The organism is Sporosarcina obsidiansis (genome assembly GCF_009651005.1).
GTDB classification, from domain to species: Bacteria; Bacillota; Bacilli; order Bacillales_A; family Planococcaceae; genus Sporosarcina; species Sporosarcina obsidiansis.
In genome coordinates this window covers 1-48053 of sequence record NZ_WHVW01000025.1, presented here as the reverse complement: position 1 = coordinate 48053, position 48053 = coordinate 1, and the positions used below count along the sequence as shown (strand labels likewise).

44 protein-coding genes, 1 rRNA gene and 5 pseudogenes are annotated in these 48053 nt (G+C 37.7%); 24 read left to right on the top strand and 26 right to left on the bottom strand.

The window, feature by feature from the left end; genetic code table 11:
* The 5 genes from rrf to GD002_RS15710 form a co-directional block, all read left to right on the top strand.
* Positions 1-77 (top strand): 5S ribosomal RNA (gene rrf / locus GD002_RS18280); the annotation flags it as partial.
* A 527-nt stretch (positions 78-604) separates the two neighbouring features.
* On the top strand, positions 605-1411 hold the full coding sequence (locus tag GD002_RS15725) for a YihY/virulence factor BrkB family protein (protein ID WP_153733314.1): 807 nt from the start codon (positions 605-607) through the stop codon (positions 1409-1411).
* Positions 1408-2079 carry a response regulator transcription factor gene (locus tag GD002_RS15720; RefSeq protein WP_153733313.1) on the top strand — a complete coding sequence of 224 codons (672 nt, stop codon included), beginning with the start codon at positions 1408-1410 and terminating at the stop codon, positions 2077-2079. Before GD002_RS15725 ends, GD002_RS15720 begins: the two co-directional genes overlap by 4 nt.
* Entirely contained in the window at positions 2076-3455 is a 1380-nt protein-coding gene (locus GD002_RS15715; RefSeq protein WP_153733312.1) for a sensor histidine kinase, read from the top strand. Before GD002_RS15720 ends, GD002_RS15715 begins: the two co-directional genes overlap by 4 nt.
* Before the next feature lie 74 nt (positions 3456-3529).
* Positions 3530-3928, top strand: coding sequence for a hypothetical protein (locus GD002_RS15710; protein ID WP_153733311.1), 399 nt, complete (start codon positions 3530-3532; stop codon positions 3926-3928).
* Positions 3929-4036: 108 nt separating this feature from the next.
* On the opposite strand, the gene GD002_RS15705 is transcribed toward GD002_RS15710, so the two are convergent.
* From GD002_RS15705 to GD002_RS15695, 3 genes are read right to left on the bottom strand one after another with little or no spacing between them, the layout of a single operon-like run.
* Positions 4037-5320, bottom strand: coding sequence for a sensor histidine kinase (locus GD002_RS15705; protein WP_153733310.1), 1284 nt, complete (start codon positions 5318-5320; stop codon positions 4037-4039).
* A gap of 14 nt (positions 5321-5334) precedes the next feature.
* On the bottom strand, positions 5335-5505 hold the full coding sequence (locus GD002_RS15700; RefSeq protein ID WP_153733309.1) for a cyclic lactone autoinducer peptide: 171 nt from the start codon (positions 5503-5505) through the stop codon (positions 5335-5337).
* Positions 5502-6059 (bottom strand): accessory gene regulator ArgB-like protein, encoded by a 558-nt coding sequence (locus tag GD002_RS15695; protein WP_153733308.1) that lies wholly within the window; start codon positions 6057-6059, stop codon positions 5502-5504. The genes GD002_RS15700 and GD002_RS15695 overlap by 4 nt, the downstream gene beginning before the upstream one ends.
* A gap of 313 nt (positions 6060-6372) precedes the next feature.
* On the opposite strand from GD002_RS15695, the gene GD002_RS15690 reads away from it, so the two are divergent.
* Positions 6373-7041, top strand: a complete 669-nt coding sequence (locus GD002_RS15690) for a hypothetical protein (protein WP_153733307.1) — start codon at positions 6373-6375, stop codon at positions 7039-7041.
* An 88-nt stretch (positions 7042-7129) separates the two neighbouring features.
* Here GD002_RS15690 and GD002_RS15685 read toward each other — a convergent pair whose 3' ends face one another.
* Together GD002_RS15685 and GD002_RS15680 are read right to left on the bottom strand one after the other, a co-directional pair.
* Complete coding sequence (locus GD002_RS15685) at positions 7130-8824, bottom strand: methyl-accepting chemotaxis protein (RefSeq protein ID WP_153733306.1); 1695 nt, start codon at positions 8822-8824, stop codon at positions 7130-7132.
* A 515-nt stretch (positions 8825-9339) separates the two neighbouring features.
* The gene (locus tag GD002_RS15680) at positions 9340-11478 is read right to left on the bottom strand and encodes a type IA DNA topoisomerase (protein ID WP_153733305.1); all 2139 of its coding nucleotides are present in this window, start codon (positions 11476-11478) and stop codon (positions 9340-9342) included.
* Positions 11479-11617: 139 nt separating this feature from the next.
* Here GD002_RS15680 and GD002_RS15675 point away from each other — a divergent pair, with 139 nt between their 5' ends.
* Positions 11618-11818, top strand: a complete 201-nt coding sequence (locus GD002_RS15675; protein WP_153733304.1) for a helix-turn-helix domain-containing protein — start codon at positions 11618-11620, stop codon at positions 11816-11818.
* A 290-nt stretch (positions 11819-12108) separates the two neighbouring features.
* Here GD002_RS15675 and GD002_RS18240 read toward each other — a convergent pair.
* Positions 12109-12258 (bottom strand): annotated as a pseudogene (locus tag GD002_RS18240) (NAD(P)/FAD-dependent oxidoreductase); the annotation flags it as partial.
* Between the two features lie 357 nt (positions 12259-12615).
* Between GD002_RS18240 and GD002_RS15670 the strand changes: the two are divergent.
* Together GD002_RS15670 and GD002_RS15665 are read left to right on the top strand one after the other, a co-directional pair.
* Positions 12616-13296, top strand: a complete 681-nt coding sequence (locus GD002_RS15670; protein ID WP_153733318.1) for a response regulator transcription factor — start codon at positions 12616-12618, stop codon at positions 13294-13296.
* Entirely contained in the window at positions 13280-14689 is a 1410-nt protein-coding gene (locus GD002_RS15665; RefSeq protein WP_153733303.1) for a HAMP domain-containing sensor histidine kinase, read from the top strand. The genes GD002_RS15670 and GD002_RS15665 overlap by 17 nt, the downstream gene beginning before the upstream one ends.
* Positions 14690-14827: 138 nt before the next feature.
* On the opposite strand, the gene GD002_RS15660 is transcribed toward GD002_RS15665, so the two are convergent.
* On the bottom strand, positions 14828-15400 hold the full coding sequence (locus tag GD002_RS15660) for a phospholipase D-like domain-containing protein (protein ID WP_194841644.1): 573 nt from the start codon (positions 15398-15400) through the stop codon (positions 14828-14830).
* 214 nt (positions 15401-15614) lie between these two features.
* Between GD002_RS15660 and GD002_RS15655 the strand changes: the two genes are divergently transcribed.
* The 3 genes from GD002_RS15655 to GD002_RS15645 all read left to right on the top strand — a co-directional run bounded on the left by GD002_RS15655 (position 15615) and on the right by GD002_RS15645 (position 18684).
* Positions 15615-16328, top strand: a complete 714-nt coding sequence (locus tag GD002_RS15655) for a polyphosphate polymerase domain-containing protein (protein ID WP_153733301.1) — start codon at positions 15615-15617, stop codon at positions 16326-16328.
* Between the two features lies 1 nt (position 16329).
* On the top strand, positions 16330-17028 hold the full coding sequence (locus GD002_RS15650) for a DUF4956 domain-containing protein (RefSeq protein WP_153733300.1): 699 nt from the start codon (positions 16330-16332) through the stop codon (positions 17026-17028).
* Between the two features lie 81 nt (positions 17029-17109).
* Positions 17110-18684 (top strand): CotH kinase family protein, encoded by a 1575-nt coding sequence (locus tag GD002_RS15645; RefSeq protein WP_153733299.1) that lies wholly within the window; start codon positions 17110-17112, stop codon positions 18682-18684.
* A 449-nt stretch (positions 18685-19133) separates the two neighbouring features.
* On the opposite strand, the pseudogene GD002_RS15640 reads toward GD002_RS15645, so the two are convergent.
* Positions 19134-19736: pseudogene (locus GD002_RS15640) on the bottom strand (toprim domain-containing protein); the annotation flags it as partial.
* Between the two features lie 484 nt (positions 19737-20220).
* Between GD002_RS15640 and GD002_RS15635 the strand changes: the two are divergent.
* The gene (locus GD002_RS15635; RefSeq protein WP_153733297.1) at positions 20221-21768 is read left to right on the top strand and encodes a sensor domain-containing diguanylate cyclase; all 1548 of its coding nucleotides are present in this window, start codon (positions 20221-20223) and stop codon (positions 21766-21768) included.
* 196 nt (positions 21769-21964) lie between these two features.
* Here the strand turns inward: GD002_RS15635 and GD002_RS15630 are convergent, their stop codons facing one another.
* The 11 genes and pseudogenes from GD002_RS15630 to GD002_RS15585 all read right to left on the bottom strand — a co-directional run bounded on the left by GD002_RS15630 (position 21965) and on the right by GD002_RS15585 (position 29138).
* A complete protein-coding gene (locus GD002_RS15630; protein WP_153733296.1) occupies positions 21965-22306 on the bottom strand; it encodes a toprim domain-containing protein in 342 nt (113 codons plus the stop codon).
* A gap of 294 nt (positions 22307-22600) precedes the next feature.
* Positions 22601-23032, bottom strand: coding sequence for a hypothetical protein (locus GD002_RS15625; protein ID WP_153733295.1), 432 nt, complete (start codon positions 23030-23032; stop codon positions 22601-22603).
* A gap of 56 nt (positions 23033-23088) precedes the next feature.
* Positions 23089-23712 (bottom strand): alpha/beta hydrolase, encoded by a 624-nt coding sequence (locus GD002_RS15620; protein ID WP_153733294.1) that lies wholly within the window; start codon positions 23710-23712, stop codon positions 23089-23091.
* Between the two features lie 30 nt (positions 23713-23742).
* Entirely contained in the window at positions 23743-23877 is a 135-nt protein-coding gene (locus GD002_RS17825; protein ID WP_194841643.1) for a lipoprotein, read from the bottom strand.
* Between the two features lie 85 nt (positions 23878-23962).
* The gene (locus tag GD002_RS15615) at positions 23963-24241 is read right to left on the bottom strand and encodes a DUF3784 domain-containing protein (RefSeq protein WP_153733293.1); all 279 of its coding nucleotides are present in this window, start codon (positions 24239-24241) and stop codon (positions 23963-23965) included.
* Between the two features lie 13 nt (positions 24242-24254).
* Complete coding sequence (locus tag GD002_RS15610; RefSeq protein WP_153733292.1) at positions 24255-24617, bottom strand: hypothetical protein; 363 nt, start codon at positions 24615-24617, stop codon at positions 24255-24257.
* Entirely contained in the window at positions 24614-24832 is a 219-nt protein-coding gene (locus GD002_RS15605) for a helix-turn-helix transcriptional regulator (RefSeq protein WP_194841642.1), read from the bottom strand. Before GD002_RS15605 ends, GD002_RS15610 begins: the two co-directional genes overlap by 4 nt.
* A gap of 458 nt (positions 24833-25290) precedes the next feature.
* Positions 25291-25905, bottom strand: a pseudogene (locus tag GD002_RS15600) (toprim domain-containing protein); the annotation flags it as partial.
* A gap of 25 nt (positions 25906-25930) precedes the next feature.
* Positions 25931-27124 carry a protein kinase domain-containing protein gene (locus GD002_RS15595; RefSeq protein ID WP_194841641.1) on the bottom strand — a complete coding sequence of 398 codons (1194 nt, stop codon included), beginning with the start codon at positions 27122-27124 and terminating at the stop codon, positions 25931-25933.
* 120 nt (positions 27125-27244) lie between these two features.
* Positions 27245-28591, bottom strand: a complete 1347-nt coding sequence (locus GD002_RS15590) for a hypothetical protein (protein ID WP_153733290.1) — start codon at positions 28589-28591, stop codon at positions 27245-27247.
* Positions 28592-28901: 310 nt separating this feature from the next.
* Positions 28902-29138 (bottom strand): hypothetical protein, encoded by a 237-nt coding sequence (locus GD002_RS15585; protein WP_153733289.1) that lies wholly within the window; start codon positions 29136-29138, stop codon positions 28902-28904.
* Positions 29139-29472: 334 nt separating this feature from the next.
* On the opposite strand from GD002_RS15585, the gene GD002_RS15580 reads away from it, so the two are divergent.
* Positions 29473-30573, top strand: coding sequence for a DUF4145 domain-containing protein (locus GD002_RS15580; protein WP_153733288.1), 1101 nt, complete (start codon positions 29473-29475; stop codon positions 30571-30573).
* Between the two features lie 353 nt (positions 30574-30926).
* Here the strand turns inward: GD002_RS15580 and GD002_RS15575 are convergent, their stop codons facing one another.
* Together GD002_RS15575 and istB are read right to left on the bottom strand one after the other, a co-directional pair.
* Positions 30927-31358 carry an N-acetyltransferase gene (locus tag GD002_RS15575; protein ID WP_153733287.1) on the bottom strand — a complete coding sequence of 144 codons (432 nt, stop codon included), beginning with the start codon at positions 31356-31358 and terminating at the stop codon, positions 30927-30929.
* A gap of 194 nt (positions 31359-31552) precedes the next feature.
* A pseudogene (gene istB, locus GD002_RS15570) lies at positions 31553-32230 on the bottom strand (IS21-like element helper ATPase IstB).
* 713 nt (positions 32231-32943) lie between these two features.
* On the opposite strand from istB, the gene GD002_RS15565 reads away from it, so the two are divergent.
* The 7 genes from GD002_RS15565 (at position 32944) to GD002_RS15540 (ending at position 39080) form a co-directional block, all read left to right on the top strand.
* Entirely contained in the window at positions 32944-33285 is a 342-nt protein-coding gene (locus tag GD002_RS15565) for a hypothetical protein (protein ID WP_194841640.1), read from the top strand.
* On the top strand, positions 33282-33827 hold the full coding sequence (locus tag GD002_RS17820) for a hypothetical protein (protein WP_194841639.1): 546 nt from the start codon (positions 33282-33284) through the stop codon (positions 33825-33827). The genes GD002_RS15565 and GD002_RS17820 overlap by 4 nt, the downstream gene beginning before the upstream one ends.
* Positions 33828-34038: 211 nt before the next feature.
* Positions 34039-34848: an NUDIX domain-containing protein gene (locus GD002_RS15560; RefSeq protein WP_153733286.1), complete on the top strand. Its 810-nt coding sequence runs from the start codon at positions 34039-34041 to the stop codon at positions 34846-34848.
* 187 nt (positions 34849-35035) lie between these two features.
* The gene (locus GD002_RS15555; protein ID WP_153733285.1) at positions 35036-35944 is read left to right on the top strand and encodes a cysteine hydrolase family protein; all 909 of its coding nucleotides are present in this window, start codon (positions 35036-35038) and stop codon (positions 35942-35944) included.
* Between the two features lie 65 nt (positions 35945-36009).
* The gene (locus GD002_RS15550; protein WP_153733284.1) at positions 36010-37476 is read left to right on the top strand and encodes a nicotinate phosphoribosyltransferase; all 1467 of its coding nucleotides are present in this window, start codon (positions 36010-36012) and stop codon (positions 37474-37476) included.
* A gap of 180 nt (positions 37477-37656) precedes the next feature.
* Positions 37657-38292, top strand: coding sequence for a nicotinate (nicotinamide) nucleotide adenylyltransferase (gene nadD / locus GD002_RS15545; RefSeq protein ID WP_228548401.1), 636 nt, complete (start codon positions 37657-37659; stop codon positions 38290-38292).
* A gap of 527 nt (positions 38293-38819) precedes the next feature.
* Entirely contained in the window at positions 38820-39080 is a 261-nt protein-coding gene (locus tag GD002_RS15540; RefSeq protein WP_153733283.1) for a transposase, read from the top strand.
* A gap of 276 nt (positions 39081-39356) precedes the next feature.
* On the opposite strand, the gene GD002_RS15535 is transcribed toward GD002_RS15540, so the two are convergent.
* From GD002_RS15535 to GD002_RS15520, 4 genes are all read right to left on the bottom strand, one after another.
* Positions 39357-40418, bottom strand: a complete 1062-nt coding sequence (locus GD002_RS15535) for a tartrate dehydrogenase (protein ID WP_153733282.1) — start codon at positions 40416-40418, stop codon at positions 39357-39359.
* 56 nt (positions 40419-40474) lie between these two features.
* Positions 40475-41449: an asparaginase gene (locus GD002_RS15530; protein ID WP_153733281.1), complete on the bottom strand. Its 975-nt coding sequence runs from the start codon at positions 41447-41449 to the stop codon at positions 40475-40477.
* 135 nt (positions 41450-41584) lie between these two features.
* Positions 41585-42904 (bottom strand): MFS transporter, encoded by a 1320-nt coding sequence (locus GD002_RS15525; protein ID WP_153733280.1) that lies wholly within the window; start codon positions 42902-42904, stop codon positions 41585-41587.
* 621 nt (positions 42905-43525) lie between these two features.
* The gene (locus GD002_RS15520; protein WP_228548400.1) at positions 43526-45553 is read right to left on the bottom strand and encodes a sigma 54-interacting transcriptional regulator; all 2028 of its coding nucleotides are present in this window, start codon (positions 45551-45553) and stop codon (positions 43526-43528) included.
* Between the two features lie 226 nt (positions 45554-45779).
* Between GD002_RS15520 and GD002_RS15515 the strand changes: the two genes are divergently transcribed.
* Positions 45780-45947 (top strand): helix-turn-helix domain-containing protein, encoded by a 168-nt coding sequence (locus tag GD002_RS15515; RefSeq protein ID WP_194841638.1) that lies wholly within the window; start codon positions 45780-45782, stop codon positions 45945-45947.
* 52 nt (positions 45948-45999) lie between these two features.
* Here GD002_RS15515 and GD002_RS18235 read toward each other — a convergent pair.
* Positions 46000-46216, bottom strand: a pseudogene (locus GD002_RS18235) (nitrite reductase); the annotation flags it as partial.
* A 279-nt stretch (positions 46217-46495) separates the two neighbouring features.
* On the opposite strand from GD002_RS18235, the gene GD002_RS15510 reads away from it, so the two are divergent.
* Both GD002_RS15510 and GD002_RS15505 read left to right on the top strand, forming a co-directional pair.
* Positions 46496-46831: an ArsR/SmtB family transcription factor gene (locus GD002_RS15510; protein WP_153733278.1), complete on the top strand. Its 336-nt coding sequence runs from the start codon at positions 46496-46498 to the stop codon at positions 46829-46831.
* Positions 46832-46851: 20 nt separating this feature from the next.
* Positions 46852-47799 (top strand): cation diffusion facilitator family transporter, encoded by a 948-nt coding sequence (locus GD002_RS15505; RefSeq protein WP_153733277.1) that lies wholly within the window; start codon positions 46852-46854, stop codon positions 47797-47799.
* Positions 47800-48053 lie beyond the last annotated feature (254 nt).

Below are 48053 nucleotides of genomic sequence, written 5' to 3'. Positions count from 1 at the left end.
CCGAACACGGAAGTTAAGCTCTTCAGCGCTGATGGTAGTAGGGGGCTTCCCCCTGTGAGAGTAAGACGTTGCCAGGCACAAAGCCATTCCCTATGGGGAGTGGCTTTTTTGTGCGTTTAGAAAAAGTAATCCCAGCTGAGCTAATGACTGATTCGAGAAGCGGTGAAGCTGACGCGGCAATCTGCTACTTTTCACGATCACGATTCAGAGCCCGGACGCGTAAGTTAAGTTCGTGTACTGATGGTAGTTGAGGGGCTTCCCCCTGTGAGAGTGAGACGTTATCAGGTATGCATCGCCATTCCCTGAGGGGGCGTGGCTTTTTTGCATTCACAGGAAGAATAGCGCTACATTAATACTAAAATGATTCTGATTGATCAAGGTTTGGTAAGGATATTTTGCAATCAGAAAACATAATAGAAGTATAATGATTTCCTACTTTCACAATCATTCTAAACCTAATTTGCAAAATGAATAATCAAATGACTGACTCATAAGATAAGCCATAGAGTAGATGAATGTAACTATATTTAATTTGAGATAATTGAAATGCCTTTATTAGGGTATATTGGTAGTAAGACGTAGTCGATAGCTGAGGGGGAGTGTTGTGTTCATTACTATAATTCAGCGGTTTTTAAAGGAGCGCTTTTTTGATCAAGCTGCACAGAATGCGTACTATTTACTGTTATCGGTGTTGCCTTTTTTACTTGTAGTGTTATCACTTGTTCAATTTCTACCTGTTCAAGAAGCAAGTATTTTGGCGTTATTACGGCCTTTTGTACCCGAAGAGTCTTTTCAGTTGATTGAGCAAAGTGTTCAGTCCATGATTTATAAAAGTCATGGTAAACTACTTCTGTTCAGTATATTGGCTGCGCTATGGACCTCCTCCATTGCGGTACAGTCTTTTGCACGGTCATTAGATTTAGCGAACGAGAAGAGACAGCAACAACCTCTCTGGATCAGTTTAATTCGCAATATGGGTGTGACGATCTTGTTTATGTTAGTCGTGCCGATGTCTCTATTCTTACCATTACTGGAGAAGCTGTTGCATACGGTGATTGCGTATTATGATGTGTTGGAAGATTGGCAAGGCTGGCTATATATTTGGCCAAATATTAAGTGGGGGCTAGGAACATTCTTTTTACTGCTATTTTTCTTATTGTTTTATCAACTCGTGCCGACGGGTAAAATGAAGTGGAAAGAAGTACTGCCAGGCGCTCTGTTTTCCGCGTTTGGGTGGCAGTTAGTTTCTTTATCATTTGGGGATTATGTAGCAAGAGTCGATTACTCCAGATTATATGGTCAATTGGCAGGAATCATTATGCTTGTGTTATGGTTTTATTTGACGGCAGTAATTATATTGCTGTCAGGATTGTTGAATGCTGAATGGAGAAGGAAGGTGCGGTTCAAATGAAGATTTTAGTAGTAGATGATGATATACATATAGTAGAGTTGGTGAGTATTCATTTGCGGCAGGCCGGATATACCGTTGTGGAGGCGATGAATGGGCAACAAGCGCTGGACTTGGCGGAGCGGGAATGGCCGGACTTGGCGGTTGTGGACGTCATGATGCCTGGAATGGATGGCTATACGTTGACGAAGAAGTTGCGCGAGGATACGGAGATTCCAGTATTGCTACTGACAGCGAAAGGAGAAATGGAGGATAAGGAGCGAGGGTTTTTGGCAGGATCAGATGATTATCTTGTAAAGCCGTTCGAACCGAAAGAATTATTGTTTCGGATTCATGCAATTTTGCGGCGCTATGATAAAGCGGTTGATCGGATGATTCAAGTCGGTCCTTTGCTGATTAATCGTCAAAGCTATGAGGTAGTGCTTGGTAAAAAGTCCTTACTACTGCCGTTAAAGGAATTTGAGTTACTATCCGTACTGGCATCCAGGCATAATCAAGTGTTCACGCGAGAGGTTTTAGTTGAGCGTGTATGGGGATTTGATTATGAAGGGGATGAGCAGACGCTGAGCGTTCATATTAAGCGTCTGCGAGACAAGCTGGAAAAGCTTTCGGATCGAGTGAAGATCGTGACGGTACGCGGTGTAGGTTATAAGCTAGAGGTAGCTGGATGAAGTCGCTTTATGGAAAGTTTCTTGTTTTGACACTTGTCATCATGTTAACGAGTGCGCTGATTGCATTTTTGACAGTTAATACATATTACCATCGCTATTTGAAAGAACAAAACGATACGAAAAATGTGAATGTAGTGAAGGAGATTGCATCGTTCCTTGAGGCAAAAGAGGGATTCGATTTGACGTCCTATTTTGACATGTTGGCTAGTACTGGTTATAAACTATTGGTGATTGGACCAGATGGAAGTTCTACTGTGTATGGTGAAGCATTTCGATTGAACAATCTTGAAACAGAAGCAATTGGGTTGGTGCGAGATGGACAAGTGTATCATGGTATGCGCGATTTGAAGGCAGAGACCTTTTTGACAGGGTATTTTTCCAATGAATCTGCTAATACAGTTGGTGTATCCTTCACCTATGAAGGCAATATCTATGCGCTGTTTTTGCGTCCTGATATCAAAATGCTATTTAGCGAAATCCATTACTTGCTGGGCGGTATGGTGATCGTGATGGCGATTATCAGTTTATTAGCGATGCTGGTAGTGGCGCGGAAGTTAATTGAACCCATCGTGGTGCTGACGAGGGCGACGAAGAAAGTGGGGGAGGAGCGGTTCAATGGTGAATTGTCGATTGATAGGCGAGATGAGATCGGTCAATTGGCGAAAAGTTTTCAGCAGATGATCAATCGCTTGAGTGAGAATGATCAAATTCGGAAGACGTTTATTAGCGATGTGTCGCATGATTTTCAATCTCCTTTATTGAATATTAAAGGATATGCGAACTTGTTGTCGAATGAAGACTTGCCTGCAAATGAAAGAAAACACTACGCAGGAATTATCCAATCTGAAACGGAGCGATTGTCGACGTTGACAAAGCAGTTGCTCTTGTTGACCTCACTAGATCAACTCGTTTCGCCTTTGCAGAAAAAGGTGTTTCGTATGGATCAGCAAGTGAAAGAGACGGTACGCAAATCTCAATGGCTACTGCAGGAAAAAGAGATGTCGCTTTTGCTAGAGATCGATGAGATACTGTATGAAGGCGATCCCGCTTTCCTGGAGAAAGTGTGGGAGAATTTATTGTCGAATGCATTGAAGTACACTCCAGACGGTGGAACGATTGATATTCGATTGACGGAACAGGAAGATGAAATATGTTTTTTTATTCAAGATACAGGTATTGGTATGTCGGATGAAACGTCGCTACGGGTTTTTGATCGTTTTTATCGGGCTGATCATTCACGTACGCGCGAAGTCGAGGGGACGGGGTTAGGTTTATCGATCGTCGAACAAGTAGTCAGGCTCCATGAGGGTACGGTAGAAGTCATCAGTGAACTAGATAGTGGAACGACTTTTATTGTACATTTGCCGAAATTGTAATCCGTAGTTCATCTTCTGTTCATCTTGGATGAGTATTATAAAGATAGTAGAAAGATGACGGGAGGAAGAAATTGATGCAAGATCAATGGAGTTTACGATTAATTCGTGTAGCTGCAATATTTGGTTTGATTGGAACGGTGCTAGGTTCTCATATGGCGGGTGCAGGATCATATGCGTTTCGTCCGATTCATGCTCATATTTTGTTAGTGGGCTGGTTATCGATGTTTTCATGGGGAGTTTTTTATAAAATTTACCGTGTACGAGCAAAGAAGTTGTTGGCGCTCCAAGGTTGGACAGGTATTGTGGGAGCGATCGGATTGACTGCAGGCATGTGGTTACAATTTATGCAGCCGTTTAATATAAATGAGACGTTTGCGCTGATTTTCTATATTGTCGGAGGAACCGTTTTGCTAATTAGCTTTGCGCTATTTGTTATTGTGACGATGATGGTGGAAAAGGCCTCTGCCCGCTAATGAGTATAGAGAAACCCCCATGAATACGGTACATACCGTGTTCATGGGGGTTTCTACTTTTTAATGATGACACGAGCTAAGTGTCCAGGCATTTATGTTCAGTACATCTCAATTTTCAAAAACTTCAATTTCCTGAGTAAACCAATCGTCCTGAATCTCTGTTTTCATCAATGCATTATCATATTGATGCATGATTTTCCGTACATTTGCTAGACCAATGCCTCGATGTGTACCTTTTGTCGAGAAGGTTTCCTTTCTTAGATCTTCAAGCTGAACCGTACCATCTTGGAAGGTGTTTTTAATTTGTATAACCACTGAATCATCCTGTTTATAGCAGGAAATAAAAATTTTACCGAGTTCCACTGATTGATTAGCTTCAATTGCATTATCTAGTAGAATCCCGATTACTCGTGTCAAATCAATAATATCCATCTGTATCTTATCAATCACTTTAGGAATATCGATCGTTACATGAATTCCTAATTCATCAGCTTGTAGCGATTTCGTTGCCAATAAGCCCTTAATACCAACAAGCTGTAAGTTATTCAATCTGCTCAGCACCCGATGTCTGAATAAAGTATGTTCTCCGCTAGTTGAAATGTGCTGTCGGAAGTAGTCTTTCAAGTCCTGCACATTGTTGGTATCCAAATAGCCTTGAATCGTCTGTAAAATATTCGCGTAATCATGGCGAAAGTTCTGCATGTCCCGATTCACCTGTTCAAGTGCTTCTGTGTATGTAATAAACTGTTCCAGCTCAATTTCGCGCCGTTTATTCTCATCTTGCCGTTTCAATCGATAAAAAATTAATATGAATAATACTGAAATTAATAGAAAATAGCCTAATTGAATAGCTAAGTTTACTCGTACGAGAGACATCGCATTCAGATTTGATATCGTGAAAATATTTAAGTAAAAGACAACAACCGTCGAGGAGACAATAATAAAAAATAAGAATACGATATAAGCAGATAGTTTTACATTTTTCCATTGTTTAAATACAAATTTCTTATAAAAGTAGATGTACGTAAAGAAAAACAGTAAGAAAAATCCGGCACCAATTATCATATGTATTCCATAACCTGTGTATACATAACTTCGAATCAATTGTGCGAGATGATCTGCAATAATACCGCCAATAAAGATTACACATAAATCTAAGATGACACGTATACTTTTAGAAAAAATATAGAATACGATAGTTGTTGAAATGAAAAGCGTGAGAATACCTACCCAATTTGTTAAGCCAAAAAAGGCAACAAGTGTTGGTAATACTACACCAAGTACTAAGTAAAAAATCTTTCGCATACTCAATCGGATATTTAATGTATAGAAGAGAGCAGAGAAAATAGCTAGAAATTCAATCAATGCATAAAATAAATCGGAGGGGTTCATGTTATCAGCCTTCTTTAGTAATTGTCATTTTTTAAAAATGGATGATGCTCTTGTAATTCTTTTGGCATTTCTTCTTCGTGGAAGAACAGTGTACAAGTATTCAATACAGAAAACCCACCAACAGCTAATGCCACTGCTGCAAATCTAGAAATTATAAAGTTTGTTGTCTTGCGAAACGTATTCATCGAACATCTCTCCTCATCAATTTTTGAACCAGAACAGTCGTTGATTGAATGAATAGACCTAGGATGATAAATGACTGGATAGGTTCTGATACTACACAGAACACGAACAGTACAGCCAATAAACGGATTCGCAAATGCCTTCTCAAATAAAGATAGTGTTTTTTATTCACAATCTGATGTTTTTCTGTATCGACTGGGGCGAAAAGAAAAATCACCATAACTGATAGTGTACCTATAATCCCAACCAACCATAGAGGTTGCGGAAAGGCCACTAAAAGACCAGACAACACAGGAAAGGCAACTATGCTCCAAAAAATACAGCTCCTAGCACTTGCAAAATGATATCCAAATGCTTTTTGCCTTAACACATAAAACGTCATATGTGTCACGAACGTTGGCAAGACACTGCCAAGTAACAATGCAATTCCATAAATCAAAACAAACTTGTAAAGCTCTGATACAATAATTCGAACCCCATATCGAATTTTCGCCTGATCTAGCTCCGTGTACTTCTGCTGATTAATCAGCAAGTTTACGATAGCAGTTTCTAGCATTACAACCTCCCCCTCTCTCCTATAACATATTATACCATCTTATGTGGAAAATTGAGTATATAGTTTGAAGGAATTGTAATTTAATACGATATATAGGCTCATTATTGATCAATGGAGTCTTCAATTGCTAGAGGGAATAAGCAGTCCTTCTATCATGCTAGCATATTTTCACTATATCGAATACAGTAGATTGAAAGAGTATTATGTCGAAAAATACAGAAAATAAATTTAGTTATGTTTTCTGTTTCCACAAAATAATTAAAAACTCTATGTCATACTGATTCTATATATACTTAATGAAGGAGTTAATTCGATGAATACTCATAATCGCTTTACTCTCACGATGATTTGTTTTGGACTATTGGTTGCTGGTGGTGTGTTGATTAAACAAACAGCGACGTCAAAAGAGATTACACAGCTACCAGTTGAAAGAGATTATGCACAGTTGAACATTGCTGTAAAGCAAGTACTAGAGAAAATGCCTTCGATTTCTGAAGAACTCCAGTCCATCCGTTCAGATGGAAAACAATCTGAAGCCGAGCGACAATTGGACAAGTTGTTCTCCGTGAAAAAGACAGAGTTCCGCATGAGGGTAGAAAATAATCTAACCAAAAAAGAGCACTCGCCTGAATTCTTAAAGGCTATGACAGAAAAAGAGACGAACCGTTATATAAACGCGCTTCGCATGGCAAAAGATGTCTACGGTATTAGCGTCTCACAAGAAGAGGTGACGTCGTATATCGATCAGAACGTGTCCACTGTACGGAATGAAGAAAAAAGGAAGTATGCGGAAGCGCTCGGTTTAACATTGAAAGAACTGGACTATGAATTTGATCGAGATTTTTATGTGATGGCTGTGCTGTGGGAAAAACTAATACCTCGAATAGCAGAAGACTATCCCAAGCTAGAGGGCGAAGGTGAACAAGCCTATTGGAACCGTGTAAAAGAAGAGTTTTTTAGTCTAACAGAGGTCGAAAAGTAAAATGAAATGGGGGGATAAGGAGAGTACTAGTTGTAGCTGCATTCCTCTCCTTACATGGTCTAGACTCTTTTACCGTGAATAGTACCAATCAGTCTTGTATTATAAATCGCCCCATATCCCGCTGTAATTGTTCGGAAAGTTCCATCAGATCTTGTGCACTTTTCGTAATGTGCTCATTTGTTCCAAGTTGTTCTTCTGTGGCGGCGCTAATGCCTTGAGCTTTAGTAGAAGTTTGTATGGCCAGCTCCTGAACGCTAGTAATTCCTTTGGATACTTCTGTTGTACTCAATTGGATCTCATGGATTGATTGAGAAACGGTATTGAACTTGTGATTCATCTCTAGGGTAGCTTGCTCAATCTGCTCAAATACATGATCTGTTTGTTGGGTAATGACAAGTCCTTCATGAACTAATAAAGTACCTTGTTTCGTGCTAGAAACAGTTTTGTCGATTTGCTCAATCATAAAGTCAATCATCATGCCGATTTCATTGGCGGATTGCTTGGATTGTTCAGCAAGGTTTCGAACTTCTTCCGCAACTACCGCAAACCCACTCCCATGTTTACCGGCACGTGCCGCTTCAATTGCTGCATTTAGCGCTAATAAATTGGTCTGTTCTGCAATAGATGTAATCAATGCGGAGACATTTCCAATTTTCTTCGAATCCTTTGCTAACTGGTGAATGACCATTGACGAATGTTCAATGGCTTCATCAATTTGCCCCATATGGCGAGTAAATGAATTCATGAGAGCACCACCTTCTGCAACCATTCCAGAAACAGCACGAGAGGAGGTGAGCATCTCGTCATGATCCTTCAAAATTCGCTCGATATGAGCTATCATTTGATGCATCGCTAGAGTAGATTGTTCTACTGTTGCCAGTTGCAGTTCACTGTCCAACCGATTTTGTTCAGTCGTTTTGCTAACGGTGTGAGCCGTAACCAAACTTTCCCCCGAATGAACAGCCAATTCCTCTGCATGAAGAGCGACTTCAGCAGCTGATTTGCGAACAATCGAAATGGTTTGGCGAAGATCTTGCGTCATGTCGTTGAGGGCATGAGCCATTTCGCCAATTTCATCTCGGTTTCGAATAAGAACTGGGGAAATATCAAGGTGCCCCGTAGCCAGTTGTTTAATGGCAGCTGTCATCATAGAGACGGGCTTGGCAATACGCTGGGTAAGAGTACGGGCAATAATCATACTAACCAAAAAGGCTGTGCCAATCATAATAGTGATAATCGTACGAATCCATCCAAGGACTTGTTGTAATTCATTTTCTGTTTGAACTCGTTCATCTTTCTGTTTTTTCGTTAAGTCAGCAATATGAGTAGAAACCGCATGTTGGTATCCCTCTCCCTCGGTAGCAATCTTCATAGCGCCCTCTAATTTCCCTTCTTGAACATCCCGTATAACAATTTCGCTAATCTGGTCATAGCTCATAGAAGTTTCCTTCACTTGCTGTAACAACTTTTGGGTGTCAGGTGTTTGGACTAGTTTATGTAACTCTTTCATTTTTTCTTGAAAGGAAGCTTGCAAATCTGTGCGATGTGCTAAATACTGATCATCTTGATATAAAATAAACCCATTCATATTCTTTGCTTGCTCATGTTGATTGGAAAGTAGCTGTTCATATAGTTCCACTTTCCTTACTTGATTGTCTATCAGAAAGCGATATTCCTCATTTACCTTCGAAAGTGCCCATAGGCCTGCCACACCTACACCAACTAAAATTACTAAAATGGATAGTAAACCCAGCCATAGCTTCCTACCAACTGATAGCCTCATATGTATATTGTCCCCCTATACGTAATAGATCTCTTTAATTATAGAGGTAGGAAATTAGTAGTGTAATGCGGTTTGTGTAAAGATTCTGTTAAATGAATGTAAATGTGTGCGTATAGCCTAAGTGAAAAACCTTCTCTTCAGCTAATGGATATTTGAAGAGAAGGAGAAAAAGAGGATAGGGGACAAGTGGTAATGTATCAGTGAAAAACAGTTCATCTAGTAGTGCAGTCATATCTTCACGCAAGTAATGAACATTGTGTGCACGATTTTCTAGTTTCGTATCAGTTTCATCTTGACGATCTCGAATTATTTTACAATCTATGAATTTTTATCGAGCTGTGACTTCATGATGGACATATCAGATCTTATGTCGGTTAGTACAAATAAGAGTTGCTGAAGAATTTTTTCGCTTATGGCTGTTCTTCTTGTCTTTTAAAGTTTTGAAAATATGAGGTACACGATTTTATGAAATAGTAAAGTTAGATGTAAATGATTCTCGAATAGCTCCTTTTGAATTAAACGAACACTAAATTTAATTTTCCTTCTTTCAGTTCCAATGAAGCATCGAACTTCTTACCATCAGCTGAAGTAAAGCCTTTGATAACATTGGTTTTTCCTGTCGTACACAGAAGTTTAACTTGTGCTGAAGTAATTTTCTTTTTCAAGAAAAGGCCTGGGAAAGTCTGTTTACAACCATTTTTGTAGTTGCTACAGCCATAAAATGACTTCCTAGCCACTATGGTACCCTTCCCGCATTTAGGACAAGGAGCCACTTCAGTCGGCGTATAGGCACTTCTGCGGGAAGACTGTGAAGGTGGTAGTACAATGTCGATTGTTTGCTGTTCGAGTTGTAACGGTACATCTTCAAGCAGTTTTTGAATGAATTTCGATACGTTGCCTAAAAAATGTTGGCCAGTTCCTTCCCCATTTCCAATTTTCTTTAAATAGGTTTCCCATTTCGCTGTCATAGAAGGACTGGCGAGTAGGCTGCCTTCAATCGCCTGACACAACACACGTCCTTTGTCAGTAATGGAAACAATATTTTTCGTCACGGAAATATAGCCATGCTTTTTAATAGTTTCAATGATCCCACTTCGTGTCGCTTCCGTTCCAAGACCTTCAATTTCCTTCAGAATATCCGTTTCGCTTTGATCTTCCACAAGCTTTCCACATGTTTTCATCATCGCGATCAGCTGACCTTCTGTGTAGGGTTTTGGTGGCTGAGTTGCACCTTCTTTAATGGCGATTTCACTTTGTACAGTTTCATCTCGTTCGAGTGGCGGCAAGGCAGGGTCTTCTGTGTCTTTTTTCTTTGACGTGGAAAAGAGTTCCTTCCATCCTTTATCGCGCTCTGTTTTTCCGGTTGTAAAGAATGGCAGTCCATTTACGTCTGTTGTCACTTTCGTTTCGGTATATAAATAGTCACGGTGGAACATAGCAAGTGCTGTGCGTACGACTTCTTCATATAAATTACGTTCAAGCGGTGCCAGTTTTGCTAAGGTAGTCGCGGTCGGAATTTTCTTTGTTGGAATGATTGCATAGTGTTCTTGTACCTTTGAACTGTCCACATAGCGCTTCTTCGGTGTGCGTGAAGCAGCTTCAAAAGGGTGTTCAATCAGTTTTTGATAGTCTTCAATATTGGCCACTAAGTAGTTGAACTCGCTCGGTGTAATATGCCGCGTGTCAGTCCGTGGATAGGATACTAATTTCTTCTCATAGAGTGTCTGCAACGTCTTTAGAACGGTGGCGGGACTTGCTTTCCACCTACGGTTAGCAATTGCCTGCAATGTCGAAAGGGAGTGCAACTGTGGAGGTGGCATGCGTTTGTCGGTATGCGTGATCTCCGTGATGGTACCGGGCGTGCGCTTAGTGATATTGCGACTGTTCAATGCTTCAGCTATCAATCCCCGCTTCGGCTCTTTCAACTTTGCTTTCCCTTTATATGTTCCGTTTGTTGCAGTGAATAAGGCTTCCACTTCAAAAAACGGTTCAGAAACAAATGTCTCAATTTCACGTTGCCGCTGATAAATCAAGTACACAGTCGGTGATTGAACACGGCCAATCGAAAAAACATCTTTGACGCCGCGTTCTTTTAGCAGTAGAGAATACAGTCGCGAGCCGTTCATCCCAACAATCCAATCGCTAATCTGGCGGGCTTTGGCTTCTTCGTACATGAGTAAATCTTTGCGATTATCATGCAGATTCGCAAAGCCTTTGCGCACTTCATCGACTTCAAGCGAGCTGATCCACAGACGTTTAATCGTTTTTCCTCTTGCACCTGTTTGATTGTAAATACTATAGAAGATATTCGAACCTTCGCGGTCAATATCACAAGCGTTAATAACCGTATCCGCCGCCAGTATAAATTTCTTCACAGCCTGAAATTGGGCATACTTTCCCTTGGCAACTTGAAATTCATAGCGTTCTGGTAAAATCGGTAAACTGTTAAGCGTCCAGCGCGTCCACTTTTTGTCATACGCTTTCGGTTCTTTTAACTCCACAAGATGACCGATGCCCCAGGTGATGATTGCGCCTTGTGGAAACAGTTTACTTTGCGCTAACTCAATATGTGTTTTTTGACGGCTTTTGACGGTAAATGCTTCGGCGTAGGCTTTTGCTTGTGATGGTTTTTCGGCAAGGATGACAGTTTTCATAACAACACCTCTTTGGTTTCGATGGTAGAAACTCTTGTTCTGTTATTATCGCATAAATGGAGGAGGTTTACGAATTCATCGTAGACCAAACAACACATTTCTTTGAGTATTTAAGAAAAAGAGTGTGGTGTAGATTTGGATGGAGATTGAACAAGCCTTTGGAAATGTACTAAGAAAAGTGAGGTTAGAGAAATCATTATCGCAAGAGGAGTTAGCGCACCTTTGTGAATTAGATCGAACCTATATCAGCCTTTTGGAAAGAGGAAAAAGAAAGCCAACTATCAATACTATTTTTGCATTGGCAACGGGCTTAAATGTCTTGCCAAGTAACCTTGTATAGTCTACTGAAAATTTATTTGAGTTAGAGGATTTATTATTAATCAAAAATGGTTGTTATACTTTACTTTTGTTTATGCTTAGATTACTTCCTATGTAAATGAGAGATGTGAGTAAAACACATATAACTGAGGGAATTATACTGTTGCCGTAAGTTTGGAATGGGGATAACTGTAAGAGATAATTGATTCGTTTTGATATTTTAAAGCTGGGCCTTTCTACATTTGATTGTATAAAGGCTCATTAATATTGTTTCACGCAAGAAGGAAACCTTTAAAAATTACTTCCTCTCGTCTAAATTTCCCCTTTACATAGCTGTGTTTTCATATCTTCAATTATATATTTGGCATCATAACCTACTCCTTGAAGAAGAGACGCTCCTCTATGTGGTTGCCGCAGTAAACCTAAAAAGTAAAGCCCTTTAATTGGGCTTATCCCTCTGTTGGTATTTGTATCTTCAAATGTAACACGATTGTTCCGGTTACACTTCACTCAATCAAACCAAATTCACTCACCATTTGTAATTTGATATGGAGAGTGTTTATGATGGATGTAATAATTGAACGTTGCGTGGAGTCGGATATATATTCGGAAAAGATCGGGTTTGTGTATTAACAGAAACCTATACAGAGAAATTACATTAGAAATTCGAGTTGTCTAAGACGTTGACAATAGATCTGTTTCGCTTATTGAATTGGTTCAAAGAAAGCACGGATACGCATATTGCCATGGATGATACAGGTGTCTATTCAAAACTTTATCGAAAGGAACTCTAACTACTAATATAGAGGGATGATTATGATGAAAAAAATTTTAATTATAGAAGACGAATTTGCAATAAGCGAGGTGTTAAGAGTCTATTTACAAAAAGCTGGATTTCATATTGAACAGGTATTTAATGGTATGGAAGCGATGGAGACATTTTATTCGAGCCAGCCGGATCTTGTACTATTAGATGTAATGCTTCCCGGGAAAGATGGATGGAAATTGCTGAAAGAGATACGCCAAATGAATACGTGTGCTGTTATTATGCTTACGGCTTTAGGGGATGTTAATTATCGATTAAATGGATTGAATGAAGGAGCAGATGATTATATAGCGAAACCGTTTAATGCGGAAGAAGTGGTCGCTCGTGTAAAAGCAGTGATGCGTCGTTCCAAAGCCGAGAATTCTCAGGTTAAACGATTCGGTCAACTTGAGATTGATTTGAAATCACATCATGTTAATCTTTTAGGAAAGACAATTCGTTTAACACCGCGTGATTTAACCGTCCTTTTATTTTTGGCTGACCATCCTAACCAAACGTTTACAAGGGATCAATTGATTGAAGAAGTTTGGGGGTGGGATTATGAGGGAAGTGATCGGGCGGTTGATCTTGCCATAAAGCGATTAAGAAACGCACTACAGGATTGGTCGAAAGAAGAAGGTGAAATTAAAACATTTCGTGGAATGGGGTATCAGTTGAGTGTTTATAAAAAATAAAAAGAGAATTCCCCTAAGTCGTTATTGGACAAGTCGTTATTTATTGACACTATGTATTGGATTAATTGCAATTGCATTTTTCTCTGCGTTATGGATCCGCAATACTACTCTAGAAAATCGCATCAATATTATGAAGTTGCTTACAGAGGATATGGCAAATAGAATCGTAAGTACTGGTGAATTAAGACCACTTCTTGGTAGGGGGGTTCCTGGAGGATTTCCAGATCGCCGTTGGATGGACTTAGAAGGTGAACCATTTATATATATTGCAAACTCGGAGGGACAAGTTGTTTCCAGTAATCGTCCGATGGGACCTTTAGGCAAACAAGTAAATGAAAATATTATAGAATCTATAGAAACAGTGCAAAAATTGCACTTGAGTAATGATTCAATTAATTATTATCTAGTTAAAGCACCTATATCAGTGAATGAGAATATAATTGGTTGGGTTGTTATGATTGAGTCCGAAATAGAATTAGCAAAAGTAAACCAGGAATATACGTTGCTGACCATCATGATTATCAGTCTTGCATTGCTTGGATGGGGAGCTATCTACTTTTTAACTAAGCGGTTATCAAGGCCGATTAAAGAAGTAGCACAAGCAGCAAAACAAGTTCAAGAAGGTGATTATCATATTCATCTTCCACTAAACAGTAAGGAAGAAGAGGTGTATGAACTTGTGACATCTTTTAAGGAAATGGCGAATCGATTAGAACGGCTTGAATCCTTACGTACAGAATTGCTAGCTGGTGTAACGCATGAACTAAGAACCCCGGTTACGTCTATAAGTGGCTTGCTTCAAGCGGTAAATGACAGCGTTGTTTCCGGAGAAGAAGCAAAAGAGTTTTTAAATATTTCCTTTAGAGAAACAACAAAAATGAAAACAATGGTTGAGGATTTACTTGCTTTTAATTCTTTTGCTGCTAATGCTGTCCCCTTAACTATGATAAAGGCGAATATTAATGATTTGGTAGAAAACGTCGTATATCAATGGAATGTTTCCCAAGAAGAAGGAATCAACGCAACTATCACGCTCTTAAAAACTGATTTACAAATAGAAGTAGATACAATTAGATTAGAACAAATCATAATCAATCTGCTTAATAATGCCAAGCAGGCCATTCAAGAAGGAGAAATACAAGTAAACGTAAGTCTTGATAAGTATGATGTGTATATTGATATTGCCGATAATGGTCCAGGAATCCCAATTGAAGAACAAGCTTTTATCTTTGAACGCTTTTATCGCGGAGAAGGAAAGAAATATAAACATAGAGGGTTAGGTCTTGGATTATCTTTAAGTAAAATGATTGCTCAAGCGATGAAAGGGGATCTGTATTTGAGGCAAAGTAGCACAATGGGAACCATTTTTCGTATTAGTTTACCGAGAGGATAGGTAATATCTCTTTGAACACAGCTTCGAAGAGCTTCTTAGCTGTGTTTAGTGTACTAGCATACATTAGATTAAGTAGTTGATTATAAACAAACCGCCTTTTCTTCGTTAATAGAAAAGGCGGTTTGTTTATTTACCTAGTTATTCCCACTTTTTAAATTCATTTCGGTTCCATAAGTCTGCAAATATACCCGTCCATTCTTGTGCAAGTTCTTCATTAGAGAGTGTCATGAGTTGTTCTAAATTTTCATCGGCAGATGCTTCCGTGAAATTATAAGAACCCGTTACAATTAGGCGTTCATCGATGATCGCCATTTTTAAGTGCATTTTTCGGGACGTGTTTATTTTAACGACAATATTATTTCGCGTAAATTCGTCCAGTATTACGGTTTGGTCATTTTTTTTCGCTTTACTAGCATCGGTCATAATCCTAACACTGACTCCGCGAATACGGGCATTAAGTACGGCTTGGGCAATTTCTCTGTCTTCAAAATTATAGATTGCAATGTCCAAAGTATTATTTGCTTCATTTATTGCTTGAAGTAGAACTGTTTTTGGATCATTTACAACATCACTAAAAGCAAAACTAATTTCGTCGCTATCAAAAGAAAGCGACGATGCATCTTCTTTCGTTACTAATTTGTTAAGAAGAATAATATTGACAAGCAGTGAAGCAATAAATCCTAAAAGCATTAATGTTTTGATATTCGGCAATGCCATCCCTCCATACATCGTGTCAATGAAATGATAACTGTCCAATAAGTCAGGAAGATGTCTATTTAGCTTAGAGCATGAAAAAATAAAGCAATGTTCCTTTGTAAAGTATTCTTGGATGGAAGGTGAAGATTTTGTAAATGAATTTTCATTTTGACATCTGCTTGACACAATGAGGGAGTAAATTAAGGGTTGTAAGAAAGGAGGAGCTTGTTTGCAAAAAAAGTTAAAATTTCGTCATGAACTAAAATATTATGTCAATTACCATCAGTACTACCTAATTCGTCAGCGATTAAGAATCTTGATGAAACAAGATCAGAATGCCAATGACAGCGGTGAATACCATATACGTAGCGTTTATTTTGATGACATTGAGAATAAAGCATTACAGGAAAAACAAGGCGGGGTTGAAAATCGACATAAATATAGAATACGTTTGTATAACAAAAGTGACACGATTATTCATCTTGAAAAGAAAATTAAACGCAATACAATGATTGCAAAAGAAAAGGTCGCTATTTCAAGGGAGGTAATGGACAGGTTATTAGTCAATGACTATTCAGTGCTAGCAAATGAGGAATCCCCCCTTTTGCAGGAAGTCTATTATGAAATGAAAAATAGACTGCTAAGACCGAAAGTGATTGTGGATTATATAAGGGAAGCTTATGTGGCTAAAACGGGAAATGTTCGAATAACATTTGACAAAGACCTGCGAACAGGCCTAAACAAGATTGATCCCTTTGATTCAGATTTATTTCCTGTTAAAGCGCTAGACGAACCGGTTTACATCCTAGAGGTAAAGTACGATGAGTATATCCCGAACTATATTCGGGATGGTTTACAGCTAAATGGTTTACAGCGACAAGCAGCTTCAAAGTATACCATTTGCAGAAAATTTACTAAAGCAAATTCTTGGGAGGATCAATAAAATGCAGCAGAACAACAATGATTCCGTCAACTTTATGGATATTCTTAATAAAGATGTCCTTTCAAACTTGAATACAGATATTTCCCTCATTCAAATGGGGATTACGATGGCGATTTCTTTCTTATTAGGGCTTTTCATTTATACGCTTTATAAGCGTGTCTTTAGCGGAGTTCTCTATTCAAAGAACTTTAATATCACGCTCGTTGCCTTATCCATGATAACATCTCTTATCATTATGGCAATTGGATCAAACTTAATTTTATCGCTAGGTATGGTTGGGGCGCTGTCAATCGTTCGTTTTAGAACGCCGATTAAGGATCCAGTAGATTTGATCTTTTTATTCTGGGCGCTTGCTACAGGGATTATTACAGGAGCTGGTTTCTACTCACTCGCAATCCTAGGTTCTATTGTGATTGGGATTGTGTTATTCATATTTATGAAAAAGTCAAGCTTCGAAACGCCTTATTTATTTGTAGTCAGTTTTAAAGGTTACGAAACAGAAGAAGTGATCTATCAAAAATTAAAATCAGAAGTGAATCGTTTTGATGTAAAACAAAAATCCGTCACTGCTGAACAAACAGAAGTTACATTTGAAGTACGTTTAAAAGGAAATGAGCCAATTTTCGTCAATAGCATTTCCAACATTAACGGCGTTGAGCATGCAGTACTAATTAGTTATAACGGTGATTACGTTCAATAATAAATTTGAGTGCGCTTATCTTATAAAAATAAGATTTATTTTATTAGGAGTTAGTGCACTCTTTAAAAAGAAGGTGATTGTATGGCGATATCAAAAGAAAGAAAACGGGGTATCTTTACAAGTTTAGTAATCGTGTCTATGTTAGTTTTCTTAGGAACTAACCGTACGTTTGCGGAAGAAACACAAACAGAAGATCCTATTTTTAAAAAAGGTGAAATTAACACCATAAACATTGAAATCGATGAAGCAGACTTTCAAAATATGTTGAATAATCCAATGGATGAAGAATATAAAGAAGGAACGGTCACTTATAACGGCATAACAATTGGTTATACCGGTGTACGTGTTAAAGGCAATTCATCATTAATGACTGTAGCTGGGTCTGATTCGGATCGCTATAGTTTCAAATTGGAGTTTAACAAATTTATCGAACAGAACTTAGCGGGCTATACAAAAATCAATCTCAACAATAATTTTGCAGATCCTTCGTATATGCGAGAATATCTGACTTATGATGTGTTGGAAGAGATGGGTCTTGAAGCGCCTAATTATAGCTATGTAAATGTCTCGATTAATGGAGAACATTATGGACTTTATCTAGCTGTAGAAAATCTTGAAGAACCTTATCTCGAAAGAAACTTTGGAAATTCAACAGGAAATTTGTATAAGGCGGATACAGGGGCCTCGTTAACCTGGAAAGATGGAATGAGTATTGATGAGACAGGATTAATAATGAAGTCAGGGAGTAAAAACAATACAAAACTACTGGAGTTTATCGAGGCTCTAAGTGATGGAAAAGACGTTGAATCCTATTTTGATGTAGATAAATATTTACGTTATTTAGCGGTTGGTACCGTGATGGTTGATATGGATAGCTATCAGGGGATGATGAGCCATAACTATTATTTATATGAACAAAATGGGAAATTCACGTTTCTTGCATGGGATCATAATATGTCCATTGGTGGCATGATGGGGAAAGACATAGATACACAAAAAGAAATGCTCATCGATGAGCCTACTATTGGCGCGGTGAAGGATCATCCTCTCGTTAATTATGTACTATCCGATAGCGAATATAGAGAACAATACCATCGCTATGTTCAACAAACCGTCGATCTGCTTGTAGATATAGAGTCCCGAGTGGATGAATTGAAGTCACTTATAGGAGATGATGTGAAAAAAGATCCGACAGCCTTTTATTCATACGATGAATTTTTGGCGAATACCGGAGATGAGTCTGTAGAAGGATATCCTGGGATTGTTGGATTTATGAAAGACCGTCTTGAACATGTTCAAAAACAATTAGATGGTGAAATCCCAAGCTATGTAAATGGTGAAGGGATAAGCGGTGGGAGTATCCCAGTAAATATGGCAGGTATGGGTAATGGAGATATGCCAGAAGGAATGCCGGCCATTGGTAATGGAGAGATGCCGGAAGGAATGCCAGCCATGGGAAGAGGCGGTATGCCAGAAGGGATGCAAGGTATGGGAAGAGGTGGAATGCCTTGGGGAGGAGGAAACCAAGGTGCAAACCAGCAAGATCAACTGAAGGAATTAATTACGATTGCCGTCCTACTTGTTTTGCTAGTTGGTTCTTTATTATTTGTTAATTGTTTTAAGAGGTATCGGGGGTATAAAAGAGTAAGAAAGTAGTTAGAAGAGGTCTAAGGAGGAATTAATATTCGAAATTACAAGGGACAGTCGTCACTTAAAACCAAAATTTATTTTTAACCTTATATCGCCTACTTCATATAAGACTTTATCTATGTATGATAGTAAATTTGCCGATGATTTTAAAAATGAGATTTTACTAAGGGGGAAATTCGACATATCTAAGCGGTGGACTCCTTTAAGAGCATATTAATAAAAATAGTCCGATTGTTGAGTAGTATGACCAGTGGTTTTAAACAACTTTATTGTTACTTGACGCAAAATTAATTTAGTTTGAAAGAACAAATCGCGTTATTTTAGTTAAATATTTGGTGGAAATACGACTTTTTCACGATTCAATGTAATTCCACCCGAAAAGATTTGGGTGGAATTTGTAAAACCCATGTATATCATCATATTTATAATTAATCCCAGAAAAGTACGGGATACAATTCAACGCGTCCGATGGGAAACACTTCCTGAACGCCTTTAGCTTTTAATAGTAGTGTATACAGTCGGGAACCGTTCATTCCTACGAGCCAGTCACTGATCTGGCGAGCTTTCGCTTCCTCATATAGTAACAAGTCTTGGCGATTGTCTCGCAAATTCGCAAACCCTTTGCGGACTTCCTCCACTTCCAATGAGTTGATCCAAAGCCGCTTGATCGTCTGGTTGCGTGCGCCGGTCACGTAGTAGATGGAATAGAAGATGTTGGATCCTTCGCGGTCCACGTCGCACGCATTAATAACAGTATCCGTCCCCTTAATAAGCTTCTTCACAACCTGAAACTGCTTAAACTTTCCCTTTGCCACCTGAAACTCATAACGTTCCGGTAGAATTGGTAAACTTCCGAGTGACCATCTTTTCCAAGCGGGATTGTAAGCGTGGGGTTCTTTTAGTTCAACAAGATGACCAATACCCCATGTGATATAAGCTCCATTCGGGAAAATGGGGCATGGATTGATTTCCAAATAACCTTCGTGGCGGCGCACGGAAAAAGCGTCTGCATATGCTTTGGCTTGGGATGGCTTTTCAGCGAGAATTACGGGTTTCATGGGAGCACCTCTTTCGTTCGTGGAAAAACAGATGTTCTTATTACGTTAGTGTAACAGATATATAGAAGACAGTGAAATATAGTATAAAATTACTTCGGAAGAGAGGGAGGGTATGTTCGCCTCTTCTAGGCTCGATAATCTTATAGAAAGTGAGTATCTCTAGAAAAATTAGCATAAAATAAATATATAGTAGAGAAGACTGAACGTGTCAACATCCAGTCAATGAGGTTAACATACCGTATGAAGAAGGGTTGACCGGCTGTAAACTTAAAAGGATTTATGAAAAAAATAACTACCCTGCTTTCTTGCCCGATAGTGGAGAGGATACTATTTAAGGTAACCCCTTATTCAAATACAACCATTTCCTGGACATTTATAAATCCAAAACGTGCTGATTCGATGAAATTTTTAAAATTATAGTATAAATTACAGAGATAGGTTACTATGGAAGTGTATTCTCTTGTGAAAGGGGGATGATAGATGCATGGAATTGAACGAGGCACTACTACTTCTGATGACCCATGGACTACCGATTTTGTTTTTGACATTTATGGCAACGGATATTCTTCTTCGCAATAAAAGAAAAACGGAACACATATTAATAAGCCTTATTGCCATTTGCTTCTTATTGTTATTCGTGGAAGAATTTTTGAGAAATCAAGTCCCGATAGAATATAGTCCCATTCTTTCTTCTATTTGGCTAAGTAGTGTAGGTTTTATTATCCCTGGATTATGCTTTCACTTTCTTATAAAGTTTACAGGTATTTATACCAATTGGCCTCGTTTTCTGTATCCATATATCTTTTATGTACCACTGCTTTTTGTTATCTTAAATATTCTAACTGGTGCTAAATTGATTTACACACAAGACTTTTTTGAAGTGGGGATGTGGAAATATCCAATCTATAATAAGAACTATTACATAGCCATGACCGTTAGTACGATCATAGATTTTCTTTACTTAATCCCTTTATTGATTGCCAAATATAGGACGAAACTTGAAGAACAACGGGCAATCTACCACCAACTGATCGTTGGGGTTTGTGTAGCTATTATTTTAAATATTGTATTGGGCTATTTTAATTACGAAAACACGCTGCCGCCCTATTCTTTTATATATGCCGGAATTGTTTGGTGTTATTTCCTACGCCGGATAATGAAACAACATGATTTTCTTAATTTGTACGATAAACGTTATGAAAAATTATTTCGTTTAAATCCAAACGCTATTTTGCTTCTAGACTTTAAAGGAATTATTCATGATGCAAATCCAGCAGCAACAAAATTGCTTGATAACTTGAATCTTCGACAAGAACAATTTTTTACTTTACTAGACGATATGTTAAAGGAACAGCTTTTAAGTGAAAAAGAAATTAAAGATTATGCGCTGAGTATTTCAAATAATGATGTCCAACGTTTATTGCTCGTCAATGCAGATTATATATTAATGGATAATCAGATGCATATTCTTTTAATTCTCCAGGACGTGACGTTACAAAAACAATATCAAAGGGAGATCGAATTTCTCGCTTACCATGATGCCTTAACACGCTTACCAAATCGACGTTCGTTTACTATCCAACTAGAAGCAGTGATGGAAACATGTCGAAAAGAACAACAAACGCTTACATTACTTTTAATAGATATTGATAATTTTAAATGTTTAAATGATACTTATGGTCACCAGGCAGGGGATGAATTGCTTCAAGTTACTGCACAAATATTGCAAGATGCGGTGAAGGATACGGGAGATCTTGCACGATTAGGCGGGGATGAATTTGTCCTTTTCCTACGAGATGTACATTCCAAACAGCTAACGAAACAGTTTATAGAACAATTACAATCAACCTTTTCACAACATATTACAACAACCCATCCTGATTTACCTATCTCGCTTAGCATTGGTATCAGTCAATTTCCTGAAGATGGAAGGGATGTACAAACACTTATGCATCATGCTGACCAAGCCATGTATGTTGCAAAGCGAAGTAGTAAATTAGAGATTGCTAGCAAAAGGGGAATACACGAATAGCTTACTGAATGGTAAACACATTCAGTAGGCTATTTTTGTGCGAGTGCCTGGCACCTAAACATTACAAATTGCACATAAACACAGTTTTTCTATCTGTTTATGTGCATCTTTATATGTAAGTGCAACCTACATTAACATCGGATAACCTTGAAAAATATGAATAAGGATAAGTATTTCTAGTTATGTACATATAAGTTTATGGAGATATGTCCACATCACAACCATTAATAACAGTATCCGTTCCTTTAATGAGTTTTTTCACAATCGTGAACTGCTTGTATTTCCCCTTCGCCACCTGAAACTCATAGCGCTCTGGCAAAATCAGCAAGCTGCCCAGTGACCATTTCGTCCATTTGGGTTCGTATGCTTTTGGCTCCTTCAACTCGACAAGGTGGCCGATTCCCCATGTAATATAGGCACCCTCTGTAAAAATAGGAGAAGGGAGGATTTCTAAATAACCTTCATGTCGTTTAACAGAAAAAGCATCCGCATAAGCCTTCGCTTGGGATGGTTTTTCAGCCAAAATGACCGGTTTCATGACCACACCTCTTTTCTTTCTTGCGATGAAACAGTAGTTCTCATAATCGAATTATCGCATATACGGAGGTGGTTTCCAAATTCGTGATTAAGACTATGTATATTGATATAAAATGATCCGGTTGATTTTGTCGATATCATTCAATGTTCTTGTTCAAGTAAACTACTGCTTTAGTTCAATTAAGAAAAAAGAGTTGCGTACGCAACCCAATAATCCCTGACCTTCTTCAATTACGAAAGAAACGATTGCTTTTTCAAACAATTGCAGTACATCTATTTAACTTATAATTTAGCTTTAATTACTTATAATCCGGTCAATTGTAGGTGCAATATCTTTATGAAGTGATAAATTAGGTTCATTATATGTAGCAATATTAGTTGCTCGTTCAGCTGGTGATTCTTTTAAAATATGATTCATACCCTCAATCATGACGGCTTCTGTGGCTACTTTGCTTAGTTTAGCCCAATCTGTTTCTACCACTTGAATATCTGTATTTCCTTGTACAACATACTTTTTTGTATTTACTTTTTCTAATTCATCAACAGGATTATATTTAATCCACGATATTAAATAGGGTTGGTTTGGAATAGAGAAGAAGGGCTGTAGCTCCTTACTCATGGATTCTACAATTTTACCTGCTTTTAGTGAAGTTAAAATATTTTTACTTTCTTCTAATAGATTAGCTGGCAGTTGTGCACTGAGTTGCTCTATTAATACCTCATCCATTGAACGCCCTACACCTGCTAGCAAGATAATAGAATCAACCTTTTGCTTTTGCGCTGCTAATGTGGCAAGAAGAGCACCTTCACTATGACCGATAATATGAACATCTGAGATCGTTTATCTTGTAATGCGTATTTCACGATATTTTCCAAGTCATTGGCGAATAAATCAATTGTAATTTTATTTAGGTCTTTAACTAAATCTTGGTCTTCCCCAATACCTCGTTTGTCATATCGTATTGTAGCAATTCCTTCAGCGGCTAAACTCTCTGCAAGCATTTTATAACTATTGCTTTCCATATCGAGGCTATTGCCATTTTTATCTGTACCTCCAGATCCTGCTACGATGATTGCAACTGCAGAAGGTGTTTTTGGGGGCAATTCAAGGGCAGCAATTAAAGCTCCTCCTTCAACATCAATGTTAATTCTTTCATAAGTCTCATTTTCAACAAAATCTTCTTTGCGAGGTGCAAATGTAATCGGAGCTTCGACGCCATTTTTAGAAAATAAACCTTCAATTACACCGTCTTTTAGTGCCCCTGAAATTTCAATGTTTTGCCCCTCAAAGTTAATATTTATTGTAAATGAATCGTTATTATAAGAAATAGACTCAGCTTTTAAATTTGTAATGTTCTGAGCAGGTACCGACAATGCTCCTGACTTTTCACTGAGTGTAATAATCATTTCTAGTAGGCTACCAGAAGTCTTTCCAGACTACACCCCTTTTAACTCGGAGTTTTCGGAAACATGACTTTCGATTGTGTTATTTTCACTTAAAGACTTAGGTTCTTCATTATTGCATGCTGCTAAGCCTAGCACTAAAATACTGGCAAAGATGATCTTTTTCATACAATGTCCTCCTTCGACTAAATAAATGGTTTTTCTTACTTTCGAAAAATGAAAACTCGTAAATCTAACTAATAAAAATTATTTTTTACTCGACCATTTTTGCATTTACATAAACAACTTCTATTAATAAAATAGCTACCACGGACATCATAATATATTCAGCTTCTTTTACGCGGGCAATCCCACTAATGAGCAATACAACGCCGAGAAGTGCCAATGTAATACCGACTAATCGTGCCAGTTTGTTTTTATCTTTTACTTTTTTTTCGTTATAACCTGCTAATAGCCAAGTTAGCTTTTTAACACCTACTAAATAGCTGAAAATTAAAAAGACTGCGCCTATTATTACTAAATTTATTTCCATTTCGATTAACCTCCTAATAGTGTTTGATAATAGCCGGTACAATATAGAAAGGAATAAAGAGTGTTAACAGCAGATATAATAAAATCATTTCCATATTGAATTCCAACTTTAAAATTCCTTGGTTATCAATAAATAAAATCAAAATTAGTAGTGTATTTAACAAAAACATACTGCGCAATGACCACTTTGAAATGTTAGCATTCACTCTATCATCGAATTCAATATCTTCTTGTTGTATTTTACTTCGTTGATGTTTAGCAAATATTATTAAACAGACAATCCCTGCTAGGAGTAGCAACTTCATTAACGAAGTATCAAGAAATGACAGCACGAAAATAAAGCAAAGAATGGGTACGTAAGTGAATAACTTAATCATACTTTTTCCTCCATCCAAAATAATTTTTCAATTGATGTCTCCAATGCAGCAGCAATTAATAAACATACCTTAATCGTTGGGTTATACTTTTGTGCTTCGATTAAGTTCATTGTTTGTCTTGTGACACCAACAAGTTTTGCCAAATCTCCTTGCGTTAAATTTCCGTATTCAACTCTTCGAACTTTAACATTGTTCTTAATCTGAACCTCTTTCAATCAAGACCCTCCTTCCAAGATTAAATATTGACGTCACTTTGCTGATACTTTGCAATGAGATTATTGTAAGGTGAATAGCTCCTTACAATAGGATTGTAACATATAAATTACTTTTGTCATATATATATGACAAAATGAGATGAAAAATTTATTTTTGAAAATTGCGAGCTACTTTCTTCTTGGATTTATTATGGCGACAGCGCATCCTTTTCTTCCGCTAGCCTACTACTTGAATAGAATAAAAAAGAATCGTCCTAAGCAATACACTAACCTAAAGAAATAGGACAATATAAAACACCTTCAAATTAGAGCATTTTATAAATGTCCCAATTTGAAGGTGTTTTTGTAATTATGTAAGTGACTGTCATTAAATATCACCGGAAATATTCGGATAATATTTGTACAACCTATGTATACCAACGTATTTATAATTACGCCCAGAAAAGTAAAGGATACAACTGCACTCGTCCAATCGAAAGACTTTCACTGAACCCTTTTTTCTGTAATTGAAGGGTATAGAGTCGACTTCCGTTCATACCGAAGAGCCAGTCGCTAATTTGTCGTGTTTTTGCTTCATAATAGAGCAACAGGTCTTTTTTATTGTCCTGTAGGTTATTGAATCCTTTACGCACCTCATCAACTTCCAAGGAGTTGATCCACAGTCGCTTAATCGTTTTATTTCTCATACCTGTCATATAGTAGATAGAATAGAGAATATTGGATCATTCACGATCGCAATCGCAGCAGTTCAAAATCGTTGAAACGGCAGGATTATTGAACAATTGCTTAATAAAATTGAACTGAACCCTTTTATCGAAGGAAACCTTGTATTCGTACTTACTTGGCAGGGTTGGCAAAGACGCTAGGTTCCAAGAAGCCCATTCTTTTCGATATTCTTTTGGCTCTTTCAACTCAACTAAATGTCCAATACCCCAAGTAATAATCGCGCCATTAGGAAAGGTGCTACATGGATTTAGTTCGATATGCTTTTTATGACAGGCTTTTACTGAAAAAGCGTCTGCATACGCTTTTGCTTGTGATGGTTTTTCGGCTAGGGTTGCTACATTATTTATTTGAATCACTTCCTTGCAAGAGTGGTTATTCGTAATGTTTTAGCTGATTAAAGTGTTTTTGTATCTCGTCAACACTTCGATAGCGCTCATAAATATTAGAAGAAATTCCTCGTTTAATAAAAATCTCAAAATCCTTATTTTTAACAGATTGGATATTTTTTCGACCAGTCAGTACAAAGTAAATAATTCTTGTGAGGGCAAATGTTTCATGGTGTATTTTGTAATTTTTGAAACCTATAATACTTAAATCATGGTGATCATTAAAGTGACCTTTTAATTCAGTATTTATCCTTGTGAGATTGCTATCTTCATACTTAACTAAACCAAAGTCAGAAATCTTAATAATGTTTAGCCCGTCAAATTTCTGAATCAAAATATTGGTTGGACTAATATCTCTGTGAAGCAGCCCCTTACTATGGATATACTCAAACGCTCTAAGTGTTTGTCGAATAAGATTTATTCTCGTAGTAATGGATAAATTTGAATTGTTTTTTTCTATAAAAGTAAATAGTGTTTCATTTGCGTATTCCATTGTGTATTGTTTTTCCTTTTGATCAAATCTATAGACCTTAAGAATATAAGGGGAATTAAGGTTCTTCATAGTTTGATACTCTAACTCAAATCTTTCATATTCTTGAGCGGTAAGATTAGATAATGCGCGTTTTATGGCAAACTGTTCGTTATAATATGGATCTTTGTATTTAAAAACTTTTGCATACGATCCTTCTCCTATTAATTTTAATTTAGCTTTCAAAGTTTGTATGCTGTTATCAATGGTAATTGAATTGTCGCTACTTAGGTTGAAAATAGGTCTGTTTTCGATAATATTTATCCTAGAGAAATTATTTGGGATCTCACTTCCTCCACTACTAGACAAGAAACTTTCACACTCATTTAAAGTATCTTTATACTTATTGTCTATATCAAAAGCCAAATCAGTATTTTTAAGGTTTGCTTGTATAGTTTTTAATTGATCAATTAAGAAAATTAATTCCCGGCTCTCATGAGCGGTATAGCGCCCATTGGAGATTCTTTGGTTCATATACTTTAGCAAATCATTTAAATGATAATGAAAAAGGGAGAATAGTTGTTGGAGTTCAGTTGGAAAGTTGTTGTAAAAGTCGATGTTTAGAGCAATTTTTTCACGCCCAAATTTATTGGTTAATTCCGTCAATTTATTCTTCAAGTAAACTTCATTATTTGAGATTGTCAAAGCCATATTAATTCCTCCTGTTGGATCCTTTTTGCGCATAGTCAATCACCTTGATATTCAAAAATTCTCCTAATTCCCCTGTTTTTATTTCGACCATAGAAGGGGGGAGATAAGGTTCTTCACGATCTACTCAAGGGAAATATTAACTTTAAACAGATTTTTAATTGCCTTTTGAATATTTATTGTAGGGAGATCTAATGATTTCAGAATCATAGCGTAATACAAAAACTGGAGTATTTGATAATCTAACACAGCATTTTCATGTATATTCTTACTCAAATTTCCATGAGCGACTATGTTACGGGTACTGGCTATTCGCTCTGAAACTTCATGTATCTTCGGATAATCTAAGTGATTTAACTTGTATAAGTGAAATATAAATGGTTTAAGAATTTCTTCATGATTTTTAAGAGCGTACCTAATCTTTTTAGAAAGGGTTAAAGATTCAAGGTCTCTATTAATTAATTTTTTTATGTTTTTATAATACTTTTTTTCATTACCTTGCGTTACATTAATTTTGCTGTCTAAGTAACTTTCTATGGTTTTCTTATACTCAATTTTTTTTTGAATATCCTGGTCTACTGGGTAATTTAGATAATTGAATTGCCATTCGAATCCAGCAGCTAACATAATAATTCGTGAATAAGTTAAATTGCCACTATTAAGCTCAAATTCTTTAATGTGGTTAGTGTAGACTTTTGTATTTGCAATATTATTAAATAACGAACCTAATGAATTCTTTATTAATCCAAATGGAATTATATTGGTGTTCATTTCTTCGAAAGTGCTATGATTATGCACTTCATTAATAATATAAACACCTATTTTTTTATTGTTATCATAAAGATTTGCTTTTAATATCTTTTGACGATTTGTATTTGTAATAAAGTGCATAAACTCATTTAGATTATAAAGTAAATTGTCTATTAACTGAATGTCATTAGTAGCGGAAAACTTGAAAGCTAAAGAAGTTTTAATTTGATACGGCTGTAGTTTTTTTGAAGACCAGTAAAATAGGGATGATAATTCTCCATAGACTTGATGCTCATGGATTTGAAATTCAAATTTGTCAGGAGCAGCATTGAGTTTTATTTTATATGCATAATCTTCGAAGTCAAAAGATTTTACTAATCCATCATCATATAAATGAAAGTTTGTTAATAAACCATCTTCTACTTGTATTTTACTAATTTCTTTTATTTCATCATCGAAAAGTAAATAACTAAAAAATGAACATTCGTAGCAACATATTTTAGTTTGAAACATAGAGGTTATATAGAATTTAATATTTCTATTCGTAGTGAAATCAAAGCCAATTAGACATGCGGGAACCTCCGTTGTATCTTCTTGAAAAAAACTCATTACATCGGAATATGCGTGAGAACTGGAGTCCTTTGTCCTATTTAGGATTAATTTGTTACTTTTTACTACATACAAATATTGAGTTTCCTGATAGTAAATAATACCGTTCATTATATCTACTCCTGTTTTTGGGGGTATTTGTTTTTCTTCTGTAGCGAATTAAATTCTTGGATCGGTGGCTTCATTAGGATTGCACATAATTAATTAGTATAAGCCTATTTATTTACGCTTTTTTATTATGTACATATCCTAAGTTTTAGTTATAGGCTATAGCACAGTGTTTAGGATGTTTTTAAAATTAATGTACATATATTTTTATGGAGATATGTCCACATCGCAACCATTAATCACCACGTCAGTGGAGCGTATCAGTTTTTTTACGATCTGAAATTGCTTGTACTTTCCTTTTGTGACCTGAAATTCATAGTGTTCTGGCAAAATAGGCAGGCTGCCGAGTGTCCAGCGTTTCACAGGAATGATTGTAAGCATGGGGTTCTTTTAATTCCACGAGATGACCGACTCCCCAAGTCAAATAGGCGCCCTGCGGAAAAATTGGGCAAGGATTGATTTCGATATAGCCATCGCGTTTGTAGGTTGTGAAAGCGTCTGAATAGGCTTTTGCCTGTGAAGGTTTTTCAGCTAGGATGACCGGTTTCATTGGAACACCTCTTTTCTTAATTGATAGAAACGTTAGTTCTATTATTATCTCATATAAGGGGTGGGTTTTCTAATGTAAGTCCGTTAGGGTAGGGGAGAAGATGCATTAAATTGCATCATCTGAAATTGAGATCACGCATGTAAAAAAGCGTTCTGAGGGACAGGGGTCCGATTGTTTAAAAGGGTTCTTCAATGGGAAAAATACTGTAAGGCCTTGCCGATAAAACCGGCTGCTTTCTATGCACTCACCGCCCCATTCATACATGAAATTTTAACAGGGGCATCGCATGGTCGCAGTATCCAATACAACGCAAGCATGAGGAGATCTGCCTAACATGGAAAATAACACATCCTATTTTTATCAGTTTCTAGAACCGATATCCGAAGACCTTTCCCAAATAGCTAAAGAGCTTGAAAAGAGCATTTATTCCAGTCCACAGACTATGCTGATGCACACACGGACTTTTGTCGAAGCGATTCTGCAGCGGGTCATGATTGCGGAGCATCTGTCAGGCGAGGATAATTTTACACTCAAAGACAGGATTGATTTGCTGGAGAGAAAGGGTTTGCTGAAAAAGGAAGTCATTGATGCACTTCATCAGGTCAGAATGAACGGAAACTCAGCGGCGCACGAAACCAGGAACTTCCGGTATTCGGAGGCTCTCCTTTCTTGGGAGGCGATCTATATGATCGTCCGGTGGTATGTGAAGAAATACTGTCCTCAGGATGTGGAAGTGCCGGCTTATCAGGATCCCGAACCAATGAAGATCGATGAAACCGAAGTATTCGAACTGGAAGCGAGGCTGCAAAATTTGGAAGCCCTGATCCGTTCAAACATTCAACAACAGAAAGGGCTCACTGAGGAATTCGAGACAGCGACAGGTTCAGGTACCCCTGAAGATGCACTGCCGGGCCTTGCATCGGTTCGCACGATCGTGTATAAAGACCGAAGTCTGGAAGTCCCGCACTTTCTTCGGGATGCATTCCTGCTGCCGCAAAGATTCGAGGAATCGGAACGTTTTCTCGCGATGCTTGGGGCCGAACAAGAGGTGCGGATCATGAGTGAATTGCCGAATAACCTGGAGGGGTTGCATAACGAAGTGAAAGGATTCAGTGAAAAAAATAATGAGATCTTGTTCAAAGAACTGAAGCATTTTATTAATGAAGAGATCGCCAGGCGTGAGGTAGAATTGGCGCTTCCAGGAAAGCTCGTTTTGTTCTATAGGTCAGACTATGTCATCGTTACCGATCAACTGGCGAATATCCCACTATCTGAAGAGGAATTCGACAGCAGTCCAAGCCTCTTCCAGCAATTGCAGGAAGATCAAATTGAAAGGGTTGGACAACTTCCCAAAGACCTGGCCACTTTAACCAAATACGACAACGTTGGTTTCGAGACAGTAGAAGAATTGTTCGGGCAATTGAAGAGGAAATAAGCTATATTGAATTGAGGGACTGGTACCTGGCTTTGGATGTACCAGATACCTTATGCATTTTGATGTGAAGGGAGATCGTTCAGTAATTTAGACGGTCTCTTTTTATTTTCTTAAGCTTGCACTTCCCTTTTTCGACCTGAAACTCATAGAGGTCTGGCAAAGTATGCGTGTGGTTCTTTTAATTCCACGAGGTGGCCTACTCCCCATATGATATAAGCACCCTCCGGAAAAATGGGACATCCCTGGATTGCCATATAACCTTCAAATTTACGCACCGAAAAATCGTCTGCATACGCTTTCCCCTATGAAGGTTTTCAGCTTCAAATGTAGTAGTCTAGCTCGTCAAACGAAACTTAACACTTATTCCATTCCATTAAAAATTCTTTCTCAGAAGTCTGTTCATCTACTAATTCTTCTTTTATTACAAAGCCATTTTTAAAATAAAAATCAACTGCTTTATTATTCTTCTTGTATACTTTTAATTGGATAGTCCTTCTCTGTGTTTTTATAAAATCTAATAATCCCTTTCCATATCCTCCACCTTGATATTTAACATCAATAAATAGTGCAGCCAAATAATTATCTACCATTGACACGAAGCCGACCACATCTTCTTCATTACTTACAACATAGGTTTCCGACATTGGGAGATACTTTTCTGCCATCACCGTTCGCTGTTGTTTCCAATAATCTTTGTCGATAAAGTCGTGTGCTAGTAATGAACCTTCATACCATATGTCTACCAACTTATTTATCTCTGATTTCTTGTTTGATCTAATATTCATATTATCACCCTTTCGAATTATCACTATTATAAATTATTTTCAATAAAGTTTAGATGAATGGATGGTTTGCTAAAGAATACTACGTGAAAAAACGGTTTTAAGAAAGTTGTAGAGGTAACTAGTGTATTTTGCAAGTAAAAATACATAAGTTTGCAATGGAAAATACACAAGCTTGCCAGCCTTCGATTGAGTTTTTATCTTTGACGTGATAGAGCGTTTGTTATTCTGAAACTATCTCGGGTGAAATTCAATATATGAGCGTGATGTATGACTCGATCTACTAAGGCGGCAGTCAATCTAGAATCGCTAAAAACGCGATTCCATTGGCTGAACTCTAAGTTTGAAGTAATAATCAGGCTCTTCAGCTCATACCAGTCGGAAATGAGCTGAAAAAGGAGCTTGGTTTCTTCCTTATTAAACGGCACATAGCCCATCTCATCTAAAATAATTACATCCACACTTTTAAATCGATCTCTAAAGGAAGCTAATTTCCCTTCTCTCCAAGACTTTTCCAATGCCACAGCCAAGTTAGAAACCCTATAAAAACGCACCTCAAGCCCCCGCTTACAAGCTTAATAGCCTATGCCGGTCGCTAAATGAGTCTTTCCAGTACCGGGAGCCCCAGTTAAAATTAAATTCTCGTTACGCCCAATAAAACTTAGTGTGCATAGTTCTTCTACATTGAGATGAGCAGGGAAATGAATTTGCTCATTCCATTGATACGTAGAGAGCGACTTCTTCTGTAGGAACTTGGCTTTCTTTATCAGCCGTTCTGCTTTCGCTTCTTCTCGCAGCTGAAGTTCTTGCTGAAGTAACTGTTCTATAAATTGTGATGGACTCTCAAATGGTACATCCTCATAGAAATGGGGAATATGGGTTTAGCGTAACGCTTTACACATTGCGTATATTTCAGAGGTCATTGACACTCACCTTCAATTTGTGAGGCACTCTGTAGCTGGCCATACTTGCTCCAAACAATATCGTAAGGATGGAACTCCGGTTCTTTTAGTACGTCTGTTTGTCCTTCTATCTTTCCTTTTTAGCTTCTGATCTTCCCATAGCCAATCCTCGACAATTTCTCCCCATTGCTCTTCATACATCATTCCCTTCTTTTTTCTTATGGTTTCTTCAGGTAGTTGGTTCTCATCAGCATACTTTTTAGCGGTTCTCCAATTAATATCTAATGTTTTGGCTATAGAATTAATTGTATGATTCAGTTAAGATAAGTGTTTTGATAGGTATTAGTAATTGCTAAACGTTGTCTTTAAGAAGCTCTGCCTACACTAGCATAAGCAAGAAAATAAATCCATACAATGTACACAGGTGTCCTCTGGGCGCATTCCGGAAAGGTCGTCACGGTAATCGAGGCTCTGGATCGTCCATTGCGGAGGACGATTTGAGCCGTGTGTGGGATCAATTCTACCGTATTGAGCATACGCGTGATCGCAAAGCTAGGAGGAACCGGACTAGGGCTCGCGATCGTCAAACTCATCCTGGAGCTCCATGACAGTGAGTTCGATGTATTGAATACCAAATAAAGGCGTTGCGTTTTCTTTTACCCTATATGAAAGCGGAGGAGAACCTCATGAATAACAAAAAATACGGCTATATCATTTCAGCACTTTGCGTGATTCTTTTGATGAGTGGTTGTGCCATGAAATCAGAGTCTGGAGCATCGGACGAGAAGCCACCTGAAACCAATCAAGGAAATGGCACCAAAACAGAGGATTCTTCAGCAGATCCCGAGAAAGAACTATTAATTATTATAGATCAGACTCCAAAACCGACAGTGGGAAATAGTTTCAATTTCGTAGTGAAACAGGTTCCCGAAGGCTTCTCGCTAGCCGAGCTGCAGTGGATTTCCAAAGATAATCGGATTGTGAGGCCATTGAACACGGAGCTAATGGGGAAGATGGATTTTACATGAGTGGGAATGGACAATTTTCAGGTTTCATCTACCCAGATAAGATGAAAGGCGAGGAAGGTCAGGTTGTATTTCTATTCAAAAATTCTGAAGGCACAGAGTTAACTTGGAAAAAGAATTTAACTCTAAGTCCGTCAGCAAGTTCTCAGAAGGGCAATAAGAATGAAGTCGTTGCTGAGAATCCACAGGATACGTTAGAGCAATATATGCAGGCAATCGCTAATCAGGACGCTACAAAGTTAGTCGAGTTGTACGGCGGTAGTTATCAAGGACTCATGAACTTATTTCCTGAAACGGACCCTAATGACAAGCAGAAGTTATTTGAACAATATCTGAAGATACTACCTAAGATTTCATTGAACGAAATTCTTGAACAGACCGAAGTGAGCAAAAATGAATATAAATTCGTAATTACGTTAAAACATGAAGACGGAACCTTGTTTCAGACAAGAGAGTTTGACGTAATTACCGATGAGTTTACTTACACAGTTAAAAGAGTCGACGGCATGCTGAAATTGATGGAACTTCCTCCCTATCAGGCTTAGTTGGGTGTTAATCAAAATAAAATTGACATCATTGAAATTAATGATGTCAATTTTATTGGTTACTCTGGTGTTTATTCATTAGTAAAGAACCTTAATAGCAAGTTCTAAAACAGGAATGTTTTTGCTTGCATTCCTTAGTTTCCTACTATATAATACAATTAACTATTTGATAATTGTTAATTGAAAGACGTAGCAAAGGAGATGAATTTGGATGTCTAAGTTTAAAACAGAAGAAGATGCACTGCAACATTATGATTCGAGCCAATATAGAACGCCGGATGGATATACAAGTGATATTGCAATATTTACATTAATCCCAAATGAGGAATCTGCAGATAAAAATGAAATAATCTCTACTCACTCACTAGCTTTGATGTTAATTAAGCGGGCAAAGCTCGATGCAGATGGTGAACCTAACATTGAGGGTGGAAAATGGGCTTTGCCTGGAGGGTTTATCCAACCTGAGGAAACAGCTTACGAAGCGGCTAAGCGCGAACTAAAAGAAGAGACTGGTGTTGACGGCATTCACATCGAACACTATGGCGTGTATGACAAATTAGGTAGAGATAAACGGGGATGGATCATATCAAATGCCCATTACGCAATTGTTCCTGAAGAAAGCATTGATAGTAGGGAAGCTGCTGATGACGCAGACGATGTTCAATTATTCACGATTGATAAAGTTTTTGCGTTAGATTTGGCTTTTGACCATTACCAAGTGATTCAAGATGCTTTGGAAGCCGTTCGAAAAGATGTGTTTCAAACAACGGTGGTTAAAAACTTTTTAACAGAAGAATTCAAGCTGGAGGATTTGCGCCAGGTGTTGCTTGCAATTATTAATGAACCTGTGGTGAATAGTAAGCCTGGGTTCTTTAGGAAAGCACCAAGGCTGCCTTTTATCGAAGAGGCATTAGACAAAAATCAAGTTCCTAAAACAGCAGAACCGACAAGCACTACAAAACGACCAACCAAATTATACCGATTTGTAGATGTGGACATTACCCCTTCGATTTGGCGCTGAATTTGTGAATGATGTATATACGTGAACTTGTGATTTTAATGAAATATGGATGCCTCTCTGTTGCAGGCAGTCAGGCGTCCAAAATTTATTGTAAATCAAAGAAACGGTTATGTTTATATTTTTCTGTATATCAATTAACAAATATTTAATTGTTAATTCAATAAAAAACTAAAGGAGAGTGTAAAAAATGAGGAAAATTAAATTTGAAGAAATCGTTGATGTGTCAAAGATAGGAAGTAAAAGTACGAAGGGTTTAAATGAATTGATGATTCTTGCAAATAAAGATAAAGTGACACCTTCAAGAGAAGATGTTGAAAAAGTGCTGTTCATAGGGATTGATTTTCAAGTTGACTTTATGGAAAACGGAGAACTGGGTGTGCCGAATTCCCATAAGGATGTGGAACGGATAACCAGGTTCCTCTATCAAAACTTAGAGAAGATAACGACGATTGCCTTATCGTTGGATACACATGAATTGCATCAACTATTCCATGCGAGTTGGTGGGTTGATGCAAAGGGAAATCATCCTGCTCCATTTACAGTCATCACTAGAGAAGATGTTGAACTAGGAAAATGGAAAGCTGTAGAAAAACAAAACGAAAGCTTGGCATACATTGTTCAGTTGGAGCGTTTAGGGAAAAAGCAATTGTTGATCTGGCCCTATCATTGCATTGAAGGAACATTTGGCGCTGCCTTAGAAGGCCAGTTTTCGAATATGGTCCACTTTCATTCCTTGATACGGCAGTCTAGGATACAAAAGATCGTAAAGGGGCAAGACCCATTAAGTGAAATGTACGGCATTATTAAACCGGAGTATGCCGAAGCAGACGGAACAAATTATGTGTTTCTTCATTCCTTACTCGCTTACGATAAAATCGTTATCGCCGGGGAAGCAAAATCTCACTGTGTATTAGAATCCGTTCGGCAGATAGTAGATTACTATGTAGATGAGCCTGAATTGCTATCAAAGATTTATTTGTTGGATGACTGCATGAGTCCCATCCCAGGATTCGAAGACTCAACAGAACATGCATGTAAAGAACTTCAAAATCATATGGGCATTCATATTGTGAAATCAACCGAATTCAAGTTGTGAAAATAAACAAAAGAAGCGGCAAGTTAAAGAGACGATGCCGCCACCTTATAAAGGAGGAAAAGTAAATGACTAAAAAATATCAAGACGTTGGGCTAGCACTACACACGAATTTGTATCAAATTAACATGGCTGAAACGTATTGGGAAGATAATATGCACGACAAACGAGCGGTGTTTGAACTTTATTTCCGCAAGTTACCTTTTGAAACGGGTTACGGGATTTTTGCAGGATTAGAACGGATCATTGAATTTATTAAAGCGTACTGTTTTACGGAAAGCGATATTGCATATTTACGTGAAGAATTGGGTTATGAGGAAGATTTCCTAGCCTATTTGCAAACGGTTCGTTTTAATGGAACGATTCGAGCAATGAAAGAAGGAGAATTGGTTTTCGCGAATGAACCGATTCTACAAGTGGAAGCCAGCTTGGCAGAAGCTCAGTTGATAGAGACAGCTCTTTTAAATATTGTAAATTACCAAACTCTCATTGCAACGAAAGCGGCTCGTATTAAGCAAGTGGCAGGAGAACAAGCGGTAATGGAATTTGGAACGCGACGTGCCCATGAATTTGATGCAGCGGTGTGGGGAACAAGAGCCGCGTATATTGCTGGATTTTCCGCGACAAGTAATGTGAGAGCTGGTAAGATGTTCGGCATTCCTGTGGCTGGAACACATGCACATTCTATGGTTCAGGCGTATCAAGATGAATACAAAGCATTCCATAAATATGCTCGTCGACATAAAGACTGTACGTTTTTAGTAGATACGTACGATACGTTACGATCTGGTCTGCCAATAGCGATTCAAGTAGCAAAAGAACTAGGAGATCGCATTAATTTTAATGCGATACGTTTAGATAGTGGCGACTTAGCTTACTTATCAAAAGAAGCTCGTAAAATGTTGGATAAAGAAGGATTCAAAAAAACAAAAATCGTCGCCTCAAACGACTTAGATGAAAAAACAATTATGAACTTAAAGGCGCAAGGAGCGAAAATCGATAGGTGGGGTGTCGGTACAAAAGTGATTACCGCGTTTGACCAACCTGCTCTAGGTGCTGTTTATAAATTAGTGGCGATTGAGGATGATTACGGAAATATGGTTGATACCATTAAAATATCTGGCAATCCAGAGAAAGTAACGACACCGGGATTAAAGAAAGTGTATCGCATTGTGAACACGGTGAATAATCGTGCCGAGGGTGATTATATTGTTATGGTGGATGAGAATCCGCAAGCAGAAGAGAAATTGAAAATGTTTCATCCAACTCATACGTTCATCTCGATGTTTGTGACGAACTTTGAAGCTATCGAATTACACCAAGACATTTTTGTAGAGGGAGATCTTGTATATGAGTCCCCATCTATACAAGAAATACAAGCATATGCTACAAACAATTTAAACCTCCTATGGGATGAATATAAGCGTACCTTGAATCCTGAACAGTATCCTGTGGATTTAAGTCAGAAATGTTGGGATAATAAAATGAGGAATATTCGTGAGGAACAAGAAAAAGTACAAAACCTTCATAACTAATGAAGGTTCAAGGCACAAGAAAACTGGGAATGTATAGGTGTAGGGGAAAGGGTGGAGAGCATAGCCACTAATAAGAAGTACTACGAAAATTACACTTTGGAGGAATGGATCATGATGCAAAAGACAGAACAACTAAAAGCACATCTTCAAGAGCTGAATCCTGGCAAAGACATCGAGAAAATGTTTGAAAAAGGCGTGAAAATAGGTGTCTACGGTTCTTCATTCGACCCTGTGACGAACGTTCATTTGTGGACAGCCTCAACAGTGGCACATCGTAAAAAATTGGACTATGTTATCTTTTTACCTTCATCGAATAAACGGTTAGATAAACAATTACAAACGCAAAACGAACACCGCATGGAAATTCTAAAGTTGGCAATCGCCAGTAATTCTAAGTTTATCCTAGACGATTATGAGTTAGATGTATTACCAGGTAAGCACTATACGTATTACACAATGGAGTATTTTAAAGAAACGTTCACTGATGCAGATCTTTATTTCATTATGGGTGCTGATTTGTTGGTAGATATCGGAAATGGAGAATGGCGATGGGCGGAAGAGTTGATTAGTCGCAATAAATTTATCGTGATGGCTAGAAACGGGATTGACATTCTGAGCACGATTTCGAAATCACCTATTTTGCGTAATCATGATGACGGTAGATTCCAATTGTTAGATAAAGGATTAGCAATGGAAATCAGTTCAACATATATTCGACAAGAATTTGCAATGGGGGGAGAACCGCAGTATTTATTACCAGGATCCTGCTATGAATACATTAAAAATAATGGTCTTTATCAAGAAGTAGTCCGCTGAAAATTTGAGGTAGATGGCTAAAAGAGGGAATGAGGAAGGGAAGATTACGTTTCATATCAATCAATCGTTTAATTTGAAAAACTTTGCTTCGGAGGTTTTACCTAACATAATAGGTGCAATAATTATTTTATATTGTATCTTGCTTCCATATTACATTGATCTTGTCATACTATAGTAGACCTTGGTTTAGTCTCCCTTTAATTTAGGCGTTTATTAATCTTTCCTGTTTTCTCTCCCTATAATAATTGAATTAAACTTAAGTGAAAATGACTATTTATTTAAGATACTGCTTACTCCTCTGTACTAAAAAAAGAAAAACCTCTAGAACATTGATGTAACAATATTCTAGAGGGGAACGATTAGTCAAGGCAACAGTTACTCTTTAAGTAATGCAAATTCGAACAAATATTTTTTCGAGCGACGGCACTTTTATTAGTTCTCTGGATCGTATAAGTTGGAGCTAATATAGATGTATGGACACAAGTTAGTTAAGTCTCTATCCTAAAAATAGAGAGGACGTGTCCGGAATGAAACAAAAACGCTATAACCAAGAATTTAAACAAACAATTGTCGAACTCTACAGATCTGGCACATCTGCGAGTGATCTCAGCAGCGAATATGGTGTATCTGAAGTGACGATTTGTAAATGGATCAAAGCTCTTTCTCTAATTGAAGACAGCGGTGGTTTGTCGCCAGCTGAAATTGCGGAATTTCAAAAGGAAAATCTTCGCCTTCAACAAGAGGTAGACATCCTAAAAAAGGCTATGACTATAATCGCGAAAAAGTAACTGACCAAGAGATGATTAACCACATCGAACAGGAGAAAGAAAACTTTCCCATTCAAGTACTGTGCGAAGTGCTTAAAGTGCCTAGAAGTACGTATTACCAGTCATTCCATAAAGTGAAGACAACGCACGCCACCGAGTACAGAAATTAAAAAATTTGAACTGTGATTAGGTTTGAAAAATAAAAAATGAACAAAGACACAACTAGTAATTATTCGCTAGTTGCGCCTTTTTGTTAGTAAACACTTCGATTATCTTCCCGTAAGCAAAGAATTGCTGTCAGGCTTGCAATTTCAATCTATTAATAATATGATTCGTTAATTCTGTTGTGGAAGCGGTACCGCCAATATCGGGGGTTTTGATCCCGTCTTGTAATACTTCTTCAATGGTATCTAATAATAGCGTACCTAGCTCTCTTTCTCCTAAGTGATCAAGCATCATTTTACCTGTCCAGATTTGTCCGATAGGGTTAGCAATTCCTTTACCGACGATATCTGGAGCAGAGCCATGGACGGGTTCAAACATGGATGGGAATTTCCCGTTAATATTAATATTTGCGGCAGGGGCAATCCCGATGCTTCCCATAATAGATGCCCCGATATCGGTTAAAATATCACCAAACAAATTACTTGCAACGATGACATCTAGCGTGTGTGGCTTTGAAACAAGGAATGCACTTAAAGCATCAATATGTATGGATTGCGTTTGAATCTCATCATATTTAGTAGACACATCTTGAAACACCTCATCCCAGAAAGGCATCGAATGAACAATTCCATTTGACTTTGTTGCACTTGTAACATGGCCTTTTCTTGTGTTCGCTAGTTCAAATGCATATTTCATCACTCGGGAAGTCCCTTTTCTTGTAAATACTGCGTTTTGAATCGCTATTTCATCCTCGCCAGAGTGTATTCTCCCTCCAACCTCACTATATTCTCCTTCGCTATTTTCCCGTACCACGATGAAGTCAAATTCGTTAGGATTGACAAGAGGAGAGGTAATTCCCTTCATCTGTTTTGCAGGTCGCACGTTGATGACTTGCTCGAACCCCCTTCGAATAGTAACAAGTAAGCCCCAGAGAGAGATGTGATCCGCAACAAGCTTTGGATCTCCCACAGCTCCTAGAAAAACGGCATCACTCTGTTCTAATTGCTTTAGTCCATCTGCTGGCATCATCACACCATGTTCTAAGTAATACTTACAGCTCCACGGATATTCTTTGTATTCAAAATGAAGACCGCCATGAATCTCAGAAAGAGTATCTAAAACCCTGAGTGTTTCAGTCATGACTTCAGTTCCTATTCCATCCCCTGGAATTACGGATATTTCACACTTTTTCATTTTCCCGTCCTCCTAAATACTATTGAAGAGAGTAGCTCTCGTATCTTCTTGTTCTATTATTTTAAGAATGCACTTCGAATCTCTTGTTTTGTAGCACCAGATGCCAACAAAATGGCTAATTTTATTCTAGCCTTTTTACTGTCATAATCTTTTCCTATTAATACCCCTTTATTCGTTAGATCATAAACGCTGCCTGGGAAATCATATACATGACGAACTTCTCCTTCTCCTGTTTTAGTTGTTAGTACAACGATTAAACCTAGATTGCAGGCTTCTTCAATTGCTTCAACCATTTTAGGTGACACATGACCTCTTCCAGAACCTTCAAGAATTATTCCGCTTGTTCCAGTTGAAATGGATGTCTTAATAAATCGATCATCGGCCCCTAAGTAGAATGGAATAATATCAATAACTGGCAAATCATATTTCTGAGAATACACCTCTCGATGAAGTGGTTTTTGGTGCATTGACACAATGTCTTGATCCACAGTTCCCAAGTAACCATATCCTTCAGAAGCAAATCCGGCCACATTAGACGCATGAACTTTCTTGACATATCTAGCTGAAAAAAGACGCTCGTTAAACAGAACTACTGTACCAAAGTCATTAAGATCTTCACATGCTGCAGCTAATATAGACTGGCGAATATTCATCATTGCGTCTGTACCAAGCTCAAATGGTCCTCTTTGTGATCCAGTTACGACAATTGGTTTATCATTTGCGATGGTCAAATCTAAATAATATGCAGTTTCCTCTAACGTATCTGTACCATGAGTGATAACCACTCCATCAACCTGCGGATCAGCTAATAGTTCTTCAACCCTTGTCTTCAAGTGCGATAATTCTTCAGCATCCATTTGATTACTAGGAAGTTGAAAAATAGATTCAACCGTCAAATTGATTTCGCTTGGAAGTTTACACATACTTGCAAGCTCTTCACCTGTCATTGCTCCTGAGGAGAGTAACCCTGTATCAGGGTTTATTTTGCTTGCAATCGTTCCACCGGTAGTTACTAATATAATTCTTTTCATATCTAATACCTCTTTTCCAAAAAATCTGAGGAGAAAGTTTTTTGTCTACCTCTAAAGATGATCGTTAGTAAATAGAAGTTCTGCCTTCAACTTGACTCAGTAGAAGTCCTTTGCTTCTAAACATGAAATAGCAGATTAAGCGCCCACTTCGTTCAACTTATTTTTTGCTTGCCGTTGACCTGGTTTAACAAAGAACATAGCTACCATTCCAATAATCGCTGCAATAGCTGCTGCTACAAACATAGAAGAGTATCCATAACTTACAACTAAGAATCCGGTTAAAATAGGTGCAATAATAGTTGCAGTGTTTGTGATAAAATGCGTAATTCCGCCAAATGTACCTGCACGGCTAGGTTCTGTATCAAGAATCACGGACCAATACACAGAGTTTGGAAGTGAATTAAAAGCATTCCCGATACACATTAAGACCATAACTCCGACAATCGTGTCTGCAGTGGGGATTAATATGAAACATGTGGCTGTTAATAGTAAAGAAACGATGGCTAGTCCTGATCTTGCGATACGAAGATTTCCTGTTTTCATTCGTAAATAGTCTGAAATCTTTCCTCCAAGCAATACAGTAAAACAAGCACCAATCCAAGGAATCATTCCTAAATACCAAAGAGAAGATAATTGAAAACCGAATTGATCTTGTAAGTATTTTGGTGTCCATGTAAGGAGTAGGAAGTTAATATATTGGAAAGCAAAATAACCTAGAGCATTAAAAACAAGTGTTGGATTTTTGAAAAAGTGATACCATTTTACCGAATCATCATGTTCACCAACTATTGTTTCATTTGGTAATAAATCCTCGACAGAACGGATTTTTTTAAGTTCTTCCTTCGATACTTTCGGATTTTGTTCCGGTAAATCTGTAAACATTTTTGACCATATAATTACCCATACAATTCCCAAGCCACCAAGAATAATAAACATAACCTTCCAGCTTGTTACAGACAAAAGTGCCACTGCTACAGGAGCCGTTAGCATAGCGCCTAGTGGCGTTCCTAAAAGGCCTAGAGACACAGCGAATCCGCGTTCTTTCGGTGTAGCCCAGTTAGCATTTGTTTTATTGATTGTTGAAAAAGTCGGTCCTTCTGCAAAGCCAAATAGTATACGGATGATGGCAAAGCCAGTTAGGGCAGAACCACCAAATAGTGCTAAACCGATATCCCCGGCAAAAGCAGTGGCAATGACAAAAACGGACCAGCCAATCCCGATAATCATCCAAACAAATTTTGGTCCTTTTTTATCAGCAAGCATACCTCCCAAGAGAGAGCCAAATAAATAACCAAATCCAAAATAACCAAGTACAGCTCCCCAAGAAATAGGATCAAATCCATACTCGCCAATAATGTCTTGTTGAGCATACGAAATGGCACCTCTATCGATATAGTTAATGATCACCATCAGCACCATCATCAACATAATTTGATAACGATAATTTTTCTTCATCTTAAACACCTAACCTTTCCTAACTTTCAGATATAATTTTTCACATAAACAAAACAGAGAGGCAAATACGAAGCTCTCAGTAATTACTAAAACAATTGTTTGAAAAATACCGAAAATAGTGCTATTTTGAAGTCGTATTTGCTAAAGGCTATCTTCGAAAATGTCCACATTCGGCCCAAGCAGACCATGTAGAGTAGAAGTTTCTACATGCATGTCAATATTTTCTGCTCCTCAATAATTAACAAATTTCACCTTTCTCAAAGGTACACAGGAAATAGTACAAGTCTTTTCTGAAATAGCATCTCTATGACAGTGAAATACTATTAGTATTTATCAACCTCCATGTTGTCACACTTTGTAGTAAATAAAGGACGTCGTTATTTACTAATGCAAAATCCATGCCAAAAAAAATAAAAAGAGCATATTCCCTATTCCACAGGGAAAATATCCTCTTTTTGATTACAATAAATGTGAAACTCTAAATTTTAAATATGCTTACGTGCATAAGTTTACATAGAATTTTAACGAATATGCGAAAGAATCAATCATTATTCTTGGTTTACAAGTAAAATAATGATTATGCTTATTTGCATAATCATTATGCGTAATTGCATAGTCATTTTACTTGATACCAATATTTTTCAACTTTCTGCTCACTGTAGACTGATTCACCTGTAACACTTCGGCAATTTTTACAGTTGTTCGATATTTCTTTTTAGCTAAAACCAGAAGCTGATATTCAACCAAGTCAATTGCTTCCTTAATTGGAATGATATCAGTAACCTGCACTGCTGGTAGGGTCTTACTTTCTAAAAGGAAATCCGGAAGTTGCTCTACGTCTATAGTTGAAGCGTCAGCAGTTACGACGAGCCGTTCTATCATATTTTGAAGTTCTCTTACATTACCAGCCCAATGATATGATTGGAATAGATCCAGCACAGTTGGTGAAAAGGTCTTGTATGTTTTAAATTTCTCATTAAACTTCTGTGTAAAGTGCAGTGTAAGAGAAAGAATATCATCTTTTCTTTCTCTTAAAGGGGGAATTAAAAGTGGCACAACATTGAGACGATAATACAAATCTTCCCGAAAATTACCTTTTTTCATTTCTTCTTGCAGTTCCCGGTTAGTAGCCGCAATAATTCGCACATTGACTGATATAGGCTTGGTACCGCCAATGCGCGTAAACTCCATTTCCTGTAACACTCGTAGCAATTTCACCTGAAGAGCAAGAGGAATTTCCCCAATTTCGTCAAGGAATAAAGTTCCTCCGTTGGCTAATTCAAATAATCCAGGTTTCCCCGTTTTCGATGCACCTGTAAAAGCGCCTTTTTCATAACCAAATAGCTCCGATTCCAGCAAGTTTTCAGGGATTGCACCACAATTCACTTTAATGAAAGGTTTATCGTTTCTTTCACTTTTACTATGAATGTAGGATGCGATTACTTCTTTACCTACACCTGATTCTCCTTGTATGAGAATGGTAGAGTCAACTTCTGCTACCTTTCTAGCTAGCGTCACGACACCCTCCATCTTTTCGCTTTTAAAAATCATTTTCTCATTTCCAATACCTAATTCATTTAACTGACTCAATTGTTGCTTGTAACCTTCCATTAACAGCTTCATTTCTTCTAACTCCATGCGAAGGTGACTTTCACCTGTAATATCACGTGAAGCGTTAACAACACGAATAATATTTCCTTTTTCGTCCTTAATGGGCGTACCAATACAAACTAATCTACGACCTTCTTTTGTCGTTTGGAATAGCTGAACTTTCTTTTTTTTCTCTAGTACTTGTCGTGTAACAGAGGGGGTGAAAACACCTATTTCCTCAAGCTTATAGATACTTTTTCCAATAAGATCCTCTGCTCTATACCCCCAAAGTTGCTCACACGCAGAGCTCACATGTAAGGTCATACCTGTTCCATCTGAAACATAAATAACATCGTAAAAGGCATCAAAAATCGCTTGGAGATCGGCTGAAAGATTCATAAATAAATCTAAACTTAAAGCGATTTTTTCAATTTCCTTTGTAGTCCAATATATTTGCATGGCCCCTACAGATCGATCATCTTGCATAACATTAGTTTGAATAAAAGCGCCTTTACCATTCTCTGTAACTTTCATAATAACTTCTTTGTTTTCAACGTTTAGAAGTGTATTAAGTTGACAACCAGGGTATAAATCGTCCAGTTTACTACTAATCGATTCTTCCAAATTTATACCGTGTACTTTCAAAGCTTGATCATTAAAGAAACTTATTTTTCCGAATTTATCGATCGCAGAAATCTCATTTGGTATTGAAGATAAAAGAGATTTTAAATAGAGAGCTTCTTCTTTAAAATGCTGATAAAGATATAAAATAAGCTCTTCTCGCTTGAGACACCCTATAATTCTCTTGTTTTCATCTGCAACAACAATAATGCTGTAATCTTTCCATGACTCTTCTTCATACAATTGGTCAATTGATATAAAGGCAGTGGCTAAAATTTTTTCGGGATTGTCTAAAGTTATGGCCCCAATTACTTGTCCAAGCGGGTCGTTAACCAGTATTATATCCATTTCTTTGAAGAGTTCTTTTCCTAAAGAATTCTTCCATTCATTAAAAGGTATAATCACAAACTTATTTATTAGGATTGAATCAATATGCAAGAAATACACCCCATTAACTTTTAATATATGTGTTGAAATCATAATCAGAGGTCTAAGAATAAAAAAGAGATACCTCCCAAATTGATAAATCGGTAGGAACTGAAAAATGCGGTCTACTGGAATTAAGTGCGATACTTGAGGTAGAAAAGAAGAAAACCTATAACGACATCGTATCGAATGGAGGAATCGTTAACATCTTACCATATCCGAACATGCAAAAATAAAAGTGTACCTTGAACTTGGCTACTCCATTCGGGCGATTGCCAAATTAACTGGACGACATCCTTCCAAGCTTTCAAGAGAACTGGCTCGACAAACTAAATACAACGCTGAATCAGCACAACACCAGTATGAAGCTCACAAATCATGGCACAAAGTCAAAATACACCCCTGAGCTGAAAGAGACCATCCAACAGAAATGCTTATTCTTTTTGCCAAAAGAGTTAACAGAATTTGCAATGGCGCAGACTTTTTACATAATTTCCGACTGGGTAGCAGAAAAGTCCGACATGTGCAAATTTCCTTTTAACAGATTCTAGCTCACACCTCGATATATAATTGCTGGAATGTCGTTAATTCCAGTTCTTGATTTTCTATGTAGTTGGCGAGAACCATCAATGGTTTTACGTTTAGCTTTGCACCGAATGATATTCCACCGTTAATTTAAACTTCTTCTTCGTTTTTTACATGAAGAGACACACCTTTCTTATAAGATAATAACAACTATATATTACAATACCTGTGTATGGTATATAAATAATTTGACGTTTTATTAATAATTATTGTTTATTAATCCACGCTGTTGTTGATTTTTGAGTAACGTGATAAATTAAAATAGGGGGGTATTGCATATTAATGTTGACATCTGACATAGTTTATATGAATATATGACCATATGTTCATATAAGAAAATATAAATTGTATGATTGGAGGAAAATTGCTATGAATGATGAAAAAAATATAGAGCAGACAGTAGAAAAGAATGTGCAACAGTTGGACGGAGAAACGCTATTCGTCGTTTCGCAAACGTTCAAGGCGTTGAGTGATCCGACGAGAATCCGAATTTTAAACTTATTGTGTAAAGAGGAATATTCAGTTAATGATATTGCCGAAACGCTTAATTTAAGTCAATCATCCGTCTCTCATCAACTGCGTTTTTTGAAAAACTTGCGTTTAGTAAAGTTTCGAAGAGAGGGAACGACGATTTACTATTCGGAGGACGATCATCATGTAATGAATCTCTTGAAGCAGGCGATTGAGCACGCGTCACATAATTAATAATAAGGAGGGGTATAAAAATGGGGCATGACCACAGTCACGACCATACGCATGGAGCGAATAAAAAAGTTTTATTGATTTCTTTTCTAATCATTACATCTTATATGCTTGTCGAAGCAGTAGGAGGATTTTTGACGAATAGTCTTGCTCTTTTGGCAGACGCAGGTCATATGCTAAGCGATTCGATTTCGTTGGCAATCGCACTATTGGCATTTAAATTAGGGGAAAAGGTAGCAAGTAAAAGTAAGACCTTCGGATACAAACGATTTGAAGTGTTGGCAGCGGTAATAAATGGTGTAACATTGATCGCCATCTCTTTATATATTTTTTATGAAGCAATTATGCGTTTTCCAAATCCCCCTGAAGTTGCGACGACAGGGATGTTGATCGTTTCGAGTATTGGATTAGCGGTAAATGTTCTCGTCGCTTGGATTATGCTACGTTCAGCAGACGTGGAAGAGAACTTAAATATGAAGGGAGCTTACCTCCATGTCATTAGCGACATGTTGGGATCTATTGGGGCAATTGCTGCAGCATTGTTTATGATGTTCTTCGGCTGGGGGTGGGCAGATCCGTTAGCAAGTGTCATCGTAGCAATTCTTGTCTTACGCAGCGGTTACTATGTAACCAAGTCAGGACTGCATGTTTTGATGGAAGGTACACCGCAAAACGTGGAAATAAATGAGGTTATTCAAACCATTCGAAATGTCAAAGGGGTGCAAAGTGTTCATGATTTACATGTTTGGTCCATTACGAGCGGATTAAATGCACTCTCCTGCCATGCGGTGGTAGATGAACGGATGACAATAGCAGCAAGTGAACAATTGCTTCGTAATTTCGAACACGATCTATTGCATCAAAACATACACCATGTAACTATTCAATTGGAATCGTCAGCCCACCAACACGACGACTCAATTTTGTGTCAGGTGAAAGTCCAACCAGCCGATGGACATCAACATCATTAAGACAACAAGCGACTGGCACCTCTCTGCAATAATAGCCTGAGTTAAAGAGAGCCTCTCTCGATTTCATGAGTGTGGTTTGATGTGTAGGGGGAAGGTACCTATAGGTGAAAGGGCTTTGAAAACCAGAAACAATAAAGTGCGAGATCTTCATTACCATTGATATTCTTGAATAGGAATATATAAAGCAAGGAAAACAGATAGTTTATTTGTGAATTACGGATTCTTTGGCGGCTTTGGGGTACTGAATAATTGGA

Coding starts and splice junctions, on each gene's coding strand:
- GD002_RS15675 (WP_153733304.1), top strand. CDS start 11,618: ATGGAGATTGAACAAGCCTTTGGAAATGTACTAAGAAAAGTGAGGTTA.
- GD002_RS15610 (WP_153733292.1), bottom strand. CDS start 24,617: ATGATTAAGTTATTCACTTACGTACCCATTCTTTGCTTTATTTTCGTG.
- GD002_RS17820 (WP_194841639.1), top strand. CDS start 33,282: ATGAGTGGGAATGGACAATTTTCAGGTTTCATCTACCCAGATAAGATG.
- GD002_RS15505 (WP_153733277.1), top strand. CDS start 46,852: ATGGGGCATGACCACAGTCACGACCATACGCATGGAGCGAATAAAAAA.
- GD002_RS15700 (WP_153733309.1), bottom strand. CDS start 5,505: ATGAATACGTTTCGCAAGACAACAAACTTTATAATTTCTAGATTTGCA.
- GD002_RS15685 (WP_153733306.1), bottom strand. CDS start 8,824: ATGAGGCTATCAGTTGGTAGGAAGCTATGGCTGGGTTTACTATCCATT.
- GD002_RS15615 (WP_153733293.1), bottom strand. CDS start 24,241: ATGGAAATAAATTTAGTAATAATAGGCGCAGTCTTTTTAATTTTCAGC.
- GD002_RS15575 (WP_153733287.1), bottom strand. CDS start 31,358: ATGAATATTAGATCAAACAAGAAATCAGAGATAAATAAGTTGGTAGAC.
- GD002_RS15535 (WP_153733282.1), bottom strand. CDS start 40,418: ATGAAAAAGTGTGAAATATCCGTAATTCCAGGGGATGGAATAGGAACT.
- GD002_RS15710 (WP_153733311.1), top strand. CDS start 3,530: ATGCAAGATCAATGGAGTTTACGATTAATTCGTGTAGCTGCAATATTT.
- GD002_RS15670 (WP_153733318.1), top strand. CDS start 12,616: ATGAAAAAAATTTTAATTATAGAAGACGAATTTGCAATAAGCGAGGTG.
- GD002_RS15630 (WP_153733296.1), bottom strand. CDS start 22,306: ATGAAACCGGTCATTTTGGCTGAAAAACCATCCCAAGCGAAGGCTTAT.
- GD002_RS15565 (WP_194841640.1), top strand. CDS start 32,944: ATGAATAACAAAAAATACGGCTATATCATTTCAGCACTTTGCGTGATT.
- GD002_RS15635 (WP_153733297.1), top strand. CDS start 20,221: ATGGAATTGAACGAGGCACTACTACTTCTGATGACCCATGGACTACCG.
- GD002_RS15530 (WP_153733281.1), bottom strand. CDS start 41,449: ATGAAAAGAATTATATTAGTAACTACCGGTGGAACGATTGCAAGCAAA.
- GD002_RS15560 (WP_153733286.1), top strand. CDS start 34,039: ATGTCTAAGTTTAAAACAGAAGAAGATGCACTGCAACATTATGATTCG.
- GD002_RS15585 (WP_153733289.1), bottom strand. CDS start 29,138: ATGAAACCGGTCATCCTAGCTGAAAAACCTTCACAGGCAAAAGCCTAT.
- GD002_RS15580 (WP_153733288.1), top strand. CDS start 29,473: ATGGAAAATAACACATCCTATTTTTATCAGTTTCTAGAACCGATATCC.
- GD002_RS15595 (WP_194841641.1), bottom strand. CDS start 27,124: ATGGCTTTGACAATCTCAAATAATGAAGTTTACTTGAAGAATAAATTG.
- GD002_RS15695 (WP_153733308.1), bottom strand. CDS start 6,059: ATGCTAGAAACTGCTATCGTAAACTTGCTGATTAATCAGCAGAAGTAC.
- GD002_RS15525 (WP_153733280.1), bottom strand. CDS start 42,904: ATGAAGAAAAATTATCGTTATCAAATTATGTTGATGATGGTGCTGATG.
- GD002_RS17825 (WP_194841643.1), bottom strand. CDS start 23,877: ATGAAAAAGATCATCTTTGCCAGTATTTTAGTGCTAGGCTTAGCAGCA.
- GD002_RS15510 (WP_153733278.1), top strand. CDS start 46,496: ATGAATGATGAAAAAAATATAGAGCAGACAGTAGAAAAGAATGTGCAA.
- GD002_RS15625 (WP_153733295.1), bottom strand. CDS start 23,032: ATGGATGAGGTATTAATAGAGCAACTCAGTGCACAACTGCCAGCTAAT.
- GD002_RS15555 (WP_153733285.1), top strand. CDS start 35,036: ATGAGGAAAATTAAATTTGAAGAAATCGTTGATGTGTCAAAGATAGGA.
- GD002_RS15705 (WP_153733310.1), bottom strand. CDS start 5,320: ATGAACCCCTCCGATTTATTTTATGCATTGATTGAATTTCTAGCTATT.
- GD002_RS15715 (WP_153733312.1), top strand. CDS start 2,076: ATGAAGTCGCTTTATGGAAAGTTTCTTGTTTTGACACTTGTCATCATG.
- nadD (WP_228548401.1), top strand. CDS start 37,657: ATGTTTGAAAAAGGCGTGAAAATAGGTGTCTACGGTTCTTCATTCGAC.
- GD002_RS15540 (WP_153733283.1), top strand. CDS start 38,820: ATGAAACAAAAACGCTATAACCAAGAATTTAAACAAACAATTGTCGAA.
- GD002_RS15650 (WP_153733300.1), top strand. CDS start 16,330: ATGCAGCAGAACAACAATGATTCCGTCAACTTTATGGATATTCTTAAT.
- GD002_RS15690 (WP_153733307.1), top strand. CDS start 6,373: ATGAATACTCATAATCGCTTTACTCTCACGATGATTTGTTTTGGACTA.
- GD002_RS15645 (WP_153733299.1), top strand. CDS start 17,110: ATGGCGATATCAAAAGAAAGAAAACGGGGTATCTTTACAAGTTTAGTA.
- GD002_RS15590 (WP_153733290.1), bottom strand. CDS start 28,591: ATGAACGGTATTATTTACTATCAGGAAACTCAATATTTGTATGTAGTA.
- GD002_RS15720 (WP_153733313.1), top strand. CDS start 1,408: ATGAAGATTTTAGTAGTAGATGATGATATACATATAGTAGAGTTGGTG.
- GD002_RS15680 (WP_153733305.1), bottom strand. CDS start 11,478: ATGAAAACTGTCATCCTTGCCGAAAAACCATCACAAGCAAAAGCCTAC.
- GD002_RS15550 (WP_153733284.1), top strand. CDS start 36,010: ATGACTAAAAAATATCAAGACGTTGGGCTAGCACTACACACGAATTTG.
- GD002_RS15620 (WP_153733294.1), bottom strand. CDS start 23,712: ATGATTATTACACTCAGTGAAAAGTCAGGAGCATTGTCGGTACCTGCT.